This is a genomic window from uncultured Hymenobacter sp. (assembly GCF_964243305.1).
Taxonomy (GTDB): domain Bacteria; phylum Bacteroidota; class Bacteroidia; order Cytophagales; family Hymenobacteraceae; genus Hymenobacter.
This window is the reverse complement of record NZ_CAXTEF010000007.1, coordinates 57672-115342: the sequence shown is the minus strand read 5'-3', so window position 1 is coordinate 115342 and position 57671 is coordinate 57672. Positions and strand designations below refer to the sequence as shown.

The following is a 57671-nucleotide window of genomic DNA, read 5'->3' as shown; positions in this document are numbered from 1 at the left end:
GAACAACCTGGCCACGCGCCTGCACCAGCAGAACGTGCCGGTGCTGGGCACCTCACCGCTGCGCATTGACGAGGCCGAAAACCGCCATAAATTCTCGTCCATTATGGATGAATTGGACGTTTTGCAGCCCCGCTGGCAGGAATTGACAACGCTGGAAGGCGTGTTTGGCTTCGTGGAGACCGTGGGTTTTCCGGTGCTGATTCGGCCGTCCTACGTCTTGTCGGGCGCGGCGATGAACGTGGTTTCCAATAAAGAAGAGTTGGAAACGTTTCTGAAGTTAGCGAAGGAAGTAAGCGCGGAATATCCGGTGGTGGTATCCGAATTTATTGAGGAAGCCAAGGAAATTGAGCTGGACGCGGTAGCGAATAAGGGCGAAATTATTTCCTACGCTATTTCCGAGCACGTCGAGTTCGCGGGTGTGCACTCCGGCGACGCCACGATGTACTACCCCCCCCAAAAGGTGTACGTCGAGACGGTGCGACGCCTCAAGGCCATTGCCGAGAAAATCGCGCGGCGCTACCAAATCAGCGGGCCGTTCAACATCCAGTTTCTGGGCAAGGACAACGAGCTGAAGGTGATTGAGCTGAACCTGCGGGCCTCGCGCAGCTTCCCGTTCGTGTCGAAGGTGTCGGGCAACAACCTGGTGAAAAAGGCCACGCAGGTGCTGCTGGGTCAGGCGCCGGCTCGCGACGCAAGCGAGTTGGTGTACGACGCCAACTTCGTGGGCGTCAAGGCCTCGCAGTTCTCCTTCACCCGCCTGGCTGGCGCCGACCCAGTGCTGACCGTCGACATGGCCTCGACCGGCGAGGTCGGCTGCCTGGGCGACACGGCGGCTGAGGCGCTGCTCAAATCCATGCTCTCCGTTGGCTACCGGATTCCGCAGCACTCGGTGCTGATTTCAGGCGGGCCCATTGCCTCGAAAGTGGTCTTGCTGCCCGTGGCGCGGCTGCTGGCGCAGCGCGGCTTCACGCTCTACGCCACGGCCGGCACGCACCGCTTTTTCGCCGAAAACAACCTGCCCACGACCCTGCTCCACTGGCCCGATGAGGCGCAGTCGCCCAACGTTATTTCGTATTTGCAGGAGAAGAAGATTGAGCTAGTCGTCAATATTCCTAAGAACCTGACTAAAGGTGAATTAGATAACGACTATAAAATCCGGCGCACGGCAGTGGATTTCAGCATTCCGCTGCTGACGAATGCGCGACTGGCGAGTGCGTTTATCAATGCGTTTTGCACGCTGGAACTGGCGGATTTGAAGATTAAGAGCTGGAAGGAGTATCGGGCGATGTAATGCTAAAACAATAGTTTGATAATATTAACACATAAATAGTAATTCATTTCTTAAGCATCTATTTCGGACCTGTTTTTTCTGCAAAAGACAATTGCACCAAATATCACATTCTAAAGATGCGGCGTCTCCTAAACCTGGTATGGATAATTGGCACGAGCTTATTGTGCTGTTTTGTCCTAGCAATGCTTATTAGCATTGCTGTTTATGATATAAAGGTTCTGCTTTTGCTAGTGGGACTAACAGGTCTATTTTTTATCTGGGGCCGTATCAGTGACAGCTATGATAATAGACCCATTAAATCACAAAAACCTATTATAAAAAACACTTCTGGCAGTTCTAACGAGGTTTCTAATACTATAAAGTTAATTATTAGTGTTGCAGGTCTCATTATCATTGTTGCTCTAGCAGCTACTGCAATGCTTGTTGCTAGAGCACTACTATTTATAGCTGCACTAATAGGTGGAGTATTTGCGCTTGTTTTTGTTATCCGTAATTGGATGCGGTAGTCAGATACACATTTAGGAGGGGCCGGGCCAAAAGGCTCGGCCCCTTATTTTTTGGTGTGACATTCCTGAACAATCTTTTCAATCATGAAAAACTTCACCTCGTTCGCCGATGCGGGCGACTACCAGGCGCTGCTGAACAAGGCGCTGGAAATCAAGCAAAACCCGTTCGGCTACCAGCACATCGGACGCAACAAAACTGTGGGGCTGATATTTTTCAATCCCAGCTTGCGCACCCGGCTCAGCAGCGTCAAGGCGGCGTATAATCTGGGGGCGCAGGCCTGGGTGCTGAACGCGGGCGCCGACTCCTGGACGCTAGAAATGGCCGATGGCGCGGTGATGAACGGCTCGACGCAGGAGCACATTAAGGATGCCATTGCGGTGATGAGCCAGTATTGCGACGTGCTGGGCGTGCGCACGTTTCCTACCCTTACGGACCGGGACGAGGACTACGAGGAGCGGACGTTCAACAAGATTCTGCAATACGCCACGGTGCCGGTTATCAGCCTGGAAAGCGCCACGCGCCACCCGTTGCAGTCATTTGCCGACCTGATTACCGTGGCCGAGTTCAAGCGCACGGAGCGGGTGAAAGTGGTGCTGACCTGGGCGCCGCACGTGCGCGCGCTGCCGCAGTGCGTGCCTAACTCGTTCGCCGAGTGGTTTTCGGAGGTTGAGTGGGTTGATTTCGTCATCACGCACCCGGAAGGCTACGAGCTGGACGAGCGGTTTACCAAGGGCGCCCGCATTGAATACGACCAGCGTAAGGCGCTGGAGGGCGCTGATTTCGTGCAGGCCAAGAACTGGAGCAGCTTCCACGACTACGGGCAGGTGCTCGGCAACGACCCGGCCTGGATGCTCACGCCGGCCCATATGGCCTTGACGAATGATGCTAAATTTCTGCACTGCCTGCCGGTGCGGCGCAACGTGGAAGTATCCGACGCCGTGTTGGATGCGCCGGGCTCGCTCATTATTGAGGAAGCGGGTAACCGGGTTTTTTCGATGCAGACGGTGCTGCATGAGCTGCTGAAATAGGACATTGACAGACGGCATAAAATAAAAAGGCGGCTACCAGATTGGTAGCCGCCTTTTATTGTTTTTATCAACTTAAAATTCCCTACCCCAGCGAATCGAGCGACAGGCGCTCGGGCAGTAGCATCCGGCGAAAATCGGTGACGGAGACGCCCGTGACCTGGCGGAACTGGTTGCTCAGGTGCTGGCCGGAGCTGTAGCGCAACTCGTCGGCAATCTGGTTGAGCGTCAACTCGCCGTAGCTCAGCATCTCTTTTACTTGCTCGATTTTTAGTCGAATCAGATACTTTTCAATGGTCAGGTTAGTGGTGCGCGAGAATACCTTGCTCAGGTGTGAGTAGGTGGCCGCAAACCGGTCGCCGAGAAAAGCCGAGGCCGTGAGCGGGGCGCGGGCCGTGCGCAGGTGCTCGACGTAATCGGCCAGACTGGCCTTGATTTGCTCGCTGAGCTGCTCGGCGCGGCTGCGCAGCAGGTCGAAACCGGCAGCTTGCAGGAGCGGCGCCACGGCTTCGGGGTCGGCGGGCGTGCTCAGGTCCAGCTCGGCTACGCCCAGGCTAACGGCGGTGGGCTGGTAGCCAGCCCGCACGAGTAAGGTTTGCACGGCCTCGACGCAGCGGGGGCACACCATGTTTTTGATATGGAGGAGTGTCGTTTTCACGGGGGTCTGCGGTTGGTTTAACATGAGCATGAACGGGTGAGAAGCGAACTGAGAGTGGAGCGAAATGTTCCGGTTTGCGGGGGCAACACCCCGCGGGCCGTTTTTATCCAATAAACTTAAAATTAAGGGTACAATTCCGGGCTGCGGGCCGGCACGTTGGGCCGGCGAGGGGGGGTAGGGAGTGTAGAAATGGGCCCTGACGCGGCGCGGCGGAGGTTTTGGGTGGGCGGCGCTCCGGCCCAGGCGCGGCCAAACCAGTTGGCTGCCGCCCAGCCCACGAACGGCACGGCCACCCGAAACGTGAAAGCCAGCAAGCCAAAAACAACGACGAACGCCGAGAAAATCCGGTTGAAAAAATGGCCCTCGACGCCATACAAGTAGCCCACCAAGGCTAGGCTGAAGACCAGGCTGCCCCCTGCCAGCCCCGCCAGGGGTCGCCAGTTGTAGTGGCGCCAACGGCGCTGCCAGCGCCGCGGCAACGAGGAAGCAGAACGGGAGCGGGGGGCGGCCATAAAAACAAATTTAGCTTTTTTCGGCTACCGCGCCCACGGCCCAGCTTGGCAGCAGCGCCAGCAGCTCGCGCTGAATGTCGAGGCCACGGTCCGTCTCGTACCAGGCATTCATTTGCTTGATAATTTGGGTTATGCGCAGGTTTTTGTCTTCGTGCAGCTTCGTGCTGAGCGCCTGCGCCTCGGCCGGGCGCGGGCCCCAACTGCCCAGCTCGCGGCGAGTGGCGGCGTCGAGGCAGATGAGCTTGGGAATGCTGTTTTTGCCGTTGGTCTGGTGGGCGGCCATCACGGCGGGGTGGTCGGAGCGCAAAAGGACGTGCAGGCTGATGCGGCCGGCGCTGGCCTCAGCCAGGCGGGCCAGCACGGGCAGCGCGTGGGCAGTGTCGCCGCACCAGGCCTCGGCCAGCACCACCCACTCCCAGCCGCTGGCGGGCACGTGCCGGGCCAGGGCCGCCACCTCGGGCAGTAGCGGGTCGCGGTGGGCGCGGTCGAGGTGGCCGACGTTCTGGGCAGTATTGTGGAGCAGCAGCGGCAGCTGGTCGGGGCCGGTGGTGCGGTGGGCGGCGGCCAGCTCGCCGACGAGGTGCTGAAACTCGGCGTAGGTATAGCTTGGCGCGGGCGGGCCGGCGGAGAGCGGGGAGGTTGGGATAGACATCGGCGAAGAAGAGGGGGGTAGGAACCGCAGCCAGCCGCAACAGCTGACCACGCAGCCCACCCGGCTGGGCTTGGTGCATACGGCGGCGACACCTACAGCGGCGGGTTTTGGGCCCGGCCAGGGTTATTTCCAGCCACCGCCAACTGGTGCCAGAAATAACCCTGGCCGGGCCCGGCGGTTTTGATGGGGCTCCAGTGGCCAAACTGCCACTTTGCGCGCCGACTTACGTAAGCCGCTTTCAACCCCGTATCTTTTCGTTCGCCACGCATCCATCCATGAAAAACCTGCGCCTCATTGCCTTATTGCTGACTACTACCGCCGCCCTGAGCGCCTGCAACAGCGGCACCGACACCGGCGACACCAACGTGGAGAGTGCCCAACATAAGGAGGGCCCCACCGCCGAAAAGGACGGCAACCCGGCCGGCGACTCGGCCACCTCGGGGCTGCGCCGCGCGCCCGACAGCCAGGTTTCGGGCCGCGAGCAGTTCGAGAAAGCCAGCGAGACCATCGACCGCAACCACGACGGGCTCGCCGACTAGCTTACTTGCCCATCAGGCTGCTACCAAAGAGGCGGCCGTGCTGAGCACGACCGCCTCTTTGGTAGCAGCCTGTGCGGTCTGATTTCCTGTGCGGTCTGATTTAATAAAACACGAAGCCATTGGGGCCTACTTTCACCTCAAATGAGTCGATGGCGACGGCGGTAGCTCCTTTATCCTGGTAGCGGATAAACTTGCCGTTGGTGCTGTAGCTGGGCGAGATGGCACCAAAAATGGTGTTGTCGCGCGGGTCGATGGCGAAGCCGGAAAAGTTGCGCCGGATGAAAGGTGTAGTGGGCAAGGTACTGGCAGTAACACTCATCTGATATTCGGCGCCGTTAAACTGATAGTAGAGCTGGTCCTGACCAGGGCTGATGCGCAGCTTACCGGGGCTGCCCGTGGCCGGAAACGAGAATTTAAGCTGCGTGGCCGGGCTGTTGGGGCTGAACCGGATGAGCGTGCCGTTTGAAACGCGGGTGGCGGTGTAAGGCGGCGTACTCAAATAGGTTACAAAGCCCGTGCAGAGCGCCCAGACATTGTTGTCCTTATCCGCGACGAGGCTCGCCGGCCCGTCGGCCACGGTGATGGTTGAACTCAGCTGGCCGGTAGCCTCGTCGATGACGGAGATAGTGTTATCGAGGCTATTGGGCACGTAGATTTTGCCGCCCAGCGCCAGCAGCTGCTCGGGGTTGCGGCCGACGGGCACCCGGCTGGCGACGGTGTTGGAAGTCAGATTCAGGATGCTGAGCACGCCGGGCAGGTAGCCGGTGTAGGGCCCGCGCCACTCCGTGACGTAGCCGCGCGTGGCCGAAGTCGAGGTGAAATAGCGCGGCTGCTCTAGCGCGGTGATGGTCGCCACTCTCTTGAAATCGGGCAGATTGACGACTTCAATCTTATTGGATGCATTGACCACCACGTAGCCGCGGCTGCCCTGCACGCCCATGCTCTGCACCACATCGCCGAGTTTGGCGTCGTCGTTGGCGGCGCCAAAGGCGTCCACGGTCAGGGCTTTGGTGGTTTTGTCGAAGGCGCTTACGGCGCCGTCGCCGGCCTGGAACTGGCCTTCGCTCAGAATGAAGACGTCCGTGGTTGCCGGCGCCGGGGGTGTTTCCTTGTCGGGGTCACACGCGGAAAGAACGGCCAGCGCCGCGAAAAAAGGAATGAGTTGTTTTTTCATAAAATGAGGCGCCAGCCGCGGCTGGCGGAAAAAGGAGGGGTAGGAAAAAGGGGGTTGGATGAGAAAGCAGGGGGTAGGAAACTGGCCCGCCCGGCCCGGCGCTAACGCCAGCCCAGCCGCAGGCTGGCGCTGAAGCTGCGCGGCGGCGCCGGCCGGCCAGGGTAGCTATCATAGGCCCGGTCAAGTAGGTTGAAGCCTTGCAGCTGCACTAGCAGGCGGCTGCCGGCCGGTCCGCGCAGCGTGCGCCCCAGCGTGGCGCCCAACAGGCCCGTGCCCGGCAGAAAATCGGTGCCCGAGGCGTTGATATAGCGGAAGCTGCTCAGGCTCAGCGTGCTGCTGAGCTGCCAGCTGCGCCAGTGGTGGTCGGTGCTCAGGCTGGCCTGGTGGCGCGGCACGAACGCCAGCTGCACGCCCACGGGGTCGGAGTCGGCGGCGGTGCCCTGGGTTTTGCGGGCGTCGGTGAGGTGGTAGGCCAGCTGCGCGCCGCCCGCGTAGCGGCCTTGGCGGTGGCGCAGGGCGGTGCTGGCTTCCAGGCCCTGGCTGCGCACCCGGCGCAGGTTGCGCGGGCTCCAGATGCCGGTTTCGGCGCTGGGCAGCCACTGCACCCAGTCATCCACGTCCTGGCGGAAGGCGGTCAGCTCAGTTTCGAGGCTGGTTTCGCCGCTTGAGCCTGAGCCGGCGGGCGCGCTCAGGCGGTGCCGCAACCCTATCTCCCCGCCTACCCCCTGTTCCGGGCGCAGGCCGGGGTTGCCGCCGGGGCGCCAGTAGCGCTCATTCAGCGTCGGGGCGCGGTAGCTGCGGGCGGCGCTGGCCTTTAGGGTGAGTGCGTGAGTGCGTGAAGGTGTGAAGGCGTCTGTTCGGGCGGGGAGCAGGTCCCACTCCAGGCCGGCGGTGGGCGTGAGGGGTGCCAGGCCAGCGGGCAGCGCGGCCTGGCGCAGGTTCAGGGACAGGCGCAGGCTGGGGCGCGGGTCGTAGCGAAGTAGAGCAAAGGCAGCGGCGCGATTTTCGGTCACGGCGCGGGAGCCGTAGCCATCGACGCGGGCGGCAAAGTGCTGAGCTTCGGCGCCCAGGCGCAGGCTGCCGCGCCGGCCCAGCGCGCTCGTGTGCTCGGCCTGCGCCTGGGTGGTTTGCACCCGCGAGTTGCTCGGCCGGCCGCCATCCTGATAGTTGATGATATCCTCAAACCAAGCGCCGCGCCCGGCCCATTGGCGGCGGGCCGCCACGTGGCGGTAGCCCAGCACGAGGCGCCGGCTCTGGTCGCGCTCGCGGGCCTGGCTGCCGGCCACGCCTACCCCCGCCTGAATTTCGCGGTCGGCATCGGTGAGCCAGGCGGCGGCACTCAGCTCGCCGGCCCGGCCCAGGCGCCAGGCGGCATCCGAACTCAGGCTCCACTGGTGGCGCAGGGCAGCGTTTTGGAGGCGGTAGCGCACGGGGCCGCGGGCTTCGCGCACCAGGTAAGAATAGTCGTTCTGGGCCTGGCGAAAGCTGGCGGCGGCGCGCACGGCCACGGCCGAAGTAGCGGCGCGGGCCTCCAAGCTGCCGCCGCGCAGCCCGAAGCTGCCCGCATCAGCCTGCGCACTGCCCCGCCAGCCCGGCTGCCAATCGGCCTCCGTATCGAGTAGCACGGCCCCGCCGATGGCGCCGCTGCCGTAGAGCGCGGCGGCCGGGCCCGGCTGCACGGCCACGCGGGTGGTCGCGCCCACGGGCAGCAGGGCAAAGTCGTTCTGACCCAGCGTGGGCAATTGAATATTGAGCCCGTTCCAGAGCACGGCCGTGTGCTGGGCCGAAGTGCCGCGCAGGGCGATGGTGGCCAGCTGGCCCGGCCCGTAGCTCTTGAGGGCCAAGGGCGTGCGCGCCAGCAGCGCGTCGGCCAGCGAAGCGCCCCGAAATTGGCTGAGCGTGGCCGAGTCCAGCGTCAGGCGCCGGGTGCCCACGGCAAACCGCTCGGGCCGGATGGCTTGCACCCGCACCTCGGCCAGCCGGTGTTGGCGCTGGCTGAGCCGGGCCGAGTCGGGCGCGGCCAGGGGGGTAGGGAATTGGGAACCCGCCGTTTGGGCCCGCGCCGCGCCGGGCACCATCCCTACCCCCCCGCCCGCCAGCAAGGCCCACTTAAGTAAAAAACCACGCATACGAATCAAATTTTCGCTAAGAAAATTCGATTCAAAACCCCGCTCCTACCCCCTGAAAAAGAAGGCAAGCTGCCGGGCCGAGGCCGATAACAGAAAAACTCAGCCTGCTTCCGCTAGAAGCCGGCTGCTGCATCTTTCTCCACCCGTCCTCCGCGGGTGCTGAACCTGTGAGCGCCGCGGCAGGTCTCCTGGCTTGCTTCGCCGGGTGGGCCGCCTTCCCATCTTCAAAGCTGAAAACAGTGGCGTTCGGGCCCACCCCGATGTGAAGCGTACAGTTGCGGGGACAGCTCCCGATTTAAACGGGATTCCCTTTTCAGCCGCGCCCCCACCGAAAGGCAGGGGTCTGGCACCGTGGCGGGGCAAAGATACGGCGAATAGCAATTATTAATGGGGAATTATTAATGAAGAATGAGCAGGGAGCAGAAAGGCGGTCATGCTGAGCCCAGCGAAGTATCTTGCCCGTCACTAATCACTGGTTGACAACGATTAGATTACTTCCCCGAGCGAGATGCTTCGCTGGGCTCAGCATGACCGCCTTTCTGCTCATTGTACAGTACTCATTCTTAATTGTTCATTACTTACTGCCCTACCGCCGCAGCGTAAAGCCCACGAAATACTCATTCTCGCTGCGGCGGGTCAGGGCCCGGTGGGTGCCTAGGTCGAGCTGGAGGTTTTTGGTGAGCATGAAAATGGGCGCGATGTTGAACGAGGCCAGCCAGCGGCGCTGCTCGGTGTCCCATTGCGTCACGGTTTCGACTACCAGGCCTAGCTTTTTGGCAAAGTCGTATTCGAGGGCCACGGAGGGTACCAGGCGCACGTAGCGGCGGGCGTGGTCGCGGTCGTAGTTGAGGTCGGTTTCGAGCTGGGCTTCGAGGTTGGCCTGGTCGCTCAGCTCGATGTCGATGGGCAGCACGAGGCCGTATTCGGCAGCGCCCTCCCCCACCGCGCCGCCGCTGGGTAGGCGCACGTAGCCGATGACGGCCATGCCGAGCGAGCCATCCTGAAGGTCGCCCAAGAAGTTGTGCTTGAGGCGCAGCACAACATCGCCAAACCCAGCGCGGCGCGGCGGCCCTTCGGAGGGGAGCGCGGGCAGAGCTTTCTGCACGTTGTAGAGCGGAAGCTCCAGGTGCACGGCGGTGCGACGGCTCAGGCCCAGCTTGATGATGCTGTAGCCGACTTGCCAGGTGCGCCGGCGCTCGTCGGCACCCGCGGCGCTGTTGCGCAGGCGCAGGACATCGACTTCCAGTTGCACGTGGCCAGCGTCGACGGTGAACGGGTTCTCGGTCACGCCGGGGCGGTCGGGCTGCAACTCGCGCAGGCGGTGGCGCGGCACCGGCTTGCGCCAGCTGAAGTGGGCGGAGTCGTAGGGCGGGGGTAGGGATTGGGGCGCGTCCTGCGCCTGGCTAAGGATGGGCAGCAGCGCGAGTAAAAACCAGAAAAAGTGCGTCATGGGCCGTGTACGCAGCAGCTTGGCTTGGTGGCGGCTCAGCTGCTAAAACGGCACTACCACCTTCACGCTCACATTCCTACCCTGATTATAAATGCCCGACCGCCCATTCGGCGAAGCCTGATAGTACTCAAAATACTTTAATCGGTTCAGGTGCGACTGGTAGCTGACGTTGAACACGTTATCGAGCTGCACGAAGAGCTGCGCCCGCTCCTTTTTATCGGCGCTGCCGGCCAGCGCCGTGCCCAGCCCCAGGCCGATGAGCGAGTAGCCGGCCGTGGTCGTTTCGGTGTTGTCGACGGCGTAGAAGCGGTTTTGGGCGGCGTAGGTATCGGCTACGGCCCGCAGGTAGGAGTTGGTGAGCGGGCCCAGGGGGCGGGGTAGGGTGTAGCGCAACTCGGCGCGGGTGTGCAGCGGCGGGATAAAGGGCAAGTAGCGGGCGCCGACGCCGTGCATTTCCAGGAGCCGGGCATTCTGGTTCAGGCCCCTGACGTAGGCCAGGCTGGCGTTCAGAGCCAGGCCGGGCAGCGCGCGCGGGTGCAGCTGGGCGGTGGCCTCGGCGCCGTAGAGGCGGGCGCGGGCTTGCTGGTACTGGTAGGTCACGTTGCCGGGCACTACGACTAGTGGCTGGCCGTCGGCGCCGAACACGCGGGCCTGGTAGATGTAGTTAGCAATGTTGTTATTAAATACCGATACGCCCAGCTCGGCGTCGGGCAGGTAGGCGCTCAGACCCACATCCTGCTGAAAGCTGAACTCGGGGTCGAAGCTGCGGTTGCCCAGATACACGATGTGGGCGCCGGGGTCGAGGCCATTGGAGCCGACCTCGGTGATGTTGGGGGCGCGGTAGCCGCGGGCCAGGTTGGCGCGCAAGACCAGCCGCTCGGAGAAGCCGTAGGAGGCGCCGGCGCTGGCCGACACGCCCCGGTAGCGCCGCCGGAAAGCGGCGAATTGCGGCGCGGCGCCGCCTACCGCATTGCGGCTCACTCGGCGCCCAAAACCAGTATTCGGGTCGGTGGCGGTGTAGAAGTCAGCCCAGCTCAGCCAGCGCGAATCGTAGCGCACGCCGCCCGAGAGGTCGAGCTTGCCAAAGGTTTTCTTCAGATGCACGTAGCCGCCGAGGTCGAACAGATTGTAGTCGGGAATGGCGAAGTCGGTGGCGTCGCCGCTGCGGTTGCGCTGACGCATTCCATTGACGCCCAGCGTGGTTTCGAGGCCCAGCCAGGTTGGCGCGGCGTAGCGCAGGTCGTAGTTGAGCGTGGTCAATTGCAAGTACAGCGCGGTTTGGGCGGGCGCCGTGGGGTGGGTGAACTCGCGGCGCACGTTGCGCTGCGCGCCCAGCAGCGCGTGCAGCTCGCCGCCATTGGCGCCGAGCCGGAAACGGTTGGTGCTCAGCAGCCGGTAGTGCTGAATGCGCTGGTGCAGCGGGTTGATGCGCTAGGTGGCCAAATCAGCCTCGCTCACCAGCGGGCGGTTTTTCACGTCGTCCGGCGCACCATCGAAAAGCTGGCGGGTGAAGCGGCGGCTGAGCGAGTCGCGGCTGCCGTCCGGGATTTCCTGCTGGTTGTCGTAGAGCGTGGCCGCCAGGTGCGCGGCGCCCCAGCTGCCCTCGCGGCCGGCGCTGAGCGTGGTATTCAGCTCGCGAAACGCAGTGCCGAACACGCGGCCGTCTACGGCGTTGCGGTAGGCGCGGGCCAGCCGCGCCGAGGCCCGGCCGCCGAGGAGCCAGCCATTCTGATTATAGCTCAGGGCCAGCGAGTTGCCGAGTAAGTTGTTGTTCGTTTGGTACTCGCTCAGGGCCTCGCCGCGCAGCTGGCCGGCCGGGCCGCTGGCGCGGCGAGGCAGCAGGTTGATGACGCCGGCCACGGCGTCGGAGCCGTAAATCAGGCTGGCCGGGCCCTTCACTACTTCTATCCGCTCGATGTCGTACTGGTCGACTTCGAGGCCGTGCTCGTCGCCCCACTGCTGGCCTTCCTGGCGCAGGCCGTCATACAGCGTCAGCACCCGGTTGTAGCCCAGCCCGCGGATGAAAGGCTTGGAGATGTTGGGCCCCGTGGTCACCGCATCCAGGCCCGGCACGCCCTTCACGGCCGCGTCGATGATGTTGCTGGTGGCGTTGAGATTGATTTCGCGCCGGCCCAGCGCCACCACCGGCACCGGCGAGCGGCGCAACTCCGTGGTCCGCGACACGCCCGTGACCACCACCTCCTTCAGGGCGGCGGCGGGGGGTAGGGAAATACTCAGCTCCGTGGTCTGGCCCTCGGTGAGCGTGACGGCTTGCTCGACTTGCTCATAGCCCACGGCGCTGGCCAGCACCCGCGCCGGCCCGGCAGCTAGGCCGCTTAGCTCGAACGTGCCAGCCGCCGTGGCCGTGGCGCCCTGCTGCTGCGCCGGCAAGGCCACGCTGGCGTAGGGCACGGGCCGGCGCTGGGCGTCGAGCACGGTGCCGCGCAGCGTGGCAGTGCCCGTTTGGGCCTGAGCTGAAAGGCTGCTGGACAGCAAGCTCAGCAGCAGGCCACTCACCAATTTCCCTACCCCCCCCATCCGGCCGAGCGTAGCCTCAGGGGAACGGCCACGACACGCGTAGTTTATTTTCATCGTGCTACCCGAAGAAAGTCTGCACCAGCAAATACCCGTTCAGGGCCATGATGATGGCCGACACCCCCCAGGCCGCCGCTTGCAGCGCGGGCTTATTCACAAACACGCCCATCTTGGCCCGGCTGCCGGTGAACACGACCAGCGGCACCACGGCAAAAGAGAGCTGCAACGACAGAATCACCTGGCTGAGCACCAGCAGCTGGCCGGTGCCCTTCTCGCCGTACAAAATGGCCACCACCAGCGCCGGCACCACCGCCACGCCGCGCGTGATGAGGCGCCGCAGCCAGGGCTTGAGCTGAATGCGCAGAAAGCCTTCCATCACAATCTGGCCCGCCAGCGTGCCGGTCAGCGTCGAGTTCTGGCCCGAGGCCAGCAGGGCCACGGCAAACAGCGTGGACGCCAGGCCCGCCCCCAGCACCGGCGTCAGCAGCTGATAAGCATCCTTGATGTCGGCCACGCTCTGATTAGGTGTGCCGTGAAAGGCCGCGGCGGCCGTGACGAGAATGGCGGCATTCACGAAAAAAGCCAGGAACAAGGCCAGCGTCGAGTCGATGGTGGCGAACTTGATGGCCATGCGCTTGCCGGGCTCGGTCTGCTCAATCTGCCGGGTTTGGACGATGCTGGAGTGCAGATACAGGTTGTGGGGCATGACCGTAGCGCCCAGAATGCCGATGGCCACGTACAGCATTTTCGGGTTCGTGACGACCTGCGGCTGCGGCACGAGGCCGTGGCTCAACGCCACCCAGTCGGGATTCGAGGCGATGATTTCGTAGAGAAAGCAGCCGAAAATGAGCGCAATCAGGCCCGCAACCAGGCTCTCAATGATGCGAAAGCCCTTGTTCTGAAAGAATAGCACTACCAGCACGTCCAGGATGGTGAGCACGACGCCCCAGGGCAGCGGCAGGCCGAAGAGCAGATTCAGGGCGATGGCCGAGCCGATGACTTCGGCCAAATCGCAGGCGGCAATAGCGATTTCGCACAAAAACCAGAGCACCATCGCCACGGGCTTGCTGTAGTGGTCGCGGCAGGCCTGGGCTAAATCGCGGCCCGTGACGATGCCGAGCTTGGCCGCCAGGTGCTGCAAGAGCATGGCGAACAGGTTGGAAATCAGGACCACGCTCAGCAGCGTGTAGCCGAAGGAGGCGCCACCGGCCAGGTCGGTGGCCCAATTGCCGGGGTCCATGTAGCCGACGGCCACCAGCAGCCCCGGCCCCCAGAACGCCATCAGCTTGCGCCAGAACGAGGCCGAGGCCGGCGGCACCTTGATGCTGGCAAACACCTCCCGCAGCGAGGGCGCCTCGCGGGCGTGGCGCCAGCCGGGCTCGGCCGGCGGCGGGGGGGTAGGGACGGCCGAAATGGAAACGGGCGAGGTAACGGTTTTATCGGATTGCACGGACGTAAAGATACGATTTTTAGACGAGCCTAAAAATTTTATTAGACTGGTTTAAATACTGGTTTTCGCTGAAAATGTTTCGGGTGCAACCCACCGTAGCCCGGACTTTGTAGCTCGCGGCTACGCCACCAGGCTAATCAGGGTTGTTCACTCGCGGACTACGAAGTCCGCGCTACTTGTGCCGACCTTTGCCGGCCCTACCCCCCGCTTATGCCCACTTCCCGCACCAAGCGCCGCCTCGGCTTGCTCTCGCTCGTCGTGAGCGTGGGGCTGCTCGCCATTAAGTTTTACGCCTACTACCTGACCCGCTCGCAGGCCGTGCTCACGGACGCGCTGGAGAGCATTATCAACGTCTTTACCAGCGGGTTCGCGCTCTACAGCCTCTACCTGGCCGGTCTGCCCAAGGATGAGAACCACCCCTACGGCCACGGCAAAATCGAGTATCTGTCCATCGGCTTTGAGGGCGCGCTGATTTTTATTGCCGGCATCTACATTCTCTATAGCGCCGCCGTGGGGCTGCTGCACCCGCGCGCGGTGGGCCGGCTGGACTGGGGCGCCGCGCTGCTGGGCCTGACGGCCGCCGTGAACTTCGGCGTGGGGCTGCTGCTGGTGCGGCAGGGCAAAAAGCTGAATTCCGTGGCGCTGGTCGGCGATGGGCAACATCTTTATATTGACGCGGTCAGCTCGCTGGTTTCGGTGGTAGCGCTGGGTTTGGTGAAACTCACCGGCGTGGTGCGCTTCGACGCGGGCGCGGCCCTGCTGCTGGGCGGCTTCATTCTGGTGAATGGCTACCGGATGCTGCGCCGCTCAGTCTCGGGGCTGATGGACGAGTCGGACACGGCCACCGTGGCGGCCGTTATCGCCGAGTTGCAGCGGCAGCGCCGCGCGCCCTGGATTGACGTGCACAACCTGCGCGTGCAGCGCTACGGCGCCAACCTGCACATCGACTGCCACATGCAGATGCCCTACTACTTCCGCCTGGAGCAGATTCACAATGAGCTGAACGACATCGAGCAACTGGTCCGGGAGCGGTTTGCGGTCGAGGTCGAGATGTTCGTCCACGCCGACCCTTGCACCTACGCGGCCTGCTCCCTGTGCCTCATGCCCGACTGCCCCGTGCGGCAGCACCCTTTCAGGATAGAAGTCGAGTGGGATTTGCGCAACGCCGTCCGCAACGAGCGTCATCAGCTGGCGGGGGGGTAGGGAATTAAAGTGCCGCCGGCGACCAGCCGGACGCTATTCCAGGTGGTCAAGCACCTCCCGCAACGCGCCGACTTGCTGAAACGAGATGCCCGCCAGCTCGTCGGCCGGCACGTGCTCGTGAATCCAGTTGGCGTGGTAGGGCACGTGGATGGCTCGCAAACCCAGGCGCGCCACCGGCAGCACGTCGGACTTGAGCGAGTTGCCAATCATGACGAACGTGGCGGGCGTGGCGCCGTGGCGCCGCAGGATGCGCTGATAGGCGGCCTCATTTTTTTCGCTCACAATCTCCACGTAGTCGAAAAAGTCGCCCAGGCCGGAGCGGGCCAGCTTGCTTTCCTGGTCGAACAAATCCCCTTTGGTGAGCACCATCAGGCGGTGGCCGCGCGCCTTGACGGCCGTGAGCACCGCCACCACATCGGGCAGCGGCTCGATGGGGAAGCGCAACAGGCTCTTACCTAAGTCGATAAGCTCCTGAATCTCCCGGCCCGTGACGGCGCCATCGGTGAGCTGAATGGCCGTCTCAATCATAGAGAGCATAAACGACTTGGCCCCGTAGCCGAACAGCTCCATGTTGCGGCGCTGCACCGCATAGAGCTGGGCGCCGGTGGCCTCAGCCTCGCGGTAGGGAGCCAGAATACGCAAAAACTGCGCCTCCACGTGGTCGAAGTGGGGCTGATTGGGCCAGAGCGTGTCGTCGGCGTCGAAGGCCACGAGCAGGGTTGCGGACATATAGATGAGGCGCAAATGGCGAAGCAGAAGCAGGCAAAATTACCGACCTTGCCCGCTATGAAACACCGCCTCGACCTCGCCCACTGGAATCGCCGCGAACACTTCGAGTTTTTCACTGCTTTTGACGAGCCGTTTTTTGGGCTCGTCGCCCCCATTGACTGCACCCGCGCCCAGGCCGAAGCCAAGCGGTTGGGAATTTCCTTTTTTCTGTATTACCTCTACCACTGCCTGCAAGCCGCCAACCAGGTGGAGGCCTTCCGCTACCGGATTGCCGACGGGCAGGTAGACTGCTACGACCGCATCCACGCCTCGGCCACCATCGGCCGCGCCGACCACACATTTGGTTTTTCGTTTATCGAGCAGCACGACGAGCAGGCGGATTTCACGCGAGCCGCCACGGCCGAAATCGCGGCGGTGCAGGCCAGCGAGGGCCTGCGCCTGACGGCCACTACCGCCCGGCCCGACGTGATTCACTTCTCGGCCCTGCCCTGGGTGCGCTTCACCGGCCTGACGCACTCTCGCAGCTTCGGCTCCGCCGACAGCGCCCCTAAAATCTCAGTCGGCCAGCTGTACTCCGAGGGTGCGGCGCGACTGATGCCGGTGGCCGTGAACGTACACCACGCCTTGGCCGACGGCTACCACGTGGGGCAGTTTCTGGCCGCTTTTCAGGAGCGGTTAGGCTGAGTTTCCCTACCCCCGCCCAGTAGCCTAAGGCGCCTCCACCACCAAACGCCGGGTGCTGACGCCGGCCGCCGTAACGGCCCGCAGCACGTAGAGGCCCGGCGTGAGGCCGGCCAGCTCCAAATCGGCGCTGGCGCCGACGAGAGCCAGCTCGCGCACCTGGCGGCCGGTGGCGTCGAGCAGCGTGAGGCGGGCGCCGGTGGCGGGCAGCTGCACCCGCACCTGCTGGCGGGCCGGGTTGGGATAGAGCGTCAGGGCGGGGGTAGGCGCCGCGCCGGAAGTGGTGGCTGTGGCGACGTAGGCCCGGTTTTCGAGCATTAGAATCCGGTCGTTACCGCTGTTGCTGGTGCCCACGTACACCTTGCCCTGGGGCGAGACGCACAGGGCCCGCAGCCGGCCAAAGGCGCCGTTTAGAAACTCGGTACGGCTGCTGATGGCTTCGCCGGCCGGGCTGAGGGCCAGCTGCACGAGCTGCTGGTTTTTGAGCGTGGCCAGCAGCAGGCTGCCGCGCCAGGCCGGAATGGCGGGGTAGTCGTAATACTGCAACGCGGCCGGCGCAATGGTCGGCGACCAGGTGGTGAGCGGCTCGCGCACGTTGTTGGCAGCGCAGAAGGCTTGCTCACCGGGCTGGTCGCAGAGGCCCTCCACGTTGGGCCAGCCGTAGTTGCGGCCCGGCTCGATGAGGTTGATTTCGTCGTCGTTGCTGGGGCCATGCTCGGAGGCGTAGAGGCGCCCGCTGGGCAGCCGCACCAGGCCCTGCGGGTTGCGGTGGCCCAGGGTGTAGACCAGGCTGCCGGGCGTGGGATTATCAGCCGGCACGCTGCCGTCGAGGTTGAGGCGCAGAATTTTGCCGTTGAGGGCGCCCGGCGTTTGCGCGAGCGAGGTTTGCTGGGCGTCGCCGGTGGTCATCAGCAGGGTCAGGTCGGGCAGAATGAGCAGGCGCGAGCCGCTGTGCGTCGAGACGGCCGGAATATTTTCGACCAGCACCAGCGGGCTGCCCAGGCTGCCGGCCGTGCCGACGGCGCCCGCCGCGTAGGTGTAGCGCACCAACTTTTCTTTGAGCACTTGGTTCACGGCGTAGTTATACACCACGTACACGTAGGGATTGGCCGCGAACTGCGGGTGCAAAGCCATGCCCAGCAGGCCGCTTTCGCCGGTTTCGTTCACGTCGGGCACGTTCAGCAGCCGCAGCACCTGGCCCGTGGCCGGGTTCACCCGGCTGATGCGGCCGGCGCGCTCGGTCATCCAGATGAAGTTATCCGGCCCCCAAATCAGCTCCCAGGGATTGGTCAGGCCCGTGGCCAGGGCCGACACCGTGACGGTGGCCGCGCCGCCGCCCGTGCCGGTGGAGAAGGTCATCAGGGCCGGCGCCGCGGTCTGGGCGCGGCAGCCGAAGCTCAGCAGCAGCGCGCCGCCCAGCAGAGCCGTAGTAGCAAGGTTTTTCATAGAATAGAGTTGTAACGCCGTAAAAGTTAGCCAGCAGCAGCTTGCGCCGGCTGACTTGCCCCAGGCACAAGCACTTAAATCACCGGAAATGTTTCCCGGCGTCGAAATCCCTACCCCCTCTTTTCTGCCGAGACCCGAGACCCTACCTGGCCGGGCTGGTCCAGGAGCTGCCCAGCACGCGCAGGCGCCAGGGCAGGGCCACGGCCGCCGGCCCCGCGTACTCCAGGCCCACGCGGGAGCTGGCTTGCACCTGCTCCTCGGCAATGAGTTCGCCGTGGTCCTCCACCCAGATGGCGGGACCCGTCAGCGGCTCGCCGCTCAGCGCCGGGCTCAGGCCCAGCGCCTGGCAGAGCAGCCCCGGCCCGGCCGTGAGGTTGCGGGCCGGTGCGCTCAGGCCGCGGCGGCGCAGCATTTCCTCAATTCCCAACACCGGCTCCACGGCCCGCACCAGCACCGTATCGGGGTGCGCGGCGTCATTACACACAATATTAAACAGCGAGTGCACCCGGTAGACGGTGTAGATATATGCCACGCCGCCCGCCGCGAACAGGGCCCGCGCCTGCCGCTGCTTGCGCTGCAAGTGCAAGGTCATTGAGTCGTCGCCCTCGTGCCGATAAGCCTCCGTCTCGACGATGCGGCCGGTGGTGAGCTGCCCGTCAAGGCGCGTGCAGAGGTGCTTGCCCAGCAGCTCGCGGGCAATCTGAAGCACGTCGGGGCGCTGGAAGAAGGCGGAGGGAAGCTGCTGCAAGATGAGGGGGGGTAGGGAAGTGACAGGACGACAATTCCCCTGCTTTTTTAAGGAGGGGACGTTTTCGCGCAGCGAAAACGGGGGTGGTGCCCGTCGTTGAACGACTACATTGAACGCGCTTAGCTTGATAAGCTGGGAAAGGGAAACTACGCGGGCCTTATCGTTCAACGACGCGCACCACCCCAGTTTCAGCTGCGCAAAAACGTCCCCTCCTTAAAAAAGCAGGGGAGTTTGACCGCCTACCCCCTACGCCAAGCCATTGGCCACCAGGTACTCCGCAATCTGCACGGCATTGGTGGCCGCGCCCTTGCGCAGATTATCGGCCACAACCCACATGTTCAGCGTGTTGGGCTGGCTTTCGTCGCGGCGCAGGCGGCCGACCAGCACGGCGTCGCGGCCGTGGCTGAGCAGCGGCATGGGGTAGCAATTTTGACCAGGGTCGTCCACGACCTCGACGCCGGGCGTGCGGGCCAGGTGGGCGCGCACATCGGCCAGGTCGAAGTCCTGGGCAAACTCCACGTTCACGGCTTCGGAGTGGCCGCCCAGCGCCGGCACCCGCACGCAGGTGGCCGTGATGCGCAGGCTGTCGTCGCCGAAGATTTTGCGGGTTTCGTGCACCATCTTCATCTCCTCCTTGGTGTAGGCGTTGGCTTCGAACACGTCGATGTGGGGCAGCACGTTCAGGTCGATGGGGTGGGGGTAGGCGGGACTGGCGGCGGCCTGCCCGGCGCGCTCCTGCATGAGCTGGTCGACGGCTTTCTTGCCGGTGCCGGTTACGCTCTGGTAGGTGCTGACCACGATGCGCCGAATCTGATACGCCTTATGCAACTCACTCAGGGCCAGCACCATCTGAATGGTTGAGCAATTCGGGTTGGCAATGATTTTGTCGGCCGCCGTCAGTTCCTGGGCATTGATTTCGGGCACCACCAGCTTCTTGCCGGGGTCCAGGCGCCAGGCCGAGGAGTTGTCAATCACGGTGGTGCCCACAGCGGCGAAGCGTGGGGCGTGCTCCTTGCTCACGGCGCCGCCGGCCGAGAAGATGGCAATGTTCGGCCGCGCCGCGATGGCAGCGTCCATGCTCAGCACCGGGTACTCTTTTCCCTGATACTCAATTAGCTGGCCCACGGATTTTTCCGAGGCCACGGGCAGCAGCTCGACCAGCGGAAACTGGCGCTCGGCCAGCGTTTTCAGGAGTTCGGTGCCCACCAGGCCGGTGACCCCCACAATGGCAAGTTTCATAATCAGATGGGTTGAGTTTGCAAAGGTGGGGCTTGGCCGCATGATTATTGCCCGGCCCGGCCGGCTTCGCTCCGAAAACCCACGCCTAGCCGCCGGCATCTCGGGCGCTGGCTGTCCGTCGCTACCTTGCTGCTTCGCTCTCGCCGCTGATTTTATGCGCTTTCTGCCGCTGCTCTTGTTTATCTGGCTTCTTGAAGTCACTTCCTTCGCCACCCACGCCCAGCTGCGCGACGACTTCGCCGATGGCGACTTCGGCCAAACTCCCGCCTGGACCGGCGACGCAGCCAGCTTCCAGGTGAACGCCGCCCGGCAGCTGCAAAGCGCCGGCCCGGCCGCCACGGGCACTCAGCTGCAACTTGCCACGCCCTGCCGGGCCAGCGCCGGCACCACCTGGGAGTTTTGGGCAAACCTAAAGCTGGCCACCAGCTCCGGTAACTACGCCGATGTATACTTATTGGCCTCGCAGGCTGACTTGAAAGCGTCGGGCACCAGCGGCTATTTCGTGCGGCTGGGCGGCACCAACGACGAAATCAGCCTCTTCCGGCGCGACTCGACGCGCGGCGCCGTCGTGCTCATCGATGGCCAGAACCAAACTCTTAGCTCCACGACCAATAACCTCGTGCGCGTGCAGGTGACCCGCACCGCCGACCACCGCTGGCGCCTGGCCCGCGACCTGAGCGGGGGCCGCAGCTTCACCGCCGAAATCCCTACCCCCCTCGACGCCACCTACCAGCGCAGCCAGGCCGTGGGCGTGCTACTCACTTATTCCTCCGCCAACAGCCGCAACTTCTACTTCGACGATTTCCTGGTGACCGATGCCACGGCGCCGCAGCTGCTGCGGGCTACGCCGGTGAGCAGCCGCGTCGTAGACCTGGTTTTTAACGAAGCGCTGGACCCAGGCAGCGCGTTTCAAGTAGCCAATTACCGCCTGGCCGGCAGCGGCGCGGCGCCGCTCACGGCCCAGGTGTCGGCGCGCAACCCGGCGGTGGTGCAACTCACGTTCGGGGCTGATTTTGGGCCCCAAAACGTGGTGGAGGCGCGGCAGGTGGCCGATTTGTTTGGCAACGCAGCCACCGGGCCGCTCACGGCGGGCTTTGTCGGGCCGGCCGGGGCGCCGGGGGTAGGCGAGCTGATTATCTCGGAGATATTCGCCGACGAGACACCGGGCGTCGGCCTACCCCCCTCTGAATTCGTGGAGTTGCACAACCGCAACGCCACCAAGGTTTTGAGCCTGCGCGGCGTGCGTTTGCTAAAGCCGGGCAGTACCCCAGCCGCCGCGTTTGCCGACACGGCCCGGCTGCTGCCGGGGCAGTACGCGGTGGTTTGCGGTAGCACGCGGGCGGCGCAATTTGCGGCCCTGGGCGTGAAGGTGTATGGCCTGACCAACTTCCCCGGCCTGGGCAACGAGGCCGACCAGCTCGTGCTGCGCGGCGCCAACGGCCAGACCCTGTTCGAGGTCAGCTACGCCGACACCTGGTACGGCGACCCGCGCCGCCGCGCGGGCGGCTACAGCCTGGAGCTGCGCGACCCTAATAACTACTGCGCCGGCGCCGACAACTGGACCGCCAGCCCCGACCCGCGCGGCGGCACGCCCGGCCGCCCCAACGCCGCCGCGGCCTCGAACCCCGACCGCCTACCCCCCACCCTACTGCGCGCCGTGCCCCTGAACGCGCTAACGGTGCGGCTGTTTTTCTCAGAAAAGCTCGACAGCGCGGCGGCAGCTAATCCGGCCCATTACCGCTTTTCAGCCGAGCTGGCCGCGGCGCCCACCGTGCTCGGGGCCGCGCCCGTGCCCTACGATTTTCGGGCCGTGGACCTGACGCTGGCCGCGCCGCTACGGCCCAGCCAGCCCGTGCGCCTGAGCGTGCAGCAGGCCACCGACTGCGCCGGCAACGCCGCCGGTCCGCTCCAAACCGCCACCTTCGCCCTGCCCGAGCCGGCCGCACCCGGCGATTTGGTGATAAATGAAATCTTGTTTAATGCCCGCGTCGGCGGGGTTGATTTCGTGGAAGTTCTGAACCGCTCGGCTAAATACATCGACCTGCAAGGCTATCAGGTGGCCAGCGAAAAGCCGGACAAGTCGTTGGCAATGGCCCCAGTGAGCGCCGCCGGGCCCTACGTGCTGGCGCCCGGCCAGTTCGTCGCCTTCACGGAGAAGCCCGAAATCATCCAGGCCCAGTACCCGAGCAGCCACGAAGCGGCGGCGCTGCTGGCGGTGCCGGGCTTCCCTACCCTGCCCGACGACGCGGGCACGGTGCTGCTGCTCGACGCCCGCGGCCCGGAGCTGGACCGCTATGCCTACAATAAAAATCAGCAGCTGAGCTTGTTATCTTCACTGGAAGGCGTTTCGCTGGAGCGCATTCGGGCCCAGGGACCCAGCCGGGCCGAAAACTTCCACTCGGCCGCCGCCAGCGTGGGCTATGCCACGCCGGGCCGCCCCAACTCGCAGGCCCAGGACGCGCCCGGCGGCAACCAGGCGCTGACCTTGAGCCCCGAAATCTTCACCCCCGACGACGACGGCCAGCAGGACTTCACGACCCTGAGCTACCAGCTCGACCAGCCCGGCTACGTGGCCAGCATCACGGTCTATGACGCGCTGGGCCGCCCCGTCCGGCGCCTGCTGCGCAACCAAACCCTGGCCACCACCGGCCTCGTGCCCTGGGACGGCGTGGACGACCACGGCCACAAAGCCGCCGTGGGCTACTACGTGCTGGTCATTGAGCTGTTCCGGCCCAGCGGCGGCGAGCGGCGCGAGTATAAAAAGACTGTCGTGGTAGGAGCGCGGCTCTGAGAGCTGCCGCGGCAGCTACGCCAAGCTTAACCATAACCTGTTTGGAATCAGTGGCGTAGGAGCGAACTTACCCTCTCTCCTTTTTAACCAAACCCCACTTTTCGCCCATGAAACCTATCTCTCCTTTCCTGCACGGCGTGCTCGACTATGGCACCTGCGCCTTTTTTGCTCTCGCGCCCTCGCTCTTCGGCCTCACCGGCGCCTACGCCACGGTGTGCTACCTGCTGGCCGGCGGCTACCTGGTCATCTCGCTGCTCACCAATATGCCGCTGGGCGCTATCAAGGCCATTCCGTTCCCTATTCACGGCAAGCTGGAGCTGGTCAGCGGCCCAGCCTTTATCGCCGCGCCCTGGCTGTTCGGCTTTGCCAATGAGAACCCCACCGCCCGCAACCTGTTCGTGGGCGCTGGCATCGTGTTCCTGATTGTGTATTTCCTCACCGACTGGTATGCCCAGAATCGGCTGGCCGGCACCACCATTGGCGCCGACGGCGTGCGCACAACGTAAGCGTGATTTCACGCGAAGTTTAGCAAAAAGTAAAAGGGGAAGTTTCGCAGAGTTTTTGACCTTCACTGTCAAAGTCAACTCCGCGAAACTTCCCTTTTCACTTTTTGCCAAACTTCGCGTGAGATAAGACCAGCCAAAAATCAATGATAAAACGCTGCTTCTACCAGCTGGCGCACGGCCCGGCGCGTGTCGGCGGGCCGCTCGATGAAGCCCAAGTGACCCACACCGGCCAGCCAGAGCACGGTGCAGTGGTCGGGCAGCAGGCTCTCCTCGTGGGTTTTTTCCAGGGGCACGGCGCGGTCATCCTTGCCGGCAATAAACAAGACCGGATACGCAGCCTTTTCCAGCACCGCGCGGCGGTCAGGGCGCCCGCTCATAGCCTCGATGCTGCTCAGGGCCACGGCCTGGGGCACGACCGCCGCAATGCGCTGCAATTGCTCGACCTGATGCGTGAGCGACTCGCGCTGCGTGGGCGAAAGCTGGGGCTGCAAGAACTCGTCGGCGAATTTCCCTACCCCCTCCTTTTCGATGAAGGCCCGGTTGCGCCCGCGCCGCTCGGCATCCTCTTCCGTATCGGGCAGGGCCGAGGAGTGAAACAGGCCCAGCCCGGCCACCAGACCCGGATACTTCTCGGCAAACGCCAGGGCCACGTAGCCGCCCATGCTGTGGCCCACGAGCACGGCCCGGCCCACGTCGGCGCGGTCCAACTCGGCGCGCAACGCCTCGGCAGCCGTTTCGAGGCTGAAATCCTGGGCTTTATCCTCGGGTCCGCCGTAGCCGGGCAGGGCGGGCATTAGCACCCGGCAGTCGGTAAAGTGGTCACCGACGAATTCCGGCCAGATTTCGGGGCTTTCCAGAAAGCCGTGCAGCAAAACCAGCACGGGCGCGGGGGTAGGGGTAGGCATTGGTGCGGCAGTACGCGGGAAGTGCGGCGCCCGTTCCTAGGGTTGAGATGAGCGTCGTAAGCAAGGGCCATCTCCTACCCCCCAAATACCAGCCCGGCCAGCGCGAGCACAGCGCGGCGGGTTTCGGTGGGCTGCTCTAAATAAGCCTGGTGGCCGCTGCCTTCCAGAAACAGCGCGTGGGCTACCGGCGCCAACGCGGCCTGCGCCACGGCGTCTTCCAGATGCACGGCCACGTCGTGCTTGCCCGCCACCAGCAGCACCGGAAACTTCGCCTCGCGCAGCACGGCCGTGCGCTCCGGGCGGGCGGCCATGCCGCGCAGCGCGCCAGTGATAGTGGCCGCCGGCGTGGCCTTGCCGATTTCTTCGAGCCAGTCGCGGGCCTCCGGCATCCGGTCGCGGTTGGCCGGCGCGAAAAGCGGGCGCACGAAGCTCTCCATGAATTTCCCTACCCCGTGCCGCTCGACGAAGCCGATGTTTTTCTCCCGGTTGGCGCGCTTCTCGTCAGTGTCGGCCAAGGCCGTGGAGTTTATCAGGGCCAAGCCGGCGAGGCGGTCCGGAAACCGCTCGGCCAAGGCCAGAGCGACGTAGCCGCCCATGCTGTGGCCCACGACCAAGACCGGGCCGGCCGCGTTTTTCTCCTCCAGGTACTCCACCACGTAGCGCGCCTGCGCCTCCATCGAGAAATCAGGCACGGCAGCCAGATTAGTACCGTGGCCCAGCAGATTGGGCGCCAGCAGCCGGTAGCCCGCCGGAAATGGTCGGGTGAATTCAGTCCAGACTTCGCGGCTTTCGGCAAAGCCGTGCAGAAACAGGATGGTGGGCAGGGAAGCGACGGCAGTGGGCATGGGGCAAAAGTAGCGGGCCGGGCGCGTGTTACTTTTGGGCCGGTCCCTTTGTTTGCCCTCCTATGAACGAGCAACTAGTAGTCAAGAATTTCGGCCCCATCAAGGACGCCACTGTGGACTTCAAGCGCGTCACCGTGTTCATCGGCCCGACAGGCGGCGGCAAGAGCACGCTGGCAAAGCTGGCGGCGGTGTTTGGTGATAAAAAAGTGCGCTTTGCTCAAACTAACAAGATTGCTTGGGAGACGAGTAACCAACTCATTAAGAGATTCGAGTTAGAGAGCTTTTTTACTAATAAATCATCCCTCTCTTTCATGAAGCCTGGCGGCTACCACGTCCGCATTAGTAAGGATAAAGCGACTTTGATGGAGAAGTCAAAACTGCCACCTAAAATGCCATTTGAAGCATTAGTAAAGTTTAATGAGCCACTAATACCTAAAACCGAACCTGACCGCAGTTCATGGATTAAAAGTCTTGAAAATTATTATAATAACACGGACAGCTTCGGTAGATTCTCTGATTCTAATCCTTTGTATATTCCAGCTGAACGGGCTTTTATTGCAGCCATTCAAGGAGCTTATGCTGGGCTGCAAATGAATAAGATTGCTCTCTCAGATACTTTAATGACATTTATCACAGAGTTCGAACTGTCAAAAAAATTTATTAAAGAGTTATTTATACCTCTTTTTCAGGTTAATTATCAACAACGAGAGGGCATCGATTCTATAAAAATGAAAAATGGCAAATCATTAAAACTATCTGCAAGTGCAAGTGGAATACAAGCTGTATTACCTCTGTTTGTCGTCTTGCAATATCAAGCAAATCCGATGGGTAGAGAGCAAGTTGCAGCTCGTTCTTTTTTAGTCGAAGAGCCAGAGCTAAACCTTTACCCCACCGCGCAGCAAGAACTGTTAAACTGGCTGGTGGAGAAATGCACGAAGAGCGAAAACGACCTGACCATCACCACGCACAGCCCCTATTTGCTGGCGCACCTGAACGTGCTGCTCTTTGCCCACCAAGTAGCCGAAAATCACCCGGAACGCGCCGAAGAAGTGGCCCGGATTGTACCCCGCGAGAGTTGGATTGACCCCAAAGAGTTTGCAGCCTACCACGTCGAGGGGCAGCAGGAAAATGGGGTACGCTCCATCGTTAATCCAGAAACGGGACTTATTAGCTACAATGGGCTCGATGCGCTGGCTACCGCTGAAGCGGCTCAGTTTGAGAAGTTGCTGGACATCAATGCCGGATTGGAAGTAGAATGATAACGCGCATTCAGCGAACGTTCGCAACCCAGCTAGCAGCTAAAGCCGAGTGCCTACAAGCTCATACTCACGCTACATTTCATGTCCACGACCCACACCTGGAAACTGAAGGTCCTGGCCCGTGCTGCGTACTGACTACTGGTCCTAAATCCAAGTCGGACCTGCTGGTGCGCAACCACAATCAAGAGCCCGTTTACCTGCTTGCCATTGACCATTGCATTTATAATGACTCAAATCCCAGCAAATGCGATTGTGCGCTCGTGAGCGGAGATATCATCTACTTTGTCGAGTTCAAAACCTCTGAAAACCACTTGGACGCGACTCAGACGAAAACTAATACTAACCCCGGCGACTGCCTTCCTCAGCTGGCGGCTAGCATCCGGGACTTCTACGACCGTGCTATCATTGAGCCGGGTCAGACCGTTCATGCCTATGCCAGCGTTGGCTTTCCGCGGCACCGCCCCCAGCACGGAGCCCACTACCAGGACCAGCTCAGGTCTTTGCAGTTGAAGATACAGGAAGGCGCTACCAGAATTGTTCGACTGCGCTACTGTAGCGAAAGCGAATTAGAGATTAAATGAAATGAAAAAGCCCCGTCAGCGCAAACTGACGGGGCTTTTTCATTTCAAAAGTATTCCCTACCCCAGCACCGCCGCCCGCGCCGCGTCGGCTACCTTGCCGCTCATCTCGCGCACGGCCTGCGCGATGCCGGCCGCGTCGAAACCGCATTCCTTGTATAGCTCGTCCTGGGTGCCGTGCTCTACCACGCGGTCGGGGATACCGAGGCGGCGCAGGGGTAGGGACAGGCCCTGGTCGGCCAGAAACTCCAGTACGGCCGAGCCGAAGCCGCCCATCAGGCAGCCGTCCTCGACAGTGATGAGGGCGCGGTAGCGGCGGGCGACGTCGCGTAGCATTTCTTCGTCCAGGGGCTTGCAGAAGCGCAGGTCGTAGTGGCCCACGTCGAGGCCTTCGGCGGCTAGTTTCTCGGTGGCTTTCGCGGCGTAGTTGCCGATGTGGCCGATGCTGAGAATGGCCACGCCGCCCTCGGCACCCTCCCGGACGACGCGGCCGGTGCCGATGGCCACGCGCTGCAGGGGCGTGCGCCACGCCGGCATCACGCCCTCGCCGCGGGGGTAGCGGATGCTGAACGGGCCGGCGTTTTCGGGCAGCTGAGCGGTGTACATCAGGTTGCGCAGCTCCTGCTCGTTCATCGGCGCCGAGACGACCATGTTGGGGATGCAGCGCAGGTAGGCGATGTCGTAGCAGCCGTGGTGGGTGGGGCCGTCGGCGCCGGCGAATCCTGCCCGGTCGAGGCAGAACACCACGTGCAGGTTTTGCAGGGCCACGTCGTGCACAAGTTGGTCGTAGCCGCGCTGCATAAACGAGGAGTAGATGTTGCAGAACGGCACCAGCCCCTGCGTGGCGAGGCCCGCCGAGAACGTGACCGCGTGCTGCTCAGCAATGCCGACATCAAAGGCGCGCTCCGGCATGGCGGCCATCATAATATTGAGCGACGAGCCCGACGGCATGGCCGGCGTCACGCCCATAATCTTGTCATTCTGCTCGGCCAGTTCGACCAGCGTGTGGCCGAATACGTCCTGATACTTGGGCGGCTGCGGCTGCTCGTGGTGCTTTTTGTAAATCTCGCCCGTGATTTTGTCGAACAGCCCCGGCGCGTGCCACAGCGTCTGGTCTTTCTCGGCCAGCGCGTAGCCCTTGCCCTTCACCGTGACGCAGTGCAGCAGCTTAGGGCCGGGAATGCTCTTCAAATCATTCAGCACCTCGACCAGATGCTGCACGTCGTGCCCATCGACGGGGCCGAAATAACGGAATTTTAAGGCCTCAAACAGGTTGCTCTGCTTGAGCAGCGTGGCCTTCATGGCGGCTTCCACTTTGCGGGCAATCTGCTGCGGGTTGGGGCCGAACTTGCTGAGCTTGCCCAGCACGTTCCACAGCTCGTCGCGCACCTTATTATAGGTGTAAGAAGTGGTGATGTCAGTCAAATACTCCTTGAGCGCGCCCACGTTGGGGTCGATGCTCATGCAGTTGTCGTTGAGCACGACCAGCAGATTGGATTTTGTCACGCCGGCGTGGTTCAGGGCCTCGAAGGCCATGCCGGCGGTCATGGCGCCGTCACCGATGACGGCAATGTGCTGGCGGTCGGTTTCGCCTTTGTAATCACTGGCCACGGCCATGCCGAGCGCGGCGCCGATGCTGGTGCTGCTGTGGCCCACCCCGAACGCATCGTACTCGCTCTCAGACCGTTTAGGAAAGCCCGACATGCCGTGGTAGCGGCGGTTGGTCGGGAATTGCTCGCGGCGGCCGGTCAGGATTTTGTGGCCGTAGGCCTGGTGGCCCACGTCCCACACGAGCTGGTCGTGGGGCGTATTAAAGACGTAGTGCAGGGCGACGGTCAGCTCGACTACGCCCAGCGAGGCGCCGAAGTGCCCGCCGTAGATGCTCACTGAATCGACGATGAACTGCCGCAGCTCATCAGCGAGCTGCACCAACTGTTCGGGCGTTAGTTTTTTGAGGTCGTCGGGCGAATCTATCTGCGCCAGCAGCGGGCCGGGTTGAACTATCATCAGGGGCAAGCGTCGGTTTGAAGGGAGGCAACGGGAAGTAACCGCCCGGCCCGCTAAATGATTGGCGGGCCGTCTCAAAGGTACGAGAGGCGGAGAAGAGCGGTTGTAAGATTTAGTTGGCGGGGCGCTTGCGACACCTGCGTAAGATTCAGGGGGGTAGGGAATTGATTTTGCGCCGCCAGCCAGCCCTTTCTTGGCAACTCTCGTTTGCCGAAGGGTAGCCAGCAGTACGATTCCCTACCCCCCTCCAAACCCCGCAACCCCCAAGATTGCTGCCGCCCGGTGCAACCCGCGGCTTTGTTTGCCAGCCCTTGACAGCTATGAGATATCCGATACGCATTCGCCCCGCCCGCGCCTTGTTTATTACGGCCCTGCTGGGCCCGGCCCTGCTGGCTTCGGCCCAGCAAACCCCGCCCGCCGGCAGCCGGCCCACCCCGGCCGCCGCGCTCCGCCCCACCGCCACGGGCCGCATCAGCGGCACCGTGACCGATGCCGCCACGGGCAAGCCCGTCTCCTATGCCACGGTGGCGGTGCTCGACGCGGCGGGCAAATCCGTGAACGGCGGCGTGTGCGGCGACGATGGCAAGTTTGTGCTGCCCAGCATTCCGGCCGGCACCTACACGGTGCAGGTCAGCTTCGTGGGCTATAAAAATGAGACCCGCCCCGGCGTGGTCGTGACCGGCGGCGAGCCGGTCAATCTGGGCACCGTGGCCCTGAGCGTGTCGGCCCAAAAGCTGGGTGAAGTGGTCGTAACGGCTCAGCGCCCGCTGATTGAGGAGCGCGTGGACCGCACCGTGTACAACGCCGAAAACGACCAGACCGCCCGCGGCGGCGACGCCACCGACGTGCTGCGCCGCGTGCCGCTGCTGAGCGTGGACCTGGACGGCAACGTGAGCCTGCGTGGCTCCAGCAACCTGCGGGTGCTGATTAACAACAAGCCCTCGGCCATCGCCGCCACCAGCATCGCCGACGCCTTGCGCCAGATTCCGGCCGAGCAGATTAAGACCGTCGAGGTAATTACCTCGCCCTCGGCCAAGTACGACGCCGAAGGCACCGGCGGCATCATCAACATCATCACCAAAACCAACACCCTAAGCGGCGGCACGCTGGGCGTGGACGCCAGCGTGGGCACCCGCAACGCCAACCTGAGCCTCAACAGCTCCTACCGCACCGGCAAGATGGGCTTCACGCTCAACGCGGGGGGTAGGGCCGGCTACAATATCAACGGCAGCTTTCAGAACGAGCAGCAGGTAACCACCCCGGCCCGCACCGTGCGCGACCCGATTACGGGGCTGCTGACAACTATCCCGGCCAGCACTTCCTTCACCAGGCAGCAGGCCGAAACCAATCAGAACCAGGGCGGCGGGCGCGCGGCCCTGGGCTGGGACTACGACATCAACAAGCAGAACTCGCTGCAAGCCTCGCTCACGTATGGGCTGCGCGCCTCGAACAGCCAGCAGGACCGGCTGAGGCGCATAGACCTACGCTCGTCGCCCAACCAGCTCCTGGACGTGCGCGACGTGGACGTGAAGGACCGCTCGGGCAGCGTAGATGCCAGCCTGAACTTCACCCACGTGTTTGAGAAGCCGCAGCAGGAATTCAGCATTCTGACCCTCTACAGCCGCAACGACCGGCAGAACGACTTCACGAACTCCATTCTCGACCTCGGCGAGTTTACGACGACCAGCCGGCTGCGCAATGAAAACCCCAGCGCCAACGAGGAATTCACGGTGCAGGCCGATTATCAGTCCCCGACCGGCAAAAACCAGCTGCTGGAGTTCGGCGCCAAAGACATTCTGCGGCGCGTGAACAGCGATTTTATCTTGTATACGGCGCCCGGCGCCGATGGCGAGTTTGTGCCGGCCACGGAGGTTGCCCTCAACAACGGCTTCAACTACAGCCAGAACGTGGCCGCCGCCTACGCTACCTACACGCTGGGCCTGCCGAAGAACATCACGCTAAAGCCGGGAGTGCGCTATGAGTACACTACTATCACGGCCGACTTCAACAACAGCAACGAGAAGGTCAGTATTCCCAGCTACGGGGCCCTGGTTCCTAGCGTGAACCTGTCGCGGCGCCTAGCCAACGGCAATGTGCTGAAAGCGGCCTACAACCGCCGCCTCCAGCGCCCCTCGCTGCAATTCCTGAATCCGGCCCCGCAGTTCTCCAACTCCCTGATTGTGACCAGAGGCAACCCTGAGCTGGACCCGGAGTTTACCAACAACTTCGAGCTGGGCTACAGTACGCTGGTCAAGCAGGTCAACCTGAACTTCACGGCCTTTGCCCGCAACACCAACGGCTCCATCCAGTCGGTGCGCGGACCTGTGAGTGAAGACCTGCTAGCCCTTCTCGGTGAGCGGCTGGCTCCCGGCGCTCAATTGATTAGCTACGACAACATTGGCCAGGAAAACGCCTACGGCGGCAACGTGTTTGCCTCCCTCAACGGCAAAAAGCTCAGCCTGAACAGCGGCGTGGATGTGTACTACGCTGTGCTGCGCAACAACGTGACGGACCCGCTCTACAACGCCTCGAATGAGGGCTTCGTGGCCAGTGGGCGCTTGTTTGGCTCGTATAAAATAACCGACCTGTGGGGCTTGCAGGCGTTCGGCTTCTACCGGGGCCGGCAGGTGCAGCTGCAAGGCGAGCAGAGCGGCTTCGGTTTCTACGGCCTGAGCGTGCGGCACGAGTTTGCCAACAAAAAAGGCAGCTTCGGCCTCGGCGCCCAGAACTTCCTAACCCGCAGCATCAACATTCGCAACGAAATCCGCACTCCGCTGCTGACCCAGACCAGCACCAACCAGCAGCGCAACCTGAGCTTTCAGGTGAACCTGAGCTACCGCATTGGCCAGCTATCGGCTGACCAGCGCCCGCGCCGCAGCCGCAGCATCGACAACGACGACCTGAAAAGCGGCGGCGAAGGCGGTGGTGGCGGTGACTTGGGCGGCGCGGGTGGCGCAGTACCAGCCAGCGGTGGCGGTGGCGCCCCGAGTGGCGGCGGAACCCGCCCGGCGGGTGGCGGCCGGCCCGCCGGCGCAACCGGCACCGCGCCAGCTGGTGCGGCCCCAAATGGTGGAGTTCCTACCCCCCCCGCCGCGCCCAGCCTCAATACCCTGCCCGGTACGCCTGGCCTAGCGGCGCCCGACAGCACCGCCCGCGACTCAGCCGCCACCCAGCCCGCCGCGCTGCCCGGCACCACTGCTCCGGTGGCCGTCCCTACCCCCCCGGCCACCGCGCAACCCGCCGACTCGACCCCGCGCCGCCCGGCCGCGCCGCCCACCAATCCGATTAGCTCGCCGGCCAACGCGCCCTCGCCGGGCACGACTACGCCGGGCGGCATCACGCCGGCCGGCAGTACGGGCGGGCGGCCGTAGGCCGTAGCGGGAGAGTTAGCGATGAGACAAGCGGCGGGCCGGGCACTACTTTTGCCCGGCCCGCCGTTTTGCTTTCTCATGTCTTCACCGCTGCCCCAACCGTCGCCCTCACCGCTGCCCGCCGCGCTGCCCGACGACGAGGCCGGCTTCTTGCGCAAGCTCCGGCCCTCGCGCCTGGTGCTGCCGGTGCTGCTGGGGCTGGCCGTGGTGGGGTTTCTATTTTACCGCAACTACCGGCCCGGCGACCTGGCCCCGCTGGCCCACGCCGACTGGCGCTGGCTGCTGGTGGCCGGGCTGGTGCTGGCCGCCCGCGACCTGGGCTACATCTACCGCATTCGCCACCTGGCCGAAGGCGCTCTGAGCTGGCGGCAGGCGCTAGACGTGATTATGATTTGGGAATTTGCCTCCTGCGTGCTGCCCTCCGGGCAGGGCGGCACGGCCGTGGCGCCGTTTATTCTCGAAAAAGAAGGTGTGCCACTGGGCAAGGGCCTGGCTTACATCATGGTCACGGCCCTGCTCGACAATCTCTACTACGTGCTGATGGTGCCGCTCGTGGTACTCATTGCCGGGGCCGGCCTCTACCCCCACGAGGCGCTGCAAACTGGCTTCGTCGCGACGCTGCGGGTCGCGTTCGGGGTTAGCTATTTGTTTGTGACGCTCTACGCGGGACTGATGCTGTACGCCATTTTCATCAATCCGCGCTCGGTGCGGCGGCTGCTGGTGCGACTGTTTTCGTTTCAATTTCTGCGGCGCTGGCGGCGCAAGGCTTATCTCCACGGCCAGGAGATGGTGCGCGCCTCGGCCCAGCTGCGCGGCGCTGGGCCCCGCTACTGGTGGCACGCGGGCGTGAGCACGGCCTTCGTCTGGACGGCCCGCTACGCCATCATCGGCTGCCTGATTGCGGCCTTCGTGCCGATGAGTATGGGCACCTTCCTGTTCATCTTCGCCCGCAACATCACCTACAAGGTCATCCTGCTCATCGCCATCACGCCAGGGGGCGCCGGCATTGCCGAGGGTGCGTTCCCCACGTTTTTCGGCTCCTTCATCGGCACGGCCACCATGACCAGCTTCCTGGTGCTGCTCTACCGCCTGGTGACGTATTACCTCTACCTGGGGCTGGGGCTGGCGTTTTTGCCGCGCTGGGTGGCGCGGGTGTTCGGGCCGGAGCGAGTTAAAAGTTGAGAGTTATAAGTTTAAAATCCCTACCCTCTCATTCGGTTTGAAGCTGGATGAGGGGGTAGGGATTTTAAACTTATAACTCTCAACTTTTAACTCGCTATTCCTCAGCCGTTGGCCGCCGGTAAGTCTGCCAGAAAGCCGGGCGGTAGTCCGTGAATTGCAGCTGGTGAGTTTCCATGCCGCTCCAACGCGGGTCGGCTTTCGGGTTGGGTGGCGGCAGCGCGGTACCGGCCGGCAGGGGCGTAAAAATCTGCTCGCAGGAGCGCTGCACGTAAAATGCCCGGCCGGTTTTCAATACCCGGCCCGCATCGAGGCCCTGGCCCACGCTGCGGCGCACCTGGTAGCGACCGTTGGGGGCGCGGGCGTAGTTCACCACGTGGTCGTTGTGCTCGGCGGTGTACACGTTGGAATAGAGCTGCGAAATCAGGTTGCCGCGGCCCACGTGCTTGCGCGCCACGGCGTTTTGGGTGAGCGTATCGCCCCGCCACAGGGCCTCGTAGTGTGTCACGGCGTAGTCGCGCTGCTGCACCCGGAACCGGCCCGAATAGCCCGCTTGCAAGTAGGTGCCGGTGCTGCGGTGGCTGGCGCGCCGGGCCGCGAAGCTGATGACGTACACCGTCTCGCCGCCCTGCTCCAGCACCGTATCGAGTTGCAAATTGAATTTGCGCCAGCGCGCCTTGAACAGCGGCGAAGTGCGCACCGGGTCGGCGCCCCCCGTGTAAAATCCTTGCCCGTGCCCCTCCAGGCTGACCAGGGCCAGTCCCTGCGTGGCCTTGGCCTCGCGCAGCACCCGCGCCTCGCGCACCCGGTGCTGCCCCATCGGCTGCCGCATCAGGAAGCCGCCGTGCAGGTCGCGCTGCCCGGCCGGGGTCAGCAGCGTGCTCACGTATTCCACCTCGGCCCGCACGGTGTCGAAGTTGCTGGTTTGCCGATGCGTGTACACCTCCGCCATGTAATCCTGCTGCTCATAATTTTGCCCGATAGCCGCCACCACTTTTTTCATAATCCGGCGCGGGTCCAGGCTCTCGCCGCGCACCTGCACGCTTTGTAGCTCGTAGGCCGCTGGCACCAACCGCACCGTGAGCGGCGCGCCGGGGGCGGGCGCCGCCACCCGCGCCGGGGCGTAGCCCACGCTGCTGACTTGCAGCTTTTCCGCGCCCGTTATTTTCAGGGTGAAGCGGCCCTGCCCGTCAGCCACGGTCCCTACCCCCTGTTCCGGCGCCGATACCGACGCATACGGCACGGGCGCTTTGGTTTTCTGGTCGAGCACCACGCCCTGCACCCGGCGTCCGGCTGGTCCGCCATTGGCCTGCACCCGCCCACTAGCGCGGCGCGGCGCGGGGTTGAAAGCACTGCCCGCCGCTTCGGGGGTAGGGGTGGCCGCGCCAGCGGGTACGGCGCCAGCCAGCGGCCCGGCCAGGTGCGGCGGGTTCACGGTGCGCAGGAACAAGAAGCCGTCCACTACCTCGCTCCACGGACCCGTCAGGGGCCTATACTCGAACGCCGATGTGGTCAGCACCCGGCCGGGCGCGTCGTGCTTCAGGCTCACGAAGGCGTAGTCGACGGGCTGCGCCAGCAGCTCGGCTTCCAGCGTGCCGGCGGCCGGAACAGGTACGGGCTGCGCGTCGTGGCCCAGGAAGCTGTGGCTGCCGCCGCCCGCCAGCGTGCCGAGCACATATACCTGGTCGGCGCCCAGAGTAGCCTTTACGGCGCGGCCCATCGGGCGGTAGGCTTGCAGCTCGGCGTCGCCAAGGGCTTCTGTTTTATTGGCTAGGTGCGGCAGCGCGCCCCAGCAAATTACCTTTTCCTGCGGGTGAGCCCGCAGGTACCAGAGCAGGTTGTCGGCCATCTGCGCGTCGCGCGGGTTGCTGTCGGTGGCCTTGAAGTCAGCGCTGTCTTTGGCGGTGGGGTCGTGGGTAGCGTAGTCGCGGGCCTGAGCCAGCAGGCTGCGCAGGCACTGCCGCCAGAAGGTGGCCTCGGCGCGGCGCCGGGCGTCGGGACCGGCGGCGGCCTTGTCGAGCAGGCGCGTGGCCTTGGCTATTTCCCGCTCGAAATAAGCCAGGCTGCCCGTGGGCGGAAACATGAACTGGTCGGCCATCAGGCTGATGACTTCATCTAAAAAATCATAGCTCAGGGCCGTCGCGCCCTTCTCCGGCGCCAGAAACGTTTGCAGCTCGTCCACGACATCACCGCCATAGTCGCCGCTGAGCTGCGGGTCGAAGCCGGCCACGCGCAACTGGCCCGGCCCCACCAGCGGCAGCACCGCCTGAAACTCCTGCGTCGCCGTCCAGATAGTGAACACACTGTTGCCCAGCGCCGCCACCGCCGACTCGCCGGCTTCCAGGGCCTGCTGCGCCCGGTGCAAATCGTAGAACCCGCTCTCAAAGGCCAGCGTGGTGAAGCCCAGCCGCTCGCGCAGAAAGCGCACCAGCCGGATTTTGGCTTCCGTCACGTTGCCCTCGCCGTGGGTTGGCTCGCCCAGCATCACCACCCGCGCCAGCCCAATTTCCGGTCCCAGAAATTCTAAATCCTGAAAGGCCGTGTCCGCCGGGCTGATGCTGCGCAACGCGTGCACCGGCAGCGGCGCGGGGGTAGGCGGCGCGGGCGTTTGGGCGCGGGCGGTGGGCAGCGCGCACATCAGCAGAAACCAACAGAGTCTAAAGCCAGGCAGCATGAGCGAGGATATTTTTAGGTCTTTAAGTTGAAGGTAGCGCAAGGCGGCGCGCAGCCTCTGCTTTGCGCATCGCTGCCTGGGAGGCAGGAAGCAAGTTGGCTGCTCACTCGTTGCTTATCCGTGCTTATCCCTTGCGCGAAGCCACAGCTTCTGGCACATCGGTGCCAGCTGGTTAAGCGTGGCTCCTAGACTCAGTTGCTGGGCCAGGGCTGCAAGTCAAGCTGCCCGGCTGAGCCTCACGGACAATTTTTCGGCCGGTTGTAGTGCTGTTTCAGCCCCGGCCGGGCGCAAAAAAATCTAACTTAAAACCAGCCTGCCCACGCAGCTTAAGCTGCTAAAGCCGTTATTTGGGGCGGCTGACCGCCTTTTCTTTTCATTCCTGCCCTATGGCCATTAAAAAGCAGCAAACCTCCCTGCGCGACCTGGCTCAGCACCTGGGCTTATCGGCCTCCACGGTGTCGCGGGCACTGGCCGACCACGCCGACATCAGCGAGGCCACCAAGGAGCGGGTGCGCGTCGTCGCCCGCGAGCTGCACTACCGGCCCAACCAGCTGGCCGCCGCCCTGCGCAAGGGCCACAGCCAGATGCTGGGCGTGATTGTGCCCCACATCAAGGGCTACTTCTTTCCGGCCGTAATGAACGGCATTGAGAAAGTGGCTACCCGCGAGGGCTTCAACGTGATGATGTGCCAGAGCAACGAAGATTTGCGCCGCGAGCAGCGCAACGTCGAGGCGCTGCTCGCGGCGCAGGTCGAGGGCATTCTCATGTCGGTGTCGGCCACCACCCACCCTGAAACGGCCCACTTCGAGCAGGTGCGGCAGCAGGGCATCCCGCTCGTGTTCTTCGACCGGGTGCCGGAGCTGCCGCAGAGCATGGCCGTGATTCTGGACGACTTCCAAGGCGCCTACCAGGCCGTGCGCCACCTTATCGAGCAGGGCTGCCAGCGTATCGGGCACCTGGGTGGTCCCCAGCACCTTAACACCAGCCGCAACCGCTTTCTGGGCTACCAAGCGGCGCTCGAAGCCCACGGCCTGCCCGCCGTGCCGGAGTGGGTCTATTCGCTGCCCGCCCTCACCCACGACGCCGGCCGCCTGGCCATGCAGCACCTGCTGGCCGTGGAGCCGCAGCTCGACGCCGTGTTCGGTGCCTACGCCATTCCGTCGGTGGGAGCGCTGGAAGTTTTGCGCGAAAAAGCTTGCCGCGTGCCGCAGGATGTGGCTCTGGCTTGCTTCAGCAACGAGCCGTTCTCGACCATGACTCAGCCGCGCCTGACGGTGGTAGACCAGCGGGCCGAGCAGATGGGCGAAACGGCCGTGCGCCTGTTCTTGCAGCTGCTCAAGCGCGGCCCCACCTACGCCCCGCCCCACCTGATTCTCAAGCCCGAGCTGATTATCCGCGACTCGTCGCTGCACCTGTCGCGCGAGGGCCGCATCGCCCGCTAGCCCGGCCTGCGCTCACCGATGGCAAACGCAAAAAAGCCCCGCGTCAGGATGGCGCGGGGCTTTTTTATGAGAGGCACGAGGCAAAGCGGCTTTAAACGCCGCAGTGTTTATTCTTTTTCCAGCATCAGGCTGGCGCCGGTGGCGCTTTTCAGCGTCAGCCGGTCATCGGTCAGTGTCTCGACCGTGAACTGGTTGCCAGCCGCAGCGCCGTTGGGCGTCATAGTGATGGTTTTGGCGGCCTGGTCGAAGCTGTACTTGCCCGACACGGCCTGCTGGGGCGACGTCATGGTGTACTGCCCGTTGGCGAAGATTTGCAGGCGCTCCTCTTCCTGCGTGTCGGTCTGGCTCACTTTGTCGCCGCTGGCACTTTTTTCCTTGGCGGTTTTCCAGACCTTGCTTTCCTTGCCATAGAGCATGTTTACGCCTTCTACGGTGCCTTCCTTGCTGCCGCACGAAACGGCAAAAATGGAAAGCAGCAGCAGGAGCGTAGCGGCGTAGGCGCGGGTGAAGGTGAGGTGATTTTTCATGAGGATGAGGAGGAAAAACGGGGTTAAAATAAACGAGTAAGCTGAGCCGCAGCTCGCGGCAGTCCTTACGGGACTGGTTTTTATTTGTTCAGCCTGCAACCCCGCCTTACCGCCCGCGTAAAGAGGCCCGAAGCCGGATACGCCGGCCCCGCGCCGAACCCCGATTTGCCGGCCGCCCGGCGCGCTGCTCTCACATCCCGCAACTCTTCACAGCATCATGGGCCTGTTTGATTTCTTAAGCAACGAAGGCGAAAAAACACCCGTCCAGCCGCAGCAGTCCGCTGCTGGCGCCGGTGGCGCTACCGATTTTTTCGGCAACCCTACCCCCACTACGTCGACTGCCACGGGCGACACCTACACCGTCGTGAGCGGCGACTCGCTTTCCAAAATTGCCAAAAACCACTACGGCGACGCCGCCAAGTGGCACCAGATATACGAGGCCAACAAGGCCACCATCGGCTCCAACCCTGACCTGATTGAAGTAGGCCAGGTGTTGACCCTACCTAGTAACTAGGTACTTTTTTGCAGAAAAAAGGTGAAAAAAGCCGTTCCGGTTCGGGGCGGCTTTTTTCGTACCCCTCCGTCATCCTTCACTCCGCTGCGTTCAGGATGATGGGGGGGGTAGGGATGATTGCATCTTCAGCTTGCATTTGCAACTTTCAAAAATCCTGTTCTACCTTTGCATTACCACTCCGGTACCGGCGCCCCTCGCGGAGGCCCGGTTTTCAGATTTTATTCAGAAGCGGCGAGAGACTAGGCTCCCTGACCCGCTGGCAACCTTCGACCGCGCGAAAGGTGCCAATTCCTACCCCCTCCTTGCGTAGCAAGCCGGCGGGACAGATAAAGGTGAGTGCCATGAAAAACCTCGTTTTTTCCGTTTCCGAGTTGTCGTCCGCACCCATTGCCTCTGCGCAGCTGGGCTTGCCGACGGCCTTCTGCATTCCGACGGCCGCCCCACTGTCCGGCTGTTGTTACCAGGTCTGTTGTCGGGGCCGAATGCGCTGTTGTTGCGCCTGCTAAGCAGTAAGTAGCCCTCGCGCAACCCCTTTTTCTTTTCGTGGGAATGCTGTATTGCCTTGTTCGCAAGGCTGCGGGCGCGCCAGTCAGCCAATGGCCGTTCCCGCAGATAGCGCAGGCTTATCGGCAGCTGGTCTGGGCCGCCTCGGGCGCCGCCACGGCCGCGAATGTTTCCGCCGCTGGCCATTCCCTACCCCCTCCCTTTCATTTGGTCGCTTTCCCTTATCACCTTCTTGGCATGTCCACGCATACCCTTCCCCCTTCGCTGCAACAAGAACTGGCCGCTACCGCCCAGCACCTAGCTTCCGCGCTGCCGCCCGCAGCCAGCCAAACCATCGACGCCGGTATTGCGGCCGTGCAGGCAGCCGGCCTGGCCGGGCGCGGCTTGCGCGCCGGACAAACCGCTCCTGATTTCACCTTGCCCGACGCTACGGGCCGCCCCGTCCGTCTCACCGAGCTGCTGCAAGCCGGGCCAGCGGTGCTGGTATTTTACCGCGGCAACTGGTGCCCCTACTGCAACGTGCAGCTGCGCGCCTACAACCAGGCACTGTCTCAGTTTCAGCAGCACGGGGCCACGCTGGTAGCAGTATCGCCCCAGACACCAGAGCTGACCCAGCTCACGGCCGAAGAAAAAGATTTGCACTTCCCGGTGCTTAGCGATGCCAGCAATGCCGTGGCCCGGCAATACGGGCTGGCCTACCAGGTAGGCGGCGCCGTCTACGACACGCTGCATGGTGTGGGCATCGACCTGGCTGCCCACAACGGCGACGCCAGCGGCGAGCTACCTCTCACCGGCACCTTCGTCATCGCCCGCGACGGGCAAATTGCCTGGGCCACGGTAGAAGCCGACTTCAAGCAGCGGCCTGACCCGGCGCTCATCGTGGAAGCCTTAGCTCAGCTCTAAGCCCACCCCTAACGCTCCGGCTTTTTTTCAACTCAAACCTTAAAACCCTTAATTCCCTACCCCCCATGTCCACTCCGAGCCAGCACTTCGAAACCTTGCAGCTCCACGCCGGCCAGCAGCCCGACCCTACCACTGGCGCCCGCGCCGTACCATTGTTCCAAACCACGTCTTACGTATTTAAGAGCGCCGAGCACGGCGCCAACCTGTTTGCCCTCAAAGAGTTCGGCAACATCTACACCCGCCTGATGAACCCCACCACCGATGTGTTCGAGCAGCGCGTGGCGGCGCTCGAGGGCGGCGTGGCGGCGCTAGCGACGGGTTCTGGGCAGGCCGCGCAGTTTCTGGCCCTGAACAATATCCTGCAAGCCGGCGATAACTTCGTAAGTACCGCTTACATCTACGGCGGCACCTACAACCAGTTTAAGGTCGCCTTCAAGCGCCTGGGCATTGAAGCGCGCTTTGCTGATGGCGACAACCCGGCCTCCTTCGAGCCGCTGATTGACGAGAAAACCAAGGCGATTTACCTCGAAACCATCGGCAACCCCAGCTTCAGCATCCCCGATTTTGAAGCCATCGCGGCCATCGCCAACAAGCACGATTTGCCGCTGATTGTCGATAACACGTTCGGCGCGGGCGGCTTCCTGTTCCGGCCCCTGGAACACGGCGCCCACATCGTGGTCGAGTCGGCCACGAAGTGGATTGGCGGCCACGGCACAAGCGTAGGCGGCGTGATTGTGGACGGCGGCACCTACGACTTCGGCAACGGCAAATTCCCGCAGTTCACCGAGCCGAGCGAGGGCTACCACGGGCTGATTTTCAACGATGTATTCGGCAAGGGCAGCTTGTTCGGCAACATCGCCTTCATCATCCGGGCGCGGGTTGAGGGCCTGCGCGACTTCGGCCCCTCCATCAGCCCGTTCAACTCCTGGCAGCTGCTGCAAGGCCTCGAAACCTTGAGCCTGCGCGTGGAGCGCACCGTCGAAAACGCGCTGCGCATCGCCACCTGGCTGGAGCAGCACCCGCAGGTCGAGAGCGTGAACTACCCCGGCCTGCCCAGCAGCCCCTACCACGGCCTGGCCCAGAAATACTTCAAGCGCGGCTTCGGCGGCGTGTTCACGTTCCGGATTAAAGGCAGCAAGGAAAATGCCACGCAGTTCATTGACAACCTGAAGCTTATCAGCCATCTGGCCAACGTGGGCGACGCCAAGACGCTCATCATCCAGCCCGCCGCCACCACCCACCAGCAGCTCTCGGAGCAGGAGCAACTAGCGGCCGGCGTCACGCCCACGTCGCTGCGACTCTCAGTAGGAATTGAGCATTTTGAGGACATCAAAGCTGACTTGCAGCAGGCCTTTGAGGCCCTCGGCAACACGGCTTCGCAGCCTGCAGAAGGTACCGAAGTAGAGGAGCCGGAGCTGGAGCACGCGCAGCCGCTGGAGGTGTAGATAAGTTTTAGCCCGCAGAGGGCGCAGAAGATTGCGCAGAGGACGCTGAACGTTCTGCGACTTCCGCGCAATCTTCTGCGCCCTCTGCGGGCTAAATCCAACAGAACGACAAATGGAAGACCAGCATTTTTCCCTACCCCCTCTCCCGCTGGAAAGCGGCGCCACGCTCGAAAACGCGACCGTCGCCTACCGTACCTGGGGCCAGCTCAATGCCGCGCAGGACAACGTGGTCTGGGTGTGCCACGCCCTGACGGCCAACGCCGACGTGCTGGCCTGGTGGCCGGGCCTGTTCGGCTATGACACGCTGTTCGACCCCGCCGACTGGTTTATCGTGTGCGCCAACATGCTCGGCTCCTGCTACGGCGGCACTGGCCCACTGAGCCCGAACCCCGCTACCGGCCAGCCTTACTACCAGCAGTTTCCACTGCTCACGACGCGCGACCTGGCGGCGGCCCACGAGCTGTTGCGGCAGGAGCTAGGAATCGCTAAAATTCACACCCTCATCGGCGGCTCGATGGGCGGGCAGCAGGCGCTGGAATGGGCCGTGGCGCAGCCAGAAGCGTTTGAACATCTGGTAGTTATTGCCACCAACGCCCAGCATTCGCCCTGGGGCATAGCCTTTAATGAGGCGCAGCGGCTGGCCATTGAGGCTGACCCGACGTATGCGATGGCCGAGTCGGCGCAGGGCGGCGCGGCCGGCCTGCGGGCGGCGCGGGCCGTGGCCCTGCTCAGCTACCGCGGCTACGAAGCATACGGATATTCGCAGGCCGAAGACGATGAGGAGCTGCTGACTGATTTCCGCGCCAGCGCTTACCAACGCTACCAGGGCGACAAGCTCGTGGCCCGCTTCGACGCCTACTCCTACGTGGCCCTGAGCCGCACGATGGACACCCACAACGTGGGCCGCGGCCAGGGCGGCATTGAGGCCGCACTAAGCCAGATTCAGGCTAAAACGCTAGTGCTCAGCCTGCCATCCGATATTTTATTTCCCGTGAGTGAGCAGCAATTGCTCGTGCGTCACATCCGCGGGGCCATGTACGGGGAGGTGCATTCGCGCTTCGGGCACGATGGCTTCCTGATTGAAACGCCCCAAATCGCCCACCTGCTCGAACGATTCTACGCGCCCACGTTCGCCCATTAGCGCCGCCCGCGCCGCTGCTTTTCCGCTCGCTACCCTCTTCACAACCAATTCATCATGCTCTCAAAATTCACTTTCCGCCGGCCGGCCGCTCGCGCGCTTCTCACCTTTAGTGCCCTGTTGGGGCTGCTGATGGGGGTAGGAAGCTGCGGCGGTTCGGGCCAGGGCGGCACCGGCACCACGGCCACCGCGCCCGAAACCCTGCGCCTCGACTACGCCTACTACAACCCGCTCAGTCTCGTGCTCAAGCAGCAGGGCTGGCTGGAAAAAGACCTGGCCCAGCAGAATATCAAGGTCGAGTGGGTGCTCAGCCAGGGCAGCAACAAGGCGCTGGAATTCCTGAATGGCAGCAGCATCGACTTTGGCTCGACGGCCGGCGCCGCCGCCCTCATCGGCCGCGCCAACGGCAACCCGCTGAAAGCCATCTACATCTACTCCAAGCCGGAGTGGACGGCGCTCTGCACCGGCCCGAACTCCACTATCAAATCGGTGGCTGATTTGAAGGGCAAGCGCGTGGCCGCCACCCGCGGCACCGACCCCTATATCTTCCTGCTGCGCGCCCTCGACCAGGCCGGGCTGAGCGAAAAGGATATCACCCTGATTCCCTTGCAGCACCCCGACGGCCGCGCCGCCCTCGAAAAAGGCGACGTCGACGCCTGGGCCGGCCTTGACCCCCACATGGCCAAGGCCGAGCTGGAATCGGGCGCCAAGCTGTTCTATCGCAACCCCGACTTCAACAGCTACGGCGTGCTCAATGTGCGGGCTGAGTTTGCCCAGCAGCACCCGGAGTTAGTAGCCAAGGTGCTGACCGCTTACGAGCAGGCCCGGCTTTGGGCGCAGCAGCACCCCGCCGAGCTGAAAAAGACGCTCGCCACCGAAGCCAAGCTCAGCGAAGCCGTCGCCACCCGGCAATTGGAGCGTACCGATTTCTCGAATAATACGTTCGGCGCTCCACAGCGCGCTACCATCCTGGCGGCCGGCGATGTACTCAAGAAAAGCGGCGTGATTGAGCAGACCGTGGACGTAACTAAGACCGTCAACGAGCTGATTGACACCAGCTTCGCCAGCAAGCTCCCTACCCCCTCGCCCGGCGCCACCGCCGCCAACTAGCCTGCCGTCCCGACTCACCCTGGCCGAACTACCCGCCCGCTGCATGACTGAAAACACCTTTGTCCTGGCGCCACCGGCCCGCGCCGTAGCGCCTGCTCCGAGCGAATTCCTACCCCCCTCTACCCGGCCAACCCGCACCCCGCGCCGGACGCCGGGCTGGGTAGTGGGCGCGGTGCTGCCCGCGCTGCTGCTAGTGCTCTGGGAAGGGCTGGCCCGCGCTGGCGTGCTGCGGCCCAGCCTGCTACCGGCGCCCTCGCGGGTGCTGGCCACGATAGGGGAGCTGGCCCACACCGGCGAGCTGTGGCAGCACCTGGCCATCACGCTCGGGCGCGTCGGGGCGGGCTTCGTGCTGGGCAGCGCCCTGGCGACGGCGCTGGGCGCGCTCACGGGCTACTCGCGGCCGTTTTTCCGGCTGCTCGACCCATTGCTGCAAGGTTTGCGTAACATCCCGTCGCTGGCCTGGGTGCCGCTGTTCATCCTGTGGCTGGGCATTCAGGAGACCTCCAAAGTGGCCCTAATTGCGCTGGGCGTGTTTTTTCCAGTGTACCTGAACCTGATGAGCGGCATTCAGGGCGTGGACCGCAAGCTGATAGAAGTCGGCCGGGTATATGGCCTGAGCGGCGCCCAAATCGTGCGCCGCGTGTTTATGCCCGCCACTTTGCCCACCTATTTCGTGGGCTTGCGCAGCGGCCTGAGTTTGGGCTGGATGTTCGTGGTGGCGGCTGAAATCATGGGCGCCAACCAGGGCCTGGGCTTCCTGCTAATTGACGGACAGATGACCGGCCGCCCCCAGACCATCCTCGCCAGCCTGCTCCTGTTCGCCGTCCTGGGCCGCCTGACTGATGCGCTGCTGGCCGCTCTCAGCCGCCGCCTGCTGCACTGGCAGGATACGCACGGCGCGGCAAGTGGGGGGTAGGAAACACGCCAAATGGCTGAAAGGCGGCCGTGTTGAAAAAAGCCGGTCATGCTGAGCTTGCGAAGCATCTCGCTCGGGGAGCTAATCAGCTTCTATAACGATTGAATTAGTGCCGCACGCGAGATGCTTCGCAAGCGGACGCCAGATAAGCATGACCGGCTTCTAGCCTTTTGACGCATTACTCATTATTCATTATCCTACCCCCATGCTGCACCTCGAAAACATCAGCAAGCAATTCGGCCACGCTGCGCCAGTGCTGGCGGGGCTGGACCTGCGCGTGCGGCCGGGCGAAATCCTGAGCTTGGTGGGCGCCAGCGGCGGCGGCAAAAGCACCCTGCTGCGCCTCGCGGCCGGCCTGGAGCTACCGACGGGGGGTAGGGTTTTGATTGATGGCGCGCCCATCGCGGGGCCGCACCCGGCCGTGGGCGTCATCTTCCAGGAGCCGCGCCTCATGCCCTGGCTCACGGTCATCGAAAACGTGAAGTTTGGCCTCGCCCACCTACCCGCCGCCGAGCGGCGCGCGCGGGCGGCGGCAGCGCTGGCGCGGGTCGGGCTGGCGGAAGTGACGGCAGCGCTGCCCCGGCAGCTCTCGGGCGGCATGGCGCAGCGCGTGGCCATTGCCCGCGCCTTGGTCGCGCAGCCGAGCGTGCTGCTGCTGGATGAGCCGTTCAGCGCCCTCGACCCGTTTACCCGCCTCAAGCTGCAAGACCAGCTGCTCGCGCTCTGGGCCGAAGACCGCCCCACGCTGCTGCTCGTCACCCACGATATCGAGGAAGCCCTCGTGCTCAGCGACCGGGTGGCGGTGCTGCGCGGGCGCCCCGGCCGCCTGCACCACATCTTCGACCTGAGCGAACTGCCCCGCCCGCGCCGCCGCGCCGACCCCACTTTCCAGGCCTGGAAAGAGCGCCTGCTCGCCGTGCTCATGCCTGACGACGAGCCGGCCGAAAGCTCCCATGAATCCCGGCTCGCGGCGTAAGTTTTCCTTCCTTTTAAATCTGATTCGTTTTTATATGAGTGCTGATAAGCGTCCGCTGCGCGTGGGCCTGATTGGGTTTGGCTGCGTCGGGCAAGGATTCTACGACATCGTGCAGCAGCTGCCGGCCGCCGCTATCGACGTCGCCCGCATCGTAGTCAAGAGCCCATCCAAGCCCCGTTCCCTACCCCCCTCTCGTTTCGAATTCGACGCCGATGCCCTACTGGCCGACCCCAGCCTGGACGTGCTCATCGAGGTGATTGACGATGCCGCCGAAGCTTTTCGCCTCGTGAGCGGCGCCCTCCGCCAGGGCCGCCGCGTAGTCACGGCCAACAAGGCCATGCTGGCCCGCCACCTGCCCGCGCTGCGCGAGTTGGAGCGCACCCACGGCGGTGCCCTGCTCTACGAGGCGGCCGTGGCCGGCAGCATCCCGATTTTGCGCACGCTCGACGGCTATTTCGGGGCGGAGCCGCTGCGCGCGGTGAGCGGCATCATCAACGGCAGCAGCAACTACGTGCTCACCCGCATGGCCGAGGACGGCAGCGACTACGCGCAAGCATTAGCCGAAGCCCAGGCCCGGGGCTTCGCCGAAACCGACCCCACGCTGGATATGGCCGCCTTCGACCCGCGCTCCAAGGCCGTGCTGCTGGCCGCGCACGCCTTTGGGCTGGCGCTGAATCCCGACGAGATTCTGAATCTGGGCATCGAAAACATCACGCCCCGCGACCTGGCCCATGCCGAGGTGCGGGGCCTGAAAATCAAGGTCGTGGCCCACCTGGAGCGCTTGGCCGATGGCCGCGTGGGTGCCGTGGTCCTACCCCGCTTCGTGGGGCCAAGCTCGCCGCTCTTCACCGTGGAGCACGAGACCAACGGCGTGCTGATTGAGGCCGCCTTCGGCGGGCCGCAGTTTTTGCGGGGCAAGGGCGCCGGCGGCCACCCCACCGGCTCGGCCGTGCTGGCCGACGTGGCAGCCCTGCGCGCCGGCTACCGCTACGGCTACGCCAAAACCCCTTCCGAGTCCGATTCGGCGCCCGCACTAGCCACCGATTTGGAGCTGGAAGTGTACCTGCGCCACGAAGATGAGCACCTGCCCCGGCAGCTCGGCCTGCGCGACCTTAGCGCTGAGCAGCGCGGGGCCGGCCGCCGCTTCAGCGTGGGCTACGTACGCCTGGATGCGCTGCGCGAGCGGCGCGATGAGTTGCGCGCGGCAGGGGCATTTGTAGCGGCCACGGGCGCCAGCCGGGTGGCCGCCGTGCAGCGGGAAGCTTTAGCGCCGAGCTTGGCACTGTAAGCTGTATTTAACTGTGCGAGCCTTGTGTTGGCGAAGGCAGACGTTGAACTTTGCGAAACCCCGCCAGCTCTGCCAACCGCCGGATGGCAGGGTCAAGCCCCGCGCGAAATGACCCCAAACTCCTCTATTGCCCCCCCCTCGCTGCGTCCTGGCCACCGCGTCGCGTTGGTAGCGCCGGCCCGCAAAATCACGCGCGACGACGTGGCCGCGGCGCTTGATATTCTGGTTGGCTGGGGCCTGGAAGTCGAGATTGGCGAAACCATCGACGCCGAAGCCCACCAGTTTGCCGGCTCCGACGAGCTGCGCCGCCGCGACTTGCAGCGCCAGCTCGACGACCCCACCATCCGGGCCGTGTTTTGCGCCCGCGGCGGCTACGGCACCGCCCGCATCGTGGATGGGCTGGACTTCACGGCTTTCACCCGCAGTCCGAAGTGGCTGGCCGGCTTTTCTGATATCACCGTGCTGCACAGCCACTTGCTGCGGCTGGGCTTCCAGAGCATTCACGGGCCCATGCCAGTGCTGTTTGGGCAAGACGGCGGCACGGCCGCGCTAGAAAGCCTGCGCCAAGTGCTTTTCGGCGAAAGCGTGAGCTACACCGCCAATCCCTACCCCCTCAACCGCCCCGGAACTGCCACCGGCGAGCTAGTTGGCGGCAACCTGAGTTTGCTCCAAACCATCACCGGCACCGCCTCGCAGGCCAGCTTCGTGGGGCGCATCCTGTTTCTCGAAGACCTGGATGAGTACCTCTACCACATTGACCGGATGCTGCTGCACCTGCACCGCAGCGGGCAGCTGGCGGGCGTGGCCGGGCTGGTCGTGGGCCATTTCTCGCAGATGCGCGACAATACGGTTCCTTTTGGCCAAACGGCCTACGAGATTATCGACCACTACGCCCGGCGCTACGATTTCCCGGTGGGCTACGGCTTCCCAACCGGCCACGAAGCCGATAATATGTCCCTGGTGGTGGGCCGGTCGGCCCGACTGATGATTGACGAAAGCGGCACGCGCCTAGCCTATTCCTGATACAGCACGTGCAGCAGCGTCTGCCCCACGGCCTTCATCGGGCGGCGGTCGATGATGCTCATGTTGTCCTGGGTGGTGTGGTGGTAAGGCGGAAAAGCGGACTCGCCGTAGGGCGGGTTGTCGTAAATATCGAGGGTAGGGATGCCGGCCTGGTTCGTGTACACGTGGTCGTCGGTGATGGCGTCGGTGTCCTCGAAGCGAAAAAAGTCGGAGTAGCCGAGCTGGGCGGCGGTGTTCCAGATGCGGTCGAGCGGGGCGCGGGCCTTCTCGCGCGAGATACCCTCGCGGGTGAAGTTGCCGCCCTTGGCGCCCACCATATCGAGCAGCACGCCGTACTCGGCCTTGTAGCCGGCGGGCACCAGGTTTTTGGCCCAGTACTGCGAGCCCAGGCACCAGGAAGAGTTGCCGTTAGTTTCGTCCAGTTGGTTTTTCAGGTCGCTCTGGGTTGAGGTATCGTAGCCCCAGTCTTCGGCGTCAAAGAAAATAAAGTCCACGCCCACATTAGGCGTCAGGGAATCAGGCTGCTGGCTCAGGGTGCGGGCCATTTCCAGGGCCACGGCCACGGCGCTGGCGCCATCGGAGGCGCCGTCCAGCGGCTTGTTTTTCTTCTTCGGGTCCTTTTCCTCGTCGGCAAACGGGCGCGTGTCCCAGTGGCCGAAAATGGCCACCCGGCGCGCCGCCGCGGGCTGAAACTGGGCGATAATGTTGCGCCCCCGGATGTTGGTACCGTCGAAGGTCATGGCCGAAAACGGCTGCTCGCGCACCTTCAGCCCCAAGCGCTTGAGCGTCGCCACCAGGTAGTTGCCGCAGGCCAGGTGGGCAGCAGAATTAGGTACGCGTGGCCCAAACGCGACTTGCCTGGCCGTGAAGGCGTAGGCGGAGTCGGCGTTGAAAGTGGGGGCCTTAGACAGCTTGGGCGGCTGCTCAGTCGCAGTGGAGGTTTCAGTGGTCGTTTTGTTATCGCCGCAAGCCGGGGCGAAGAGCAGGCCGGCGGCCAGCAGAATCAAGGAGCGAAAAGGGCGCATTAGAAACGGTCATCCTGAGCAGCGCGAAGGACCTTATCACCCGCGCGCCGCGTGATTTAGTAACGCTGACAAACGCAGCCGTGATAAGATGCTTCGTTCCTCAGCATGACGAACTACTCCTCGCTATAGGCCCACTCGACACCGGCTTTGGTGTCCTTAATCACAATGCCCTGGCCTTTGAGCGCGGCCCGAATCTGGTCCACTTTGTCGTAGGCTTTGGCGGTTTTGGCTTCGGTATAAAACGCCAAGGTCAAACTCAGCAGTTCCTCGGCATTGGCGCGAGGCTCGTCGCGCAAACCCAGCAGCTCCGTTACCACGGTGGCGTAGGTGGCGGCGGCTTCGGTGAGCACGGCCGGCGAGACGCTGGCCAGCGCGGCGGGCGTGGTAGCCAGGGTGTTGAGCTTGCGCAGCAGATTGAAGAGGCTGGCGATGCAGCGGGCCGTGTTCAAATCGTCATCGAGGCCTGCGAAGAGGTCGGCAGTCAGCTTTTGCACTTCGGCGTCGCCGGGGGGGGTAGGGATTTCGCCCTCATCCCCACCCGGCGCAGCGCCGGGCAGCAGCGCCTGCAATTTGGGCAGCAGGCGCAGGCCGTTCATGAGCTTGCGGTAGCCTTTACGGGCGGCTTGCAGGGCGTCGTCGCTCAGGTCGACCGGGCTGCGGTAGTGCGCCTGGAGCAGGAAAAACCGCACCGTCATCGGCGAGTAGGCCTGCGAGAGGCTGCCCGTGGTGCCGGCAAAGAGGTCATCCAGGGTGATGAAGTTGCCCAGCGACTTGCTCATCTTGGCGCCGTTCACCGTCAGCATGTTGTTGTGCAGCCAGATGCGGGCTTCCGGTGTGTGCGAATCGCTGGCCTGGCTCTGGGCCATCTCGCATTCGTGGTGCGGAAACATGAGGTCGAGGCCACCACCGTGAATGTCGAACTCCGGGCCCAGGTATTTGCGGCTCATGGCCGAGCACTCCAGGTGCCAGCCCGGAAACCCGGGTCCCCAGGGCGAGGGCCAGCGCATGAGGTGGGTTGGACCGGCGCTTTTCCAAAGCGCGAAGTCCAGCGGGCTGCGCTTTTCGCTCTGGCCGGCGAGGTTGTCGCGGGTGCCGGCCAGCAGCTCTTCCACCACGCGGTTCGAGAGCTGGCCGTAGCGGTACTGCTCGTTGTAGCGGGGCACGTCGAAATAGACGGAGCCATTGATTTCATACGCAAAGCCGTTGGCCAGAATTTCCTCCACCAGCTGAATCTGCTCGGTGATGTGGCCGCTGGCCTGGGGCTCAATGTCGGGGGGTAGGCAGCCGAGGGCGGCCATGTTGTGGCGGTAGCGGGTGGTGTAGTACTGGGCCACCTGCATGGGCTCGAGCTGCTGGGCGCGGGCGGCGCGGGCCACGGGGTCTTCGCCGTCGTCGGCATCGCCCTGCAAATGGCCTACATCGGTGATATTGCGCACGTAGCGCACGAGGTGGCCCAGGTGGCGCAGGTAGCGCGTAAGCACATCGAACACAACCGGGCCGCGGGCATTGCCCAGGTGGGCATCGTTATAGACGGTTGGGCCGCACAGATACAGGCCCACGACGGGCGGGCGCAGGGGCTGAAATTCTTCCTTCTTGCGGGTAAGCGTATTATAAAGCGAGAGCGGCATGGGGCAAAGGTAGCGGGCAGGCTCCCCTCCTTTTTTAAGGAGGGGACATTCCGGCGCAGCCGGGACGGGGGTAGTGCGCGTCGTTGAACGATTCACACCTTACGCCTAACGGCATTCAGGAAAAGAGGGGGGGGGTAGGGAAATTAATTGGGGAATGCGTTCAGGCATCGCTCAACGACGCGCACCACCCCAATTTTGCCTTCGGCAAAATGTCCCCTCCTTAAAAAAGGAGGGGAGTTTGACCCTCAACACCCTCACCGCAGCTCATATCCCGCCTCGACCGGAAAGTGGTCGGAGTAGGGAATCTCGCGGTGGACGCGGCAGCCCAGCACGCGCCACTGCGGGCCAGCAAACTGCTGGTCGATGCGCAGGCCCGGCAGCTTTCCATTGTAGGTGGCGCCGAAGCCGAAACCGCCTAGCTCCCAGGCATTCTGGAGGTGGTCGGCGAGTTGGTCGTAGGGGTAGGAATAGGGCAGGTCGTTCAGGTCGCCGGCCAGCAGCACGGGGTAGGGCGAGCGGCGCACCCGCGCCACGACGGTGTCAATCTGCCAGCCGCGCTTGACGGCGCCGTTGCGAAACTGGCGCAGCAGGCCCCGGCCCTTCTGCCCGAAGCCGGCCGTCGAGCGCGAGGCCGTCACGATGTCTTTCTCATCGAGGCTCATGCTTTGCAGGTGCAGGTTGAACACCCGGATGGTGTCGGCGCGGGGCCGGCCGGCGGCGGGCGCAGCGGGCCGGCGCAAATCGGCCCACATGGCGTGGTTCTGGCTCAGTCCTCCGAAGGCAATGACGCCGCGCCGCACGATGGCAAAGCGCGAGAAGATGGCCAGCCCGAACTCGGCCCCGATGCCATTGGTGAGCGACTTGCTCACGAAGGCGTGCCGCCCGCTGCCCGGCCCCAGCCGCTGGGCCGCGTTGAAGACGCCGCTGCGGTCGCGGAACGGCCGCGGCTCGTGGTAAAACTCCTGGAGGCAGAGAATATCGGCCGGGCTCTCGGCCAGCCAGGCCGTCATGGCGCGCGAGGAGGTGTAGTCGGGGTCGCGCAGGTGGGCATACACGTTGAAGATGCGCACGTTGGCCGAGAGCAGCCGCACCGCGTTTGGTGAGTTAAAAGTTAAAAATGAAGAGTTAAAAGTTGTGTTTCCGTCCCGCTGAGTCCTGACTTTTAACTCTTCACTTTTAACTTTTAACTGAAAAGGGTTAAGCGCCAGCCCACGCCGCACCTGCGGCCAGCACAAGGCCAGCGCCAGGGCCGGCAGCAGCGCCCCGCGCCAGTTGCGGCGCAGCCAGTACAAAATCAGCAGGGCCAGCAGCAGCAGCCAGCCGGGCACCGTCAGGGCGATGAAGGCGGCGGGCCAGAAGCGGCCAGCCGGCACCTGCTCGGCGGCGATGCCCAGCAGCAGGCCCAGCAGCACGAGCAACGTGAATTGGAAAGCAAACGAGCGGCGCACGCGGGCAAAGGTAGCGGAGCCGCCCGGCCGCCGCCCGGCCGGAGTGCTGCCCACTGGTCAGGATTACCCTGGTCTTCCACAAGCCGGGCGCGCAAGCCTTATCTTGCACAAGTCTTTGCTGCCGTTAGTTTTTTCCATGCCTTCGCGCTATGCTGCTACTTCGACTTTTAAAGGGTTTCGCTGTTTATGGGGGGGTAGGGCTGCTGCTGGCGGCGCCGGCCGGTGCCCAGCCACGGGTGGCCACGGGCGCCCAGCCGCGCGTGGTGGCCCCGCCACCCGAAAGCCACAGCCTGGAATTCGTGGAAAACAAGGGCCAGTGGGATGCCCGCGCCCACTACGCCGCCGTGCTGCCCAACGGGCGGCTGTTTCTGGAAAAAGACGCCTTCACTTACAACTTCGTCTCCGGGGTGTCGCCGCACCGGCGGGGCGGGTCGGGGGCGGCGAGGGGGGTAGGAAACCAGGGGCCGTTGCGGGCCCACGCCGTGCGAGTGCAGTTTGAGGGCGCAAGCCCCGGTGTGCAGCTGCGGGCCGAGCTGCCCACCAGCGGAGTTTACAACTTCTTGACCGGGGCCGACCCGGCGCACTGGGGCCGGCGCGCCCACGGCTTCGGGGCCGTGCGCTACGCCGGGCTGTGGCCGGGCATCGGGATGCGGGTGTATGAAAACGCCGCCGAGCGCCTGGAATACGATTTCGAGCTGGCGGCCGGGGCCAACCCGGCGCTGCTGCGCCTGCGCTACGAGGGCGCCAGCCACGTGCAGCTCGGCCCGGCCGACGGCAGCCTGCGCGTGGAAACCAGCGCCGGCAACTTCCGCGAGCGGGCGCCGGTGGCGTTCCAACTCGATGCGGCCGGGCAGCGCCAGCCGGTGGCCTGCGCCTACGAGCTGACGGGCACGAGCCTGCGCTTTCGCCTCGGCCCCTACGATGCGCGCCGCCCGCTGACCATCGACCCCACGGTGGAGTTTTCCTCGTTCACCGGCGCCACCTCCGACAACTGGGGCTTCACGGCCACCTACGACCAGCAGGGCAACCTGTATTCGGGCGGCATTTCGTTTGATACCGGCTACCCGGCCTCGCCCGGCGCCTACGACGCCTCGTTTGCCGGCACCATCGACATGGCCTTTATCAAGTATAATCCGGCCGCGAACGGGCCGGCGGCGCGGGTCTGGGCCACCTACGTAGGCGGCGCCTCGGCCGAGTTTCCGCACAGCATCGTGACCAACGCGCGCGGCGAGCTGGTGATAATGGGCACCACCTCGTCGCTGGACTACCCGACCACGGCCGGGGCCTTCGACCGCAGCTTTAGCGGTGGCCAGGAGTTTGACCCCTACGGCAACGGCCGGCCCTACACGATGCGGAACGGCGCCGACCTGGTAGTGAGCCGCCTGAGCGCGGGCGGCGACGCGCTGCTGGCCAGCACCTACCTCGGCGGCTCGGCCAACGATGGCGTGCTCGACGTGGAAAGCCCCGCGCCTCAGCTGGTACACAACTACGGCGATTATTTTCGCGGCGACGTGCTGCTCGACGCCAGCGGCCGGGTGTACCTGGCTACCAGCACGGCCAGCAGCAATTTTCCTACCCCCAACGGCTTTGCCCGCGCCTACCGCGGTGGTGCCACCGACGCCGTGGTGTGCCAGCTCAGTGCCGACTTGCGCACGCTGAACTGGAGCAACCTGCTCGGCGGCAGCGCGGCCGATGCCGCCTATTCGCTTCAGCTCGACAAAGCCAGCAACCTGTACGTAGCCGGGGGCACGGCCAGCAACAACTTCCCTACCACGGTCGGCGCCCTGCAAACCACCGCGGGCGGCGACGTCGATGCTTTTGTCGCGCGCATTAGTCCGGGGGGCAACGCACTGCAAAAATCAACCTACCTCGGCACGCGCGCCTACGACCAGGCCTATTTCCTACAGCTGGATGTGGCCGGCGAGGTGTACGTGCTGGGCCAAACGCTGGGCACCGTGCCCATTAGCGCGGGCCGCTACGGCGTGGCCCGCAGCGGGCAGTACGTGCAGAAGCTTTCCACTGACCTCAATGCGCTGCGCTTCTCGACCGTATTTGGCACCGGCCGGGGCGAGATTGACTTGTCGCCCACTGCCTTCCTGGTAGACCAGTGCGACCGGGTGTACGTCAGCGGCTGGGGCGGCAGCATCAACGGCGCTCGCCGCGGCTTCAGCAACGGCACGACCGCCGGCCTACCCGTCACGGCCGACGCCGCGCAACGAACCACCGATGCGAATGACTTTTACCTGGCCCAGTTCAGCCCCGGCATGACCCGGCTCGAGTACGCAACCTACTTGGGCAGCAACGACGCCGCCGATGGCGACCACGTGGACGGCGGCACCTCCCGCTTCGACCCGCAGGGCATCGTCTACCAGGCCGTTTGTGCTTGCGGGCAAGGTGGCGGCGGCTTCCCCGTGCCGCCCGGCGCCACCACCTACCGTCGCCAGAGCGGCTACTCGAACTGCAACAACGCGGCCTTCAAGATGCGGTTCGAGACCATCGTGGTGGCCACGACCACCGACACGCTGGCCTGCGCCGGTGGCCCGCCCGTGCGCCTGCTAGGCACGCCCAGCGGCGGCACCTGGACCGGCACCGGCGTGAGCGGCTCGGCCGCGGCGGGTTTCATCTTCACGCCTACCGTCGGCCTGATTGGCAGCCACTCACTCACTTACACCGTGCCGGGCATAGGCGCCTGCGGCGGCACGGTTTCGGTGCGGCTGCGCGTGCTGGCCGTGCCCACGGCCAGCATCGCGGCCCCGGCCCAGACTACTTTCTGCCCCAGCAGTGCGCCCATCATTCTCACGGGCAGCCCGGCGGGCGGCACGTTCAGCGGGCCAGGAGTGCGCAACGGCAATACGTTTGACCCGGCCGCGGCCGGCGTGGGCACCCATCAGCTCACTTATACCTATCAGTTTGCGGGCAGCCCTATCCTGCGCTGCCCGGCCACGGCCACGCTGGCCCTGACGGTGCTGCCCTCCGTCACGGCCCAGCTGCCGCCCGATACGGTGCTTTGCCCCGGCAGCGCGCGGGCCTTTCGGCTGCGGGCTACGCCCGCCGGCGGCGCCTGGGCCGGCGCTGGCGTGAGCGGCTCGGCCACGACCGGCTACCAGTTCACGCCGCCCACCGACCTGGCCGGCCGGCAAGTCACGCTCACCTACACGCCGCCGGCGCAGAGCTGTGCCACACCGGCCAGCTACCGCATCAGCGGCATCGGGGTGTCGATGCTGGCTGCTTCCTGGCTGCCAGTTTTGTGCCCCGAAAATACCGTGGCGCCACTGCGGCTGCGCTTCACCATTGCCAGCGGCGTCGATAATACCGCCGGCACGGTCAGTTGGGACTTTGGCGACGGCACGCCCGTCGTGAGCGGCGCCCAAACGGCCGACATCGAGCATAGCTACGCCCAGCCGGGCACCTACCAGCCAAAAGTCACGCTTACCTACTTCGGCGGGCAGTGCCAGAGCCAGGCCACCGCGCCGCTGGTCACGGTACGGGAGCCGTTTCTGCCCAATATTATCACGCCCGGCAACGCTGATAAGCTCAACGCCACGTTCGCGCCGGTCATGCCCTGCGCCATGCACCTGCGCATATTTTCGCGCTGGGGCCAGCAGGTCTACGAAAGCGTCGCTTATGCGAATGACTGGACGGGTGACGGGCTGCCAGGAGGCGTTTATTATTATCTGTTCGAGGACAAGTCGGGGCAAAAAATCAAGGGCTGGGTGCAGATTGTGCGCTGAGAAGGGGGTAGGAGACCAACAAAACGTCATGCTGAGCCCAAGCGAAGCATCTCGCGTGGTGAGCTAATCTAATCGTGATGTTAAGCTGATTACTTCCCCTGGTGAGATGCTTCGCTTGGGCTCAGCATGACGTTCTCTTATCATTCCAGACTCGCTACCCCGCTCTTGCGCCTGCCCGGCGATTATCGTATCTTTGCAGCAGAAATTTGTATTCAATCTGAAAAGAGGGGACGCGCAGTCCCCTCTTTTTTTCGCCCTACCCCCCGGCTCCGGCCGAACCCTCTTTTAGATGAGCTTTGACCGCAACCTAGTGCTGGAAATGCTGCACGATGCCCTCGGCTCGCTGGGCGAAACCGGCTTGTTCGTCATGGGTCTGACCGTGTCCGACTCGGTGCTGCCCAAGGTGACAGTCATCCTCGACGGGCCCGAAGGGCTGGGCATTAACGAGTGCGCCCAAATCAGCCGGCGGCTGGCCCGCCGCATTGATGAGCATTACGGCGAGGAAGCCGCGTACTCGCTGGAAGTGACCAGCCCCGGCGCCGACCAGCCCCTGACCGACCCGCGCCAGTACGTCCGCCACGTGGGCCGCACCTTAGCGTTGAAGCTCTCGGATGGCACCGAAAAATCGGGCACGCTGTTGTCCGCTACGCCCGAGGGCGTTGAAATTGAAGAAGTTATTAAAGTCAAAACCAAAAAAACCACGCTGCCGCCCGCCTTTTTCCCCTTCGCGGATATTAAGGAAGCCAAAGTAGTTATTTCGTTCAAGTAGGGTGCGGGGCTTGCCCCCGCCCGCTTTTTGGACGATTTTAGCTACGAAGCGCCAGCGCGATTTTCAACGATGGGCGGGGGCAAGCCCCGCACCCTACACGTTTAATTTCCCTATTAGTCATGGCAAAAAAAGTAGTAGTTGACCCAGCGGTGGTGGCCGCTGCCGCCGCCGAGATGAACTCGCGGATGCTCATTGAGAACTTCGGGGAGTTTGCCCGCAGCCGCAACATCGACCGGCCCACGATGATGTCGATTCTCGACGACGTTTTCCGGACCATGATTCGGAAAAAGTACGAGGACGACACCAACTTCGACGTTATCATTAACCCCGATAACGGCGACCTGGAAATATGGCGCAACCGCGAAATCGTGGACGACAACTCGGAGGATATCTGGGACCAGGACAAGATTCCGCTGGCCGAGGCGCACCAGATTGAGCCCGACTTTGAGGTGGGCGAATCAGTGGCCGAGCCGGTCAAGATTGAGGATTTCGGGCGCCGCGCCGTACTCATGGCCCGGCAGACGCTGATTCAGCGCGTCAAGGACATGGAGCGCGACAACCTGTTTCAGAAGTACAAGGACCAGGTGGGTGAGATTGTGACCGGCGAAGTTTACCAGGTGTGGAGCCGCGAGGCGCTGATTTTGGACAAGGACGAAAACGAGCTGGTGCTGCCCAAGTCCGAGCAGATTCCGAAGGACCGCTACCGCAAGGGCGACACCGTGCGCGCCGTGGTGCACCGGGTAGAAGTCATCAACGGCACGCCCAAAATCATCCTTTCGCGCGCCGCGCCGGCTTTCCTGGAGCGTTTGTTTGAGCAGGAAGTACCGGAGATTTTCGACGGCCTCATTACCATTAAAAACGTGGTGCGCGAGCCCGGTGAGCGGGCTAAGATTGCCGTAGAAAGCTACGACGACCGCATCGACCCGGTGGGCGCCTGCGTGGGCATGAAGGGGTCACGGATTCACGCCGTGGTGCGGGAGCTGGAGAACGAGAACATCGACGTTATCAATTACACCGACAATCTCGAACTCTACATTGCCCGCAGCCTCTCGCCGGCCAAGGTAGGTTCGATGAAAATCAATGAACAAACCGGCCGGGTGTCGGTGTTCATGAAGCCCGACCAGGTGAGCCTGGCCATCGGACGCGGTGGGGCTAACATCAAGCTGGCCTCGCGTCTCGTAGGCATGGAAATCGACGTTTT

At 63.8% G+C, this 57671-nt stretch carries 44 protein-coding genes, 1 pseudogene and 2 riboswitches (2 of these 47 cut by a window edge); of the genes and pseudogenes, 24 read left to right on the top strand and 21 right to left on the bottom strand.

Going from position 1 to position 57671, the window contains the following annotated elements:
* The 3 genes from carB to ACFE70_RS06915 form a co-directional block, all read left to right on the top strand.
* Positions 1 to 1291, top strand: partial view of a carbamoyl-phosphate synthase (glutamine-hydrolyzing) large subunit gene (gene carB / locus ACFE70_RS06925; protein ID WP_375416996.1) — the 3' end only. The gene continues 1931 nt to the left of window position 1, outside the view; the window shows 1291 of its 3222 coding nt (coding positions 1932–3222); its start codon lies off the left edge, out of view; its stop codon occupies positions 1289 to 1291.
* Between the two features lie 182 nt (positions 1292 to 1473).
* Positions 1474 to 1797 (top strand): hypothetical protein, encoded by a 324-nt coding sequence (locus ACFE70_RS06920; RefSeq protein ID WP_375416995.1) that lies wholly within the window; start codon positions 1474 to 1476, stop codon positions 1795 to 1797.
* An 84-nt stretch (positions 1798 to 1881) separates the two neighbouring features.
* The gene (locus ACFE70_RS06915) at positions 1882 to 2826 is read left to right on the top strand and encodes an acetylornithine carbamoyltransferase (protein ID WP_375416994.1); all 945 of its coding nucleotides are present in this window, start codon (positions 1882 to 1884) and stop codon (positions 2824 to 2826) included.
* Positions 2827 to 2908: 82 nt separating this feature from the next.
* On the opposite strand, the gene ACFE70_RS06910 is transcribed toward ACFE70_RS06915, so the two are convergent.
* From ACFE70_RS06910 to ACFE70_RS06900, 3 genes are all read right to left on the bottom strand, one after another.
* Positions 2909 to 3481 (bottom strand): AraC family transcriptional regulator, encoded by a 573-nt coding sequence (locus tag ACFE70_RS06910; protein ID WP_375416993.1) that lies wholly within the window; start codon positions 3479 to 3481, stop codon positions 2909 to 2911.
* A gap of 122 nt (positions 3482 to 3603) precedes the next feature.
* Positions 3604 to 3993 (bottom strand): hypothetical protein, encoded by a 390-nt coding sequence (locus ACFE70_RS06905; protein WP_375416992.1) that lies wholly within the window; start codon positions 3991 to 3993, stop codon positions 3604 to 3606.
* A gap of 10 nt (positions 3994 to 4003) precedes the next feature.
* Positions 4004 to 4645, bottom strand: coding sequence for a thioredoxin family protein (locus ACFE70_RS06900; protein ID WP_375416991.1), 642 nt, complete (start codon positions 4643 to 4645; stop codon positions 4004 to 4006).
* A gap of 275 nt (positions 4646 to 4920) precedes the next feature.
* Here ACFE70_RS06900 and ACFE70_RS06895 point away from each other — a divergent pair, with 275 nt between their 5' ends.
* Positions 4921 to 5184, top strand: a complete 264-nt coding sequence (locus tag ACFE70_RS06895; RefSeq protein ID WP_375416990.1) for a hypothetical protein — start codon at positions 4921 to 4923, stop codon at positions 5182 to 5184.
* 100 nt (positions 5185 to 5284) lie between these two features.
* Here the strand turns inward: ACFE70_RS06895 and ACFE70_RS06890 are convergent, their stop codons facing one another.
* From ACFE70_RS06890 to ACFE70_RS06865, 6 genes are all read right to left on the bottom strand, one after another.
* Positions 5285 to 6358 (bottom strand): YncE family protein, encoded by a 1074-nt coding sequence (locus tag ACFE70_RS06890; protein WP_375416989.1) that lies wholly within the window; start codon positions 6356 to 6358, stop codon positions 5285 to 5287.
* Between the two features lie 101 nt (positions 6359 to 6459).
* Complete coding sequence (locus ACFE70_RS06885; RefSeq protein WP_375416988.1) at positions 6460 to 8487, bottom strand: TonB-dependent receptor plug domain-containing protein; 2028 nt, start codon at positions 8485 to 8487, stop codon at positions 6460 to 6462.
* 160 nt (positions 8488 to 8647) lie between these two features.
* Positions 8648 to 8856: riboswitch (cobalamin riboswitch) on the bottom strand.
* Positions 8857 to 9073: 217 nt separating this feature from the next.
* Positions 9074 to 9937, bottom strand: a complete 864-nt coding sequence (locus tag ACFE70_RS06880; protein ID WP_375416987.1) for a transporter — start codon at positions 9935 to 9937, stop codon at positions 9074 to 9076.
* 42 nt (positions 9938 to 9979) lie between these two features.
* Positions 9980 to 11254, bottom strand: coding sequence for a TonB-dependent receptor domain-containing protein (locus ACFE70_RS06875; RefSeq protein ID WP_375416986.1), 1275 nt, complete (start codon positions 11252 to 11254; stop codon positions 9980 to 9982).
* A gap of 114 nt (positions 11255 to 11368) precedes the next feature.
* Positions 11369 to 12529: a TonB-dependent receptor plug domain-containing protein gene (locus tag ACFE70_RS06870; protein WP_375416985.1), complete on the bottom strand. Its 1161-nt coding sequence runs from the start codon at positions 12527 to 12529 to the stop codon at positions 11369 to 11371.
* Positions 12530 to 12533: 4 nt separating this feature from the next.
* Complete coding sequence (locus tag ACFE70_RS06865; RefSeq protein WP_375417024.1) at positions 12534 to 13886, bottom strand: Nramp family divalent metal transporter; 1353 nt, start codon at positions 13884 to 13886, stop codon at positions 12534 to 12536.
* A 246-nt stretch (positions 13887 to 14132) separates the two neighbouring features.
* Between ACFE70_RS06865 and ACFE70_RS06860 the strand changes: the two genes are divergently transcribed.
* On the top strand, positions 14133 to 15125 hold the full coding sequence (locus tag ACFE70_RS06860; RefSeq protein ID WP_375416984.1) for a cation diffusion facilitator family transporter: 993 nt from the start codon (positions 14133 to 14135) through the stop codon (positions 15123 to 15125).
* A gap of 33 nt (positions 15126 to 15158) precedes the next feature.
* Here the strand turns inward: ACFE70_RS06860 and ACFE70_RS06855 are convergent, their stop codons facing one another.
* On the bottom strand, positions 15159 to 15854 hold the full coding sequence (locus ACFE70_RS06855) for an HAD family hydrolase (RefSeq protein ID WP_375416983.1): 696 nt from the start codon (positions 15852 to 15854) through the stop codon (positions 15159 to 15161).
* A 57-nt stretch (positions 15855 to 15911) separates the two neighbouring features.
* Between ACFE70_RS06855 and ACFE70_RS06850 the strand changes: the two genes are divergently transcribed.
* Complete coding sequence (locus ACFE70_RS06850) at positions 15912 to 16538, top strand: CatA-like O-acetyltransferase (RefSeq protein ID WP_375416982.1); 627 nt, start codon at positions 15912 to 15914, stop codon at positions 16536 to 16538.
* A gap of 24 nt (positions 16539 to 16562) precedes the next feature.
* Here ACFE70_RS06850 and ACFE70_RS06845 read toward each other — a convergent pair whose 3' ends face one another.
* From ACFE70_RS06845 to ACFE70_RS06835, 3 genes are all read right to left on the bottom strand, one after another.
* Positions 16563 to 17981 (bottom strand): PQQ-dependent sugar dehydrogenase, encoded by a 1419-nt coding sequence (locus ACFE70_RS06845; RefSeq protein ID WP_375416981.1) that lies wholly within the window; start codon positions 17979 to 17981, stop codon positions 16563 to 16565.
* 142 nt (positions 17982 to 18123) lie between these two features.
* Positions 18124 to 18729 carry a DNA-3-methyladenine glycosylase gene (locus ACFE70_RS06840; protein ID WP_375416980.1) on the bottom strand — a complete coding sequence of 202 codons (606 nt, stop codon included), beginning with the start codon at positions 18727 to 18729 and terminating at the stop codon, positions 18124 to 18126.
* 246 nt (positions 18730 to 18975) lie between these two features.
* Complete coding sequence (locus tag ACFE70_RS06835) at positions 18976 to 19968, bottom strand: aspartate-semialdehyde dehydrogenase (RefSeq protein WP_375416979.1); 993 nt, start codon at positions 19966 to 19968, stop codon at positions 18976 to 18978.
* 154 nt (positions 19969 to 20122) lie between these two features.
* Here ACFE70_RS06835 and ACFE70_RS06830 point away from each other — a divergent pair, with 154 nt between their 5' ends.
* On the top strand, positions 20123 to 22759 hold the full coding sequence (locus ACFE70_RS06830) for a lamin tail domain-containing protein (protein ID WP_375416978.1): 2637 nt from the start codon (positions 20123 to 20125) through the stop codon (positions 22757 to 22759).
* 107 nt (positions 22760 to 22866) lie between these two features.
* A complete protein-coding gene (locus ACFE70_RS06825; protein WP_375416977.1) occupies positions 22867 to 23265 on the top strand; it encodes a hypothetical protein in 399 nt (132 codons plus the stop codon).
* A 140-nt stretch (positions 23266 to 23405) separates the two neighbouring features.
* On the opposite strand, the gene ACFE70_RS06820 is transcribed toward ACFE70_RS06825, so the two are convergent.
* Positions 23406 to 24170: an alpha/beta fold hydrolase gene (locus ACFE70_RS06820; protein ID WP_375416976.1), complete on the bottom strand. Its 765-nt coding sequence runs from the start codon at positions 24168 to 24170 to the stop codon at positions 23406 to 23408.
* 74 nt (positions 24171 to 24244) lie between these two features.
* Positions 24245 to 25015, bottom strand: coding sequence for an alpha/beta fold hydrolase (locus ACFE70_RS06815; RefSeq protein WP_375416975.1), 771 nt, complete (start codon positions 25013 to 25015; stop codon positions 24245 to 24247).
* Between the two features lie 62 nt (positions 25016 to 25077).
* Here ACFE70_RS06815 and ACFE70_RS06810 point away from each other — a divergent pair, with 62 nt between their 5' ends.
* Positions 25078 to 26274: an AAA family ATPase gene (locus tag ACFE70_RS06810; RefSeq protein ID WP_375416974.1), complete on the top strand. Its 1197-nt coding sequence runs from the start codon at positions 25078 to 25080 to the stop codon at positions 26272 to 26274.
* 638 nt (positions 26275 to 26912) lie between these two features.
* Here the strand turns inward: ACFE70_RS06810 and dxs are convergent.
* On the bottom strand, positions 26913 to 28859 hold the full coding sequence (gene dxs, locus ACFE70_RS06805) for a 1-deoxy-D-xylulose-5-phosphate synthase (protein ID WP_375416973.1): 1947 nt from the start codon (positions 28857 to 28859) through the stop codon (positions 26913 to 26915).
* Positions 28860 to 29179: 320 nt separating this feature from the next.
* On the opposite strand from dxs, the gene ACFE70_RS06800 reads away from it, so the two are divergent.
* Both ACFE70_RS06800 and ACFE70_RS06795 read left to right on the top strand, forming a co-directional pair.
* Positions 29180 to 32230: a TonB-dependent receptor domain-containing protein gene (locus tag ACFE70_RS06800; protein ID WP_375416972.1), complete on the top strand. Its 3051-nt coding sequence runs from the start codon at positions 29180 to 29182 to the stop codon at positions 32228 to 32230.
* Positions 32231 to 32308: 78 nt separating this feature from the next.
* A complete protein-coding gene (locus ACFE70_RS06795; RefSeq protein WP_375416971.1) occupies positions 32309 to 33412 on the top strand; it encodes a YbhN family protein in 1104 nt (367 codons plus the stop codon).
* A gap of 94 nt (positions 33413 to 33506) precedes the next feature.
* Here ACFE70_RS06795 and ACFE70_RS06790 read toward each other — a convergent pair whose 3' ends face one another.
* Positions 33507 to 36083 carry an erythromycin esterase family protein gene (locus ACFE70_RS06790; RefSeq protein ID WP_375416970.1) on the bottom strand — a complete coding sequence of 859 codons (2577 nt, stop codon included), beginning with the start codon at positions 36081 to 36083 and terminating at the stop codon, positions 33507 to 33509.
* Positions 36084 to 36469: 386 nt separating this feature from the next.
* Here ACFE70_RS06790 and ACFE70_RS06785 point away from each other — a divergent pair, with 386 nt between their 5' ends.
* Entirely contained in the window at positions 36470 to 37525 is a 1056-nt protein-coding gene (locus ACFE70_RS06785; protein ID WP_375416969.1) for a LacI family DNA-binding transcriptional regulator, read from the top strand.
* Positions 37526 to 37632: 107 nt separating this feature from the next.
* Here the strand turns inward: ACFE70_RS06785 and ACFE70_RS06780 are convergent, their stop codons facing one another.
* Complete coding sequence (locus ACFE70_RS06780) at positions 37633 to 38052, bottom strand: hypothetical protein (RefSeq protein WP_375416968.1); 420 nt, start codon at positions 38050 to 38052, stop codon at positions 37633 to 37635.
* A 217-nt stretch (positions 38053 to 38269) separates the two neighbouring features.
* On the opposite strand from ACFE70_RS06780, the gene ACFE70_RS06775 reads away from it, so the two are divergent.
* The 9 genes from ACFE70_RS06775 to ACFE70_RS06735 all read left to right on the top strand — a co-directional run bounded on the left by ACFE70_RS06775 (position 38270) and on the right by ACFE70_RS06735 (position 47869).
* Entirely contained in the window at positions 38270 to 38566 is a 297-nt protein-coding gene (locus ACFE70_RS06775) for a LysM peptidoglycan-binding domain-containing protein (RefSeq protein WP_375416967.1), read from the top strand.
* Between the two features lie 215 nt (positions 38567 to 38781).
* Positions 38782 to 38899: riboswitch (SAM riboswitch) on the top strand.
* Between the two features lie 408 nt (positions 38900 to 39307).
* On the top strand, positions 39308 to 39973 hold the full coding sequence (locus ACFE70_RS06770; RefSeq protein WP_375416966.1) for a peroxiredoxin-like family protein: 666 nt from the start codon (positions 39308 to 39310) through the stop codon (positions 39971 to 39973).
* Between the two features lie 65 nt (positions 39974 to 40038).
* Positions 40039 to 41418, top strand: a complete 1380-nt coding sequence (locus tag ACFE70_RS06765; protein WP_375416965.1) for an O-acetylhomoserine aminocarboxypropyltransferase/cysteine synthase family protein — start codon at positions 40039 to 40041, stop codon at positions 41416 to 41418.
* Between the two features lie 112 nt (positions 41419 to 41530).
* Positions 41531 to 42559, top strand: a complete 1029-nt coding sequence (gene metX, locus ACFE70_RS06760; protein WP_375416964.1) for a homoserine O-acetyltransferase — start codon at positions 41531 to 41533, stop codon at positions 42557 to 42559.
* A 54-nt stretch (positions 42560 to 42613) separates the two neighbouring features.
* Positions 42614 to 43666: an aliphatic sulfonate ABC transporter substrate-binding protein gene (locus ACFE70_RS06755; protein ID WP_375416963.1), complete on the top strand. Its 1053-nt coding sequence runs from the start codon at positions 42614 to 42616 to the stop codon at positions 43664 to 43666.
* 43 nt (positions 43667 to 43709) lie between these two features.
* Positions 43710 to 44582 (top strand): ABC transporter permease, encoded by an 873-nt coding sequence (locus ACFE70_RS06750; RefSeq protein WP_375416962.1) that lies wholly within the window; start codon positions 43710 to 43712, stop codon positions 44580 to 44582.
* Between the two features lie 205 nt (positions 44583 to 44787).
* Positions 44788 to 45558: an ABC transporter ATP-binding protein gene (locus ACFE70_RS06745; protein ID WP_375416961.1), complete on the top strand. Its 771-nt coding sequence runs from the start codon at positions 44788 to 44790 to the stop codon at positions 45556 to 45558.
* Positions 45559 to 45592: 34 nt separating this feature from the next.
* Positions 45593 to 46846, top strand: a complete 1254-nt coding sequence (locus ACFE70_RS06740; RefSeq protein ID WP_375416960.1) for a homoserine dehydrogenase — start codon at positions 45593 to 45595, stop codon at positions 46844 to 46846.
* Between the two features lie 108 nt (positions 46847 to 46954).
* Complete coding sequence (locus ACFE70_RS06735; RefSeq protein ID WP_375416959.1) at positions 46955 to 47869, top strand: LD-carboxypeptidase; 915 nt, start codon at positions 46955 to 46957, stop codon at positions 47867 to 47869.
* On the opposite strand, the gene ACFE70_RS06730 is transcribed toward ACFE70_RS06735, so the two are convergent.
* The 3 genes from ACFE70_RS06730 to ACFE70_RS06720 all read right to left on the bottom strand — a co-directional run bounded on the left by ACFE70_RS06730 (position 47860) and on the right by ACFE70_RS06720 (position 52024).
* Positions 47860 to 48894: a M28 family peptidase gene (locus ACFE70_RS06730; protein ID WP_375416958.1), complete on the bottom strand. Its 1035-nt coding sequence runs from the start codon at positions 48892 to 48894 to the stop codon at positions 47860 to 47862. The genes ACFE70_RS06735 and ACFE70_RS06730 overlap by 10 nt on opposite strands.
* Before the next feature lie 113 nt (positions 48895 to 49007).
* A complete protein-coding gene (gene cysS / locus ACFE70_RS06725) occupies positions 49008 to 50522 on the bottom strand; it encodes a cysteine--tRNA ligase (RefSeq protein ID WP_375416957.1) in 1515 nt (504 codons plus the stop codon).
* 254 nt (positions 50523 to 50776) lie between these two features.
* On the bottom strand, positions 50777 to 52024 hold the full coding sequence (locus ACFE70_RS06720) for an endonuclease/exonuclease/phosphatase family protein (protein WP_375416956.1): 1248 nt from the start codon (positions 52022 to 52024) through the stop codon (positions 50777 to 50779).
* Positions 52025 to 52119: 95 nt separating this feature from the next.
* Between ACFE70_RS06720 and ACFE70_RS06715 the strand changes: the two genes are divergently transcribed.
* From ACFE70_RS06715 to nusA, 3 genes and pseudogenes are all read left to right on the top strand, one after another.
* On the top strand, positions 52120 to 55701 hold the full coding sequence (locus ACFE70_RS06715) for a gliding motility-associated C-terminal domain-containing protein (protein WP_375416955.1): 3582 nt from the start codon (positions 52120 to 52122) through the stop codon (positions 55699 to 55701).
* Positions 55702 to 55990: 289 nt separating this feature from the next.
* On the top strand, positions 55991 to 56470 hold the full coding sequence (rimP, locus tag ACFE70_RS06710; RefSeq protein WP_375416954.1) for a ribosome maturation factor RimP: 480 nt from the start codon (positions 55991 to 55993) through the stop codon (positions 56468 to 56470).
* A 173-nt stretch (positions 56471 to 56643) separates the two neighbouring features.
* A pseudogene (nusA, locus tag ACFE70_RS06705) lies at positions 56644 to 57671 on the top strand (transcription termination factor NusA); its annotated part runs 205 nt beyond the window's last position; the annotation flags it as partial.

Coding starts and splice junctions, on each gene's coding strand:
- ACFE70_RS06800 (WP_375416972.1), top strand. CDS start 29,180: ATGAGATATCCGATACGCATTCGCCCCGCCCGCGCCTTGTTTATTACG.
- ACFE70_RS06765 (WP_375416965.1), top strand. CDS start 40,039: ATGTCCACTCCGAGCCAGCACTTCGAAACCTTGCAGCTCCACGCCGGC.
- ACFE70_RS06895 (WP_375416990.1), top strand. CDS start 4,921: ATGAAAAACCTGCGCCTCATTGCCTTATTGCTGACTACTACCGCCGCC.
- ACFE70_RS06835 (WP_375416979.1), bottom strand. CDS start 19,968: ATGAAACTTGCCATTGTGGGGGTCACCGGCCTGGTGGGCACCGAACTC.
- ACFE70_RS06740 (WP_375416960.1), top strand. CDS start 45,593: ATGAGTGCTGATAAGCGTCCGCTGCGCGTGGGCCTGATTGGGTTTGGC.
- ACFE70_RS06735 (WP_375416959.1), top strand. CDS start 46,955: ATGACCCCAAACTCCTCTATTGCCCCCCCCTCGCTGCGTCCTGGCCAC.
- ACFE70_RS06770 (WP_375416966.1), top strand. CDS start 39,308: ATGTCCACGCATACCCTTCCCCCTTCGCTGCAACAAGAACTGGCCGCT.
- ACFE70_RS06790 (WP_375416970.1), bottom strand. CDS start 36,083: ATGCTGCCTGGCTTTAGACTCTGTTGGTTTCTGCTGATGTGCGCGCTG.
- ACFE70_RS06885 (WP_375416988.1), bottom strand. CDS start 8,487: ATGCGTGGTTTTTTACTTAAGTGGGCCTTGCTGGCGGGCGGGGGGGTA.
- ACFE70_RS06775 (WP_375416967.1), top strand. CDS start 38,270: ATGGGCCTGTTTGATTTCTTAAGCAACGAAGGCGAAAAAACACCCGTC.
- ACFE70_RS06860 (WP_375416984.1), top strand. CDS start 14,133: ATGCCCACTTCCCGCACCAAGCGCCGCCTCGGCTTGCTCTCGCTCGTC.
- ACFE70_RS06890 (WP_375416989.1), bottom strand. CDS start 6,358: ATGAAAAAACAACTCATTCCTTTTTTCGCGGCGCTGGCCGTTCTTTCC.
- ACFE70_RS06905 (WP_375416992.1), bottom strand. CDS start 3,993: ATGGCCGCCCCCCGCTCCCGTTCTGCTTCCTCGTTGCCGCGGCGCTGG.
- ACFE70_RS06785 (WP_375416969.1), top strand. CDS start 36,470: ATGGCCATTAAAAAGCAGCAAACCTCCCTGCGCGACCTGGCTCAGCAC.
- ACFE70_RS06880 (WP_375416987.1), bottom strand. CDS start 9,937: ATGACGCACTTTTTCTGGTTTTTACTCGCGCTGCTGCCCATCCTTAGC.
- ACFE70_RS06870 (WP_375416985.1), bottom strand. CDS start 12,529: ATGAAAATAAACTACGCGTGTCGTGGCCGTTCCCCTGAGGCTACGCTC.
- ACFE70_RS06750 (WP_375416962.1), top strand. CDS start 43,710: ATGACTGAAAACACCTTTGTCCTGGCGCCACCGGCCCGCGCCGTAGCG.
- ACFE70_RS06715 (WP_375416955.1), top strand. CDS start 52,120: ATGCTGCTACTTCGACTTTTAAAGGGTTTCGCTGTTTATGGGGGGGTA.
- rimP (WP_375416954.1), top strand. CDS start 55,991: ATGAGCTTTGACCGCAACCTAGTGCTGGAAATGCTGCACGATGCCCTC.
- ACFE70_RS06810 (WP_375416974.1), top strand. CDS start 25,078: ATGAACGAGCAACTAGTAGTCAAGAATTTCGGCCCCATCAAGGACGCC.
- ACFE70_RS06850 (WP_375416982.1), top strand. CDS start 15,912: ATGAAACACCGCCTCGACCTCGCCCACTGGAATCGCCGCGAACACTTC.
- dxs (WP_375416973.1), bottom strand. CDS start 28,859: ATGATAGTTCAACCCGGCCCGCTGCTGGCGCAGATAGATTCGCCCGAC.
- ACFE70_RS06855 (WP_375416983.1), bottom strand. CDS start 15,854: ATGTCCGCAACCCTGCTCGTGGCCTTCGACGCCGACGACACGCTCTGG.
- cysS (WP_375416957.1), bottom strand. CDS start 50,522: ATGCCGCTCTCGCTTTATAATACGCTTACCCGCAAGAAGGAAGAATTT.
- metX (WP_375416964.1), top strand. CDS start 41,531: ATGGAAGACCAGCATTTTTCCCTACCCCCTCTCCCGCTGGAAAGCGGC.
- ACFE70_RS06730 (WP_375416958.1), bottom strand. CDS start 48,894: ATGCGCCCTTTTCGCTCCTTGATTCTGCTGGCCGCCGGCCTGCTCTTC.
- ACFE70_RS06745 (WP_375416961.1), top strand. CDS start 44,788: ATGCTGCACCTCGAAAACATCAGCAAGCAATTCGGCCACGCTGCGCCA.
- ACFE70_RS06795 (WP_375416971.1), top strand. CDS start 32,309: ATGTCTTCACCGCTGCCCCAACCGTCGCCCTCACCGCTGCCCGCCGCG.
- ACFE70_RS06920 (WP_375416995.1), top strand. CDS start 1,474: ATGCTTATTAGCATTGCTGTTTATGATATAAAGGTTCTGCTTTTGCTA.
- ACFE70_RS06900 (WP_375416991.1), bottom strand. CDS start 4,645: ATGTCTATCCCAACCTCCCCGCTCTCCGCCGGCCCGCCCGCGCCAAGC.
- ACFE70_RS06815 (WP_375416975.1), bottom strand. CDS start 25,015: ATGCCCACTGCCGTCGCTTCCCTGCCCACCATCCTGTTTCTGCACGGC.
- ACFE70_RS06830 (WP_375416978.1), top strand. CDS start 20,123: ATGCGCTTTCTGCCGCTGCTCTTGTTTATCTGGCTTCTTGAAGTCACT.
- ACFE70_RS06915 (WP_375416994.1), top strand. CDS start 1,882: ATGAAAAACTTCACCTCGTTCGCCGATGCGGGCGACTACCAGGCGCTG.
- ACFE70_RS06820 (WP_375416976.1), bottom strand. CDS start 24,170: ATGCCTACCCCTACCCCCGCGCCCGTGCTGGTTTTGCTGCACGGCTTT.
- ACFE70_RS06845 (WP_375416981.1), bottom strand. CDS start 17,981: ATGAAAAACCTTGCTACTACGGCTCTGCTGGGCGGCGCGCTGCTGCTG.
- ACFE70_RS06780 (WP_375416968.1), bottom strand. CDS start 38,052: ATGAAAAATCACCTCACCTTCACCCGCGCCTACGCCGCTACGCTCCTG.
- ACFE70_RS06825 (WP_375416977.1), top strand. CDS start 22,867: ATGAAACCTATCTCTCCTTTCCTGCACGGCGTGCTCGACTATGGCACC.
- ACFE70_RS06755 (WP_375416963.1), top strand. CDS start 42,614: ATGCTCTCAAAATTCACTTTCCGCCGGCCGGCCGCTCGCGCGCTTCTC.